Raw genomic sequence first — 55712 nt, 5'->3', positions numbered from 1 at the left:
TCCGGCCCGGGTGTCACGTGAAACGCTTCTGAACATGTTCTTCCGCTCGGTTGACCCCACGGATGCCGGTGGTCAGTTCTGCGACCGGGGCGACAGCTATCGAACCGCAATTTTCGTCTCTAACCCAGGCGAAAAGGCGTTGGCGGAACAGGCGAAGAAAGACGCAGAGCGGGCATTGGGCCAAAAGGTGGTCACCCCGATCCTGAACGCGGGCACGTTTTACCCTGCCGAGACCTATCATCAGGATTACTACAAAGGGAACAAGCTGATCTTTACCCGCTTTGGGCCCAAACGTCAGCAAAACGCCTATAAAGCATATCGCAAAGCCTGTGGCCGTGACGCGCGTGTCAAACAGCTTTGGGGTTCAGATGCGCCTTTTGCCGGTTCTTAATCGAAGGTCGCGTCGCGCACTTCTCTCAGATCGGGAATGACATCCGCGGTCCCGTGCCGCGTGACCATCAAGGCAGCGGCGCGGTTCGCTTGCAGAATGGCCTGTTCCATCGGCATTCCCCGATCCATTCCAGCCAGTACGTAGCCGGTAAAAGTATCACCTGCCCCGGTGGTATCCACGGCCTGCACCTTGTGGGCCGAAAATTCCACCGGGTCATTGCCCTGCTGCAAATACCTGGCACCTTTTGAGCCCAGCGTGACAATGACATGCCGCACAGGCAGATCAGCCGCACCCATCCCGGTTTCCTGCCGCAACTGTTCGGCCTCGATCTCGTTCAGGATCAGGAAATCCAGATAGGGCAAAACTGCCTGAACCGCCTGTGCCTGAAACGGCGCGGCGGCATAACACACGGTCAATCCAAGTTTACGCCCGAACTGCGCGGCTTCGACTTGCGCATTGGTTTCATTCTGCAAGATCAGCAGATCACCGGTGCTTGCCGATGACAGAGCCTGCCCCAGATGGCTGACATCCAAGGCATGGTTGGCCCCCGGATAGAGGATGATCAGGTTCTCACCCTCGGCGTCCACCGCAATGATCGCGTGTCCGGTCGGCAGATCCACCTCAGAGATATAGCGTGTGTCCACGCCATATTCCGTCAGTCGATCCTTCGCCCAGCGCCCATCATGCCCGACGGCGCCGATATGGCTGACGCGTGATCCGGCCCGCGCAGCCGCCACTGACATATTGGCACCTTTTCCGCCAAGGAACCGGTCCAGCCCGTGGGCAGCCAGAGTTTCCCCTGGCGCAGGCAGATGCGGCAAGTCATAGACCATATCCGCGTTGATCGAGCCGAGGTTCCAGATTGTCATGGCTTATCCGATGTCGCACGAGGCCAAAATGGCCATGTTCAGAATATCGTTCGCGGTTGAGACGGTCGAGCAAATCTGAATCGGCTTGTCGACGCCCGACAGGATCGGCCCTATCACGGTGGCACCGCCCATTTCCTGCATCAGCTTGGTTGAAATCGACGCCGAGTGTCGTGCGGGGACGATCAGGATGTTCGCGGGCCCAGTCAGGCGTGAAAACGGATAAGCCGCCTGCTGATCCACGTTCAGGGCAACATCCACTGTCATTTCGCCCTCATACTCGAAATCGACACCGCGCTGGTCCAGAACCGCCGGCGCTCGGTGCATCTTCTCGGCACGTTCCGAAACCGGGTATCCAAATGTCGAGAAGCTGACAAAAGCAACCCGGGGCTCCAGACCCATATGTCGGGCCACTGCAGCGGAACGTTCGGCAATGTTGGCCAAATCGTTTTCATCCGGCCATTCATGCACCAGTGTATCACCGATCAGAACGATCCGGCCTTTATGCAGAAGTGCCGTCACACCGGCAGCACCATGGGCGGCATCGGCATCGAATACATGATTGATACGATCAATTACGTGCGCCGATTTTCGTGTTGCACCAGTGACCAACCCGTCTCCGTGGCCATGGGCCAGCATCAGGGATGAGAACACATGGCGGTCCCGCGCGGCCAGTCGGTGAATATCCTTGCGGTCAAAGCCTTTACGCTGCAAACGCTCATAGAGGAAATTCGAATAGGTCTCGAGATGCGCGGTGTTGGCAGCGTTCACAACCTCGATTTCCCGCACAGCATCGCCAAGACCGGTGGCTTCCAGCTTGTCTTTGACATCATCCGCCCGACCGACCACGAGCGCCTTACCAAAGCCTGAACGTTGGTACATGACGGCGGCACGCAGCACGCGGGGATCATCGCCCTCGGCAAAAATCATGCGGCTTTGCGCCTGTCGCGCCCGGGCATTCAGCCCGCGTAGGATGCTTGCGGTCGGGTCCATCCGGGACTTCAGGCTCAGCTCATATGCGTCCATGTCGATGATCGGACGGCGGGCCGCGCCGGTATCCATTCCCGCCTTGGCAACAGCGGGCGGGATACGGTGGATCAGGCGCGGATCAAACGGCGTGGGAATGATGTAGTCGCGCCCGAAGGTCAGCGATTTGCCATAAGCCATCGCGACCTCATCCGGCACGTCTTCGCGCGCGAGATTGGCCAGCGCATGGGCACAGGCGATCTTCATCTCGTCATTGATGGCGCGGGCGTGAATGTCCAGCGCGCCGCGGAACAAATAGGGAAAGCCCAGAACGTTGTTTACCTGGTTTGGATAATCGCTGCGCCCGGTCGCCACGATGGCGTCCACACGGACCTCGTGCGCCTCTTCCGGGGTGATTTCCGGATCGGGATTGGCCATGGCGAAGATCACCGGATTGTCGGCCATGCTTGCGACCATCTCCTGCGTGACCGCGCCCTTGACCGACACGCCCAGAAACACGTCCGCGCCCTTCATGGCCTCTTCCAGAGTCCGCAGATCCGTGGTGATCGCATGTGCCGATTTCCACTGGTTCATGCCCTCGGTACGGCCCTGATAGATCACGCCCTTTGTGTCGCAGACGATGCAGTTTTCATGGCGGGCGCCCATCGCCTTGAGCAATTCGATACAGGCGATCCCTGCCGCCCCGGCCCCGTTCAGAACGATCTTCACATCCTCGATCTTCTTGCCCGAGATATGCAGTGCGTTGATCAAACCGGCCGCGCAAATCACGGCCGTGCCGTGCTGGTCGTCGTGAAAGACGGGGATGTCCATCTCTTCTTTCAGGCGCTGTTCGATGATGAAACATTCGGGCGCCTTGATGTCTTCCAGGTTGATACCGCCGAAGGTCGGCCCCATCAGTCGCACCGCGCGGCAGAATTCATCCGGGTCTTCGGTGTCCAGCTCGATATCGATCGAGTTCACGTCGGCGAACCGCTTGAACAGAACGGATTTCCCCTCCATCACCGGTTTCGAGCCCAGCGCGCCAAGGTTGCCAAGACCCAGAACCGCTGTTCCGTTCGAGATCACAGCAACCAGATTGCCCTTGTTGGTATAATCATATGCGGTTTCCGGTGCCTCAGCGATCGCTTCACATGGGACGGCCACACCCGGGCTGTAGGCCAATGACAGATCCCGCTGCGTGGTCATCGGGACGGTGGCCTGCACCTCCCACTTGCCGGGGGTCGGGTCAAGGTGAAAGGCCAGCGCCTCTTCTTTGGTGATCTTCGCTTTGGGCATCGGATATGTCGTTTCTTTACATCTGTTGGGCTTTTGCCTCATAGCGCAGGCAAAGGCGCGTCTCAACGACAATACGTTTTCACCTTTCGTCGCAGGGGCCGGGTTTGTAAGGTCGCGCCGGAATACGCCAGAGGGGAGCAGCCTTGTCCAACGTCACGCCGATGATGGCGCAATACCTGGAAATCAAAGAGGCCCACGCGGATGCCCTGCTGTTCTACCGCATGGGCGATTTCTACGAGATGTTCTTTGAAGACGCCGTGAACGCCGCCGAGGCGCTGGACATCGCCCTGACCAAGCGCGGCAAACACAATGGCGAAGATATTCCGATGTGCGGCGTGCCGGTGCATTCGGCCGAAGGCTATCTGCTGACACTGATCCGCAAGGGCTTTCGCGTCGCCGTCTGCGAACAGATGGAAAGCCCGGCCGAGGCCAAGAAAAGAGGCTCTAAATCGGTGGTAAAGCGCGATGTGGTGCGCCTTGTCACCCCCGGCACCCTGACCGAGGACGCCCTGCTGGAGGCGCGCCGCCACAACTTTCTGGCCGCCTATGCCGAGGTGCGCGACGAGGCCGCACTGGCCTGGGCGGACATATCGACCGGGGCGTTTCATGTGATGCCGCTGACCTCGGTCCGGCTGAGCCCCGAGCTGGCCCGGCTGGCCCCGTCGGAACTGATCGTGGCAGACAACGTGCAGGAAAAACTGAATGAGCCGGTCCGCGATTTGGGTATTTCTCTCACCCCTGTCGGACGGGCGAGTTTTGACAGCACGGCGGCTGAAAAACGCATCTGCGGGTTGTTTCACGTGGGCGCGCTGGACGCGTTCGGAAGCTTTGGACGGGCCGAAGTGTCCGCGATGGGCGCGCTGATCGACTATCTGGAGATCACGCAGAAGGGCAAATTGCCCCTGTTGCAAACGCCGCTGAAAGAATCCGAAGATCGCGTCGTGCAGATCGACGCGGCCACCCGCCGCAACCTGGAACTGACACGGTCTTTGTCCGGCGGGCGGGCCGGATCGCTGCTGTCGGTGGTAGACCGAACCGTAACCCCGGGCGGTGCGCGCCTGCTGGAACAACGCCTGTCCAGCCCCTCGCGCAATCTGGATGTGATCCACGCGCGGCTAGACGCGGTCGATTTTGCCGCCCAGGACGGCCTGATCGCCGCCGATCTGCGCGAGGCGCTGCGCAAGACGCCCGATCTGGACCGCGCCCTGTCGCGCCTGTCGCTGGACCGAGGCGGCCCGCGCGACTTGGCCGCCATCCGCAACGGGCTGACCCAAGCCGCAGCGATCGCCGGGATTTGCGAAGGTCATGATCTGCCGGTCCTGCTGGCAACCGCGGTGCAGAACCTCGTGGGTTTCGACGATCTGCTCGACCTGCTGGATCAGGCGCTGGTCGCCGACCCGCCGCTGCTGGCGCGCGATGGCGGCTTCATCGCGCCGGGCTTTGACGCCGAACTGGACGAGGCCCGCACCCTGCGGGACGAAGGCCGCTCGGTCATTGCCGGGTTTCAGCAGAAATACGCGGAACATACCGGCATCGCCTCGCTGAAAATTAAGCACAACAACGTGCTGGGCTATTTCATCGAAACCACGGCCACCCATGCCGAAAAGATGCTGAACCCGCCCTTCAGCGAGACCTATATCCACCGCCAGACCACCGCCAACCAGGTACGCTTCACCACGGTTGAGCTCAGCGAGATCGAAACCCGCATCCTGAACGCCGGCAACCTGGCTCTCGAAATCGAAAAAAGGCTCTATCAAAGGCTTTCTGATGAGATTTTGAGCTTCGCTGCGCGACTTAATCAAGCCGCCCGAGGGCTGGCCGAACTGGATCAGACCACCGCGCTGGCAGATCTGGCCCGCGGAGAAAACTGGTGCAGACCACAGGTAGACGCCTCCCGGGCGTTCAGTGTTCAGGGCGGTCGGCATCCGGTGGTAGAGCACGCGCTGCGCCAGCAAAACGGTGATGCCTTCATCGCCAATGACTGCGACCTCAGCGCCCAGGACGGCGCCGCCATCTGGTTGCTGACCGGCCCCAACATGGCCGGTAAGTCGACCTTCCTGCGCCAGAATGCGCTGATCGCCCTGTTGGCCCAGATGGGCAGCTACGTCCCGGCCGAGCAAGCTCATATCGGCGTGGTCAGCCAGCTTTTCAGCCGCGTGGGCGCCTCTGACGATCTGGCAAGGGGCCGGTCGACATTCATGGTCGAGATGGTCGAAACCGCGGCCATCCTCAACCAGGCCGATGACCGGGCGCTGGTGATCCTCGATGAAATCGGGCGCGGCACCGCCACCTATGACGGCCTGTCCATCGCCTGGGCCACGCTGGAACATCTGCACGGCGCCAACCGCAGCCGTGCGCTGTTCGCCACCCATTACCACGAGCTGACCGCGCTGGCCGGCAAGCTGGAGGGCGTCGAAAACGCCACTGTCGCGGTCAAGGAATGGGACGGCGAGGTGATATTCCTGCACGAGGTCCACAAGGGCGCCGCCGACCGCTCCTATGGCGTGCAGGTCGCGCAATTGGCCGGGCTGCCCGCATCCGTGGTCGAACGCGCCCGCGTGGTTCTGGACCAGTTGGAGAAAACGGAACGCGAAGGCGGCAAGCAGAAGGTGCTGATCGACGATCTGCCGCTGTTTTCCGCCGCGCCGCCCCCGCAGCCGGTCCCGAAGGCGTCGCCCGTAACCGATATGCTGGACCAGATCCTGCCGGACGACCTGACCCCGCGCGAAGCCCTCGATCTGATCTACAAACTGAAAGAGGCGGCCAAATCCTGACCGCCCCTTCATCTTTTCCCAAATACTCTCGCCGAAGGCACGCGCCCTTGGGCGCGTATCAGCTTGCCGGGGTTGACGACACGCCCACCTGCGCCGGGCGCAGCAGACGATCGTGCAACATAAACCCTTCGGCGGATACCTGAATGATATCTCCTGCCTTGGTTCCGGGAACAGGTGCCTCGAACATGGCCTCATGCACGTTCGGATCAAACCGGTCGCCCACTTCGGGTGTGATCACTTCGATTCCATGCTTCTGGAACACGTCCTTCAATGCGCGCATGGTCAATTCGACGCCTTCCAGCAAACCAGCAGCCACTTCTTTTTGCTCATCCGTCGCAGCTTCAAGGGCGCGCTTCATGTTGTCATAGACGGGCAGCATATCGCGGGCCAGCTTGGACCCGCCATACTGTTCCGCATCGCGGCGCGCCTTGTCGCTGCGCTTGCGCATGTTTTCGGCATCCGCCAGCGCGCGCATGAACTTGTCTTTATAGTCATCCCGTTCGGCCCGCAGCGCGTCCAGTTCCAGTTCTTCTTCGCTGATATCCATCAGCTCTTCGGCCAGCTCTTCGGCCTCGGCGGTTGCGATATCATCCAGAAAATCTTCGTTCTTCGGCTCTGCCATCTTTTACCCTCTAGCTCCGGTCGGATATCAGTTTGCCGACCAGTTGCGCCGTATAATCCACGATCGGTACGATCCGCCCATAATTCAGACGTGTGGGTCCGATAACCCCCACCGCACCGATTATCTTTCGATCAGCGTTCATATAAGGAGACACCACCAAAGAGGAACCCGAAAGTGAGAAAAGTTTGTTCTCAGACCCGATAAAAATGCGCACACCCTCGCCTTCTTCGGTCAATTCAAGGAATTCGGCGATGTCTCGCTTGCGCTCAAGGTCATCGAACAGGGTGCGGATGCGGTCAAGTTCCTCGGCCTGACCGGGTTCGTTCAACAGATTCGCGCGCCCGCGCACGATCAAACGGGCCGAGTCGCTTCCGTCTCCGTCCCAAACGGCCATTCCGCTTTCGACCATCTCACGCGCCAGAGTGTCGATTTCCTGCTTGCGCGCATCGATCTGCGTCTGCATTTGCCGCCGCACTTCGCTGAGTGTCCGCCCCTCGATTAGTGCGTTCAGGAAATTCGCGGCCTCGCGCATGGAACTTGGCGTTTGCCCAGGTGGCGGCGTGAACAGCCGGTTTTCCACATGTCCGTCCGAGAAAACCAAAACCACCAAAGCCCGATCATGGCCCAGAGAAACAAATTCGATATGTTTGATTTCCGATTCATGCTTGGGCGTCAGAACCAGCGAGGCTCCTTGTGTAACGTTCGACAAGGCAGAGCCGACACGGTCCAGCATTCCACCAACATCACCTGTGTTAGAGCCTAATGTCTGCTCCAGTTTCTGCCGGTCATCGGCACCCAGGTCACCGACCTCAAGCAATCCGTCCACAAACATTCGCAGGCCTTGCTGCGTCGGGATTCGGCCGGCGCTGACATGGGGGCTATCCAGAAGGCCCAGAAACTCCAGATCCTGCATCACATTGCGGACGGTTGCAGCGCTGACTTTTTCTGACAACGTACGCGTCAAAGTACGGCTGCCGACGGGCTCTCCGCTTTCCAGATAGCTCTCGACTATCAGCCGGAACACTTCTCGTGACCGGTCGTTCATCTCGTCCAGAATCTTGCTCGCTTCGCTCATCCGTCTTCCCCTGCTCGTTCGTCATTAAATAGCAGGCAAATGAAAGGTCAATCGGGGTTGCATCGTAACGCTGCGGGGCGTTATCCCCAACCCAGCAAACAAAGGAATTCCGATGCGACCCTCTGGAAGAGATTTAAGTGAAATGCGCGCCGTTTCAATCGAGACGGGAGTCACGAAACATGCCGAAGGTTCCTGCCTGATCAAAATGGGCGACACGCATGTTCTGTGCACCGCCACGATCGAAGATCGCGTGCCGCCGTTTATCAAGGGCTCGGGCCTGGGATGGGTCACAGCCGAATACGGCATGCTGCCCCGTGCCACCAATACGCGGATGCGGCGCGAGGCGGCCGCGGGCAAACAAGGGGGCCGCACGGTCGAAATCCAGCGCCTGATCGGCCGCGCCCTGCGCGCCGGCGTTGATCGGGTTGCTCTGGGCGAGCGTCAGATCACCGTGGACTGTGATGTGATCCAGGCCGATGGCGGCACCCGCTGCGCCTCGATCACCGGCGGCTGGGTCGCGCTGCGGCTGGCGGTGAACAAGCTGATGAAGGCAGGCGACGTGATCTCGGACCCGTTGGTTGATCCGGTTGCCGCCGTGTCTTGCGGTATCTACGCCGGTCAGCCGGTGCTGGACCTTGATTACCCCGAAGACAGCGAAGCGGGCGTAGATGGAAACTTCATCATGACCGGATCCGGCAAACTGATCGAAGTGCAGATGAGCGCCGAAGGCTCGGTTTTCAGCCGCGCCCAAATGGATCAACTGATGGATCTGGCGGAAAAAGGCGTGTCCGAACTTGCGGCCGCGCAAAAGGCCGCCACCGCATGACCCGCAAGTTCGACGGCGACAGGTTGCTGGTCGCCACCCACAACAAAGGCAAGCTTGAGGAGATGGCCCATCTGCTCGAGCCCTTTGGCGTGACGGTCGTGGGCGCGGCCGAGATGGACCTGCCCGAGCCGGAAGAGACCGAGGACACATTTGTCGGCAATGCCCGGATCAAGGCCCACGCCGCCGCACAGGCCACCAGACTGCCCGCCCTGTCGGACGATTCCGGGATCACCATCGATGCGCTGGACGGCGCGCCGGGCGTGTACACCGCCGACTGGGCCGAAACCGGAAATGGCCGCGATTTCCTGATGGCCATGACCCGCGCCCATGATGAGCTTGAAGCAAAAAACGCGCCGCACCCCCGCACGGCCCAATTCCGCTGCACATTGGTTCTGGCCTGGCCCGACGGGCACGACGAAGTGTTCGAAGGCATCGCGCCCGGTCATCTGGTCTGGCCGATCCGCGGCAAGGACGGGTTCGGCTATGACCCGATGTTTGTCCCCGACGGCTACGACATTACCTTTGCCGAGATGGATCGCTGGGAAAAGAACAAGATCAGCCATCGCGGTCGCGCGGTGGAAATGTTCGTGAAAGGCTGCTTTGGCGGATGATTGGCGCAACGGGGGCTTTGGCCTGTACGTGCATTGGCCCTTTTGCGAGGCCAAATGCCCCTATTGCGACTTCAACAGCCACGTTTCCAGAAATATTGATCAAAATCAATGGCTTAACGCCTATCTGTCCGAGCTTCACCGATCCGCTGCCGAAACGCCCGATCGGGTTCTGAACACGATCTTCTTTGGCGGCGGCACCCCCTCGCTGATGGCGCCCGAAACAGTGGCCGCCGTGATCGACACCGCCCGCGCCCTGTGGCGGCCCGCCAATGACATGGAAATCACCCTCGAGGCCAATCCCGGTTCAGTCGAGGCCGGGCGGTTCGCCGCCTATCGCGATGCAGGCGTGAACCGGGTTTCGATGGGCATTCAGGCGATGAATGACGAAGACCTGAGGCGGCTGGGCCGCATCCACACCGTGGCAGAGGCCCGCGCCGCCTTTGACATCGCCCGCAACTGTTTCAACCGGGTCAGCTTTGACTTGATCTATGCGCGCCAACACCAAACACTGGACGCTTGGCAAAAGGAACTGACCCAAGCGCTATCGATGGCCATCGACCACCTGTCGCTCTATCAATTGACGATCGAAGACGGGACGGCCTTTGGGGATCGATACGCCGTCGGTAAGTTACGCGGCTTGCCCGAAGATGACAGTGCCGCCGACATGTATCTGGCCACGCAGGAAATCTGCGAAGCACATGGTTTGCCGGCCTATGAAGTTTCGAACCATGCCCGACCGGGCGCAGAATCGCAGCACAATCTGATTTACTGGCGATACGGCGATTATGTCGGCATCGGCCCCGGCGCCCATGGGCGGATTACCCTGAATGGTCAGAAATACGCGACCGAAACCTATCTGAACCCCCAGCGTTGGCTTGATGCCGCCAATCAGGGCAATGGTGAAAAGAACCGCAGCGCGTTGCCCCTTGAAGATCAGGCAAATGAATACCTTATGATGGGTATGAGAATTACTGAGGGACTAGATATGGACAGGTGGCAAAGTTTGTCTGGCCGCTCTCTTCCCTCTGAAACCATAGATCATCTGACCGAAATCAACATGGTTCGGCGCAGCAACGGGCGCCTCATCGCCACATCAGATGGGCGCGCCGTATTGAACGCAGTCATCCGGGAGCTGTTGGACTGAGCATGCAGTATCTTTGGGCCGGACTGGGATTGCTTTGTGTTGCCATGGCGGCTGTTGGGGTTGTCCTGCCCCTACTTCCTACGGTGCCTTTTCTTCTGCTTGCGGCGTTTTTCTTCGCCCGTTCATCCTCGCGGCTGCACAATTGGCTTGTGACCCATAACCTTTTTGGGCCACTGATTCTTGATTGGCAAAGCTCCGGCGCCATTCGCCCAGCCGCAAAAAAGGCGGCAACCGTCTCGATCGCCGCCGTTTTCGGACTCTCTGTTTTGTTGTCCGCTCCGCTTTTCGTGTTGATCATTCAGGCGGTTGTGCTGGGCGGTGTCATGATCTTTATCTGGTCACGGCCTAACGGCTGAGCTTGGCGCACAAGTCGTCCAGCTGATCCAGGTTTTCGTAGGTCAGAACAACTTGTCCCGTTTCCGTTCCGGCCTTGTGATTGATTGACACTTTCATCGCCAGGATCGCGGACAGGTCTTTTTCCAAGGCACGTGTGTCTGCATCCTTTCCGGCATCCAGATTTCTGGAGCGGGGTGTAGAACGCTCGGCACTGCCTTGTAGCTGCTTTTTGACCAACGCCTCGGTTGCGCGCACCGACAAGCCATCTTTGACGATCTGTTTCGCAAGTTCCGACGGATTTTCCGCCGTAATCAGTGTCCTGGCGTGCCCGGCGGATAATTTACCTTCAATAACAAGGGTTTGCACATCCAACGGCAAGGACAGAAGCCGCAAAAGATTTGCGATGTGGCTGCGGCTTTTGCCCAGGGCCTCGGCAAGCTTTTCCTGCGTGTGACCAAACCGGTCCATCAACTGCTTGTAGCCGGCGGCCTCTTCCACCGCGTTCAGATCCGCGCGTTGGATGTTTTCGATAATCGCAACTTCCAACACTTCCGTATCATCGAAATCGCGTACAATCACCGGGATATCATGCAGCTGCGCCATCTGCGCCGCGCGCCAACGGCGTTCCCCCGCGACGATTTCGTATTCATCGGGCCCCGTCGCGCGAACGATCAACGGCTGAATGATACCTTTTTCCTTGACCGACGCTGCCAGCTCGTCCAACTGCTCGGGCATGAATGTCCGGCGCGGCTGGTTGGGGTTGGCTTTCAGCTTTTCAATCGGGACTTTCAGATCCGGTCTGCGTGCATCCGTTGAAATCCGGCCTTCTGATTCAGGATTCACATCCGCCATAAGGGCAGACAACCCCCGCCCCAAACCTCTGGACTTTGCTTTCTTGGCGCTCATGTCGCCCTCCTCGTTCCCGCTCAGGCAGCGGTCTTATTGTTCTTGTGCAAGATCTCACGAGCAAGATGCCGGTAGGCCATGGCCCCAAGCGATCCCGAGTCATATTGCAAAACAGGCAGCGCATATGACGGCGCTTCGCTGACCCGCACATTTCTGGGTATCTTCGTTTTAAAGACCATCTCACCCAGATTGTCACGCGCGTCCTTTTCAACCTGACGGGACAAGTTGTTGCGGTTGTCATACATGGTCAACACAATACCTTCGATTCTCAGATCTGGGTTCGCCGTTTGGCGGACCTCTCGAATCGTCAGCATCAGTTGTGAAAGCCCTTCAAGGGCAAAGAACTCGCTCTGCAACGGCACAAGCACCGAATGCGACGCAACCATTGCATTCACGGTCAGCAAGTTCAAGGACGGCGGGCAGTCGATAAGCACAAAATCCAGTTCAAACGCATCTATGGCTGGCTGCCTCAAAGCATCATGCAAAAGATAGCTGCGTTTTTCGTTGGAGATCAGTTCAATATCGGCGGAACTCAGATCAACGGTCGCCGGAACAACGAAAAGATCTTCGATTTCAGTCTCCTGAACGACGGCTTCCAATGGCGCGTCGTCTAGGATCAGATCATAAGTTGTCCAGTCTCGATCTTCGACACCCAAACCCGTCGAAGCGTTCCCCTGCGGGTCTAGGTCAACCACCAGGACCCGACACCCGGATTCGGCCAATCCTGCTGCAAGGTTGATTGCTGTGGTTGTTTTTCCGACCCCGCCCTTCTGATTGGCAACAGCAATTATCCGAGGCCCTGAAGGTCGAGATAAATCAACCACGTGATACTCCATTTATCTTAAGGATAACGGCTTGAGGTTCAGTTAAACTTGTAATCGCCTCAGCCTTGAAATTCCATTCCTCACGTGCGTCTTCCAGCTCTTTTTTCCAATTTGCGCCTTTGGGCAACAACGCTGTCCCGTTGGTGTGTAAATGCCTGTCACAAAAGGACAACAGGGTGCGCAAGTCAGCCAGCGCTCGGGCGGAAACTATGTTTGCAGCCAAAGGATCAACCGATTCAATCCTTTTTGAAGTCACCGTGCATTTTATGCCGCATTCCCGCGCAACGCTGCGCAAGAAAGCTGATTTCCGCTGATCGCTCTCGATCATATTGAATGCGGCGCCTGGATTTTCTTCCGCGGCGATGATGGCGCAGACCATACCAGGGAATCCGCCTCCGCTTCCCAGGTCTGCCCAGGTGTCAAACCTGTCAGCGCACCGATAGACTTGCACGGAATCAAGAATATGCCGGTCCCAGATATGCTCCAAACTGTTCTTAGACACGAGGTTGATCTTGGGATTCCAGCGCTTCACCAGATCAACATAGGTCACGAGGCGATCGAATGTTTCACGTGAAACATTCAGGTCTTCAAACTTCGAAAAATCAACCTTCATGCGTGGCGAGCTCTTTGATCCCGGCGTAGTTTTGCCAGAACAAGCGTCAGTGCTGCTGGCGTGACGCCCTCGACACGGCTTGCCTGTGCGATATTTGCGGGCTTCGCTTGCGACAGCTTCTGTTTCATCTCCGACGACAGGCCGTCCAAGGAAAAATAATCGAACTCATGCGGGATAACGTAGGATTCATCCCGCTTCATTGCTTCGACGTCCCGCTTTTGCCTGGCAATGTAGTTGGCATACAAGGCGTCCCGCTCGATCTGGAGCCTGATTTTTGGGTCGACGTCCTGCAAATCAGGAACGAGAGGCAACAAATCTTCAAACGAGGTATCAGGGAATGCCAGAATTGCCATCCCATCCCTCCGGTTTCCGTCCTGATTAACGTTTATACCGGCAGCGAGAACTTCCTTGGGCGTATAAGTCCGTTTCGTCAGCTTTGACTTCACACTCTCAAGTTGGTGCATTTTATCTTCGAACTGTACCTTGCGCTCTTCTCCGACGCACCCCAATTCCAAACCAATTGGTGTCAGCCGTTGATCAGCATTGTCGGCGCGCAGAGATAGCCGGAACTCCGCGCGTGACGTGAACATGCGGTAAGGTTCAGCAACTCCTCGAGTTGTCAAATCGTCGATCATTACGCCTATGTAACTGTCGGATCGTGTAAAATGGATGGGCTCCCGCCCTTGGGTCTCCAACGCCGCGTTGAGGCCCGCCACCATGCCCTGAGCCGCGGCTTCCTCATATCCTGTGGTCCCATTTATCTGGCCCGCTAGATATAGTCCGGAAACATCCGGCAAGGATAAAGAAGCGCTCAGGACACGCGGATCAACATAGTCGTATTCAATCGCATATCCCGGTTGCAGAATCTCTGCATTTTCCAAGCCTTTGATTGACCGCACATAGTCCAGCTGAACATCCTGGGGCAGAGATGTCGATATGCCGTTCGGATAGATTGTGTGGTCGTTGACCCCTTCGGGTTCAAGGAAGATTTGATGCGATTCCTTGTCGGCGAAGCGTACGATCTTATCTTCGATCGAAGGGCAATAACGCGGGCCTACGCCATCGATGTGACCGCCATACATGGCAGATTTCGAAAGATTTGCCGCAATGATCTCATGTGTTCGCGCATTTGTATGCGTAATTCCGCAAGAAATCTGGGGCGCGACAACGGATTTCGACATGAAAGAAAACAGGGCTGGTTCATCGTCGCCGTCCTGCCTTTCAAGATCGGACCAATCAATGCTTCGCCCATCCAGACGCGGCGGTGTGCCGGTTTTCAATCGCCCCATGGGAAGATCGTATCCATCCAACCGCTCAGCCAGTTTGATGGAAGGCCGATCCCCCATTCTCCCGCCTGGGCGAGACACGTCACCGATATGGATGACGCCCCTTAGAAACGTACCGGACGTCAGAATAACGGCGCGGGCGGTAAGCTCTGATCCATCAGAAAGAACAACACCTGCAACTTTTTCGCCGTTCATCAGAAAATCGACAACCTCGCCGACAACGACAGACAGGTTATCCTGTTTCTCTGTTACCTGTTGCATGGCAAGACGGTAAAGGGCGCGATCCGCCTGCGCTCTCGGCCCCTGAACGGCTGGCCCTTTACGACGGTTCAATAGCCGAAACTGAATGCCGGCCTGATCCGCCACGCGACCCATGACGCCATCCAAGGCGTCAATCTCTCGCACAAGATGGCCTTTCCCCAAACCGCCAATCGCTGGATTGCAGGACATGACGCCAATGTCCGTTGCAGACAGCGTTACAAGCGCAGTTGTTGCGCCCATTCTGGCTGATGCATGGGCGGCCTCGGTTCCGGCGTGACCCGCGCCGATGACGATGACATCAAACTTCGAATGTTTCACGTGAAACACTCCTTATTTTCCCAAACAGAAGCTCGAGAAGATTTCATCCAACAGAGTCTCCACGTCTATTCTGCCCACCAGGGATTCAAGAGCGCGTATGGCGGTTCTCAGCTCCTCTGCCGCGATATCATACAGGTCTGGGCCTGATTCCAGAACCGCGATTGCAGATGTGAGTGAGTCCAATGCTCTGGTGATTGCAATGCGGTGACGTTCCCGAGTTGCAATACCATGGGTAGTGGTTCGCTGGCACAGAACACACGATATCTGGTCTACTAACGCATCTATTCCCTGGCCAGTTTTCCCTGACACACCCTTTTCCCCGATCCCTCTAAGATCTGCTTTGGGCAAAACATGTATATCATCTTCCCGCATCTCCACCCCCAGGTCCTTCGGTGTTTCAGACAGGAAAACGCGAAGATCGGCGGCCTCCGCTCTGCTGCGCGCAAGCTCGATACCCAGGTTTTCGACATGATCTTCAGTCTCTCGCAGCCCTGCCGTATCCAGCAAGGTCACCGGTAATCCAGCCAGATCCATGCGAACTTCGATCACATCACGCGTGGTCCCGGCATATTCTGAAGTAATGGCCGCCTCACGGCCCGCCAAGGCATTCAAAAGGGTGGATTTTCCCGCATTTGGAAGGCCGACGATCGCAACCTCGAACCCTGTACGAATTCGCTCGGCAGTCTTGACGCCATCTGCTTCGCGATGAAGGTCCGACATGACGCCTTGGATCAGTTCGCGCACTTCCGGCGTCACATCGGTTGGAACTTCTTCATCAACAAAATCGATGACAGCCTCCAACAGGGACGCAGCCCGTATCAAATCCCGACGCCACCGTTCGGCCAATGTGCCCAGCTCGCCCGCCAGAATGGTCTGCGCCTGCTTACGTTGTGCTTCCGTTTCTGCATCGATTAAATCGGCCAGGCCTTCGACCTGAGTCAGGTCCATCTTGCCGTTTTCCAGTGCCCGGCGTGTGAACTCACCCGGTTCAGCGATGCGCAACCCTTCCGTATCCGACAGGCAACGCAGCACGGCGTTAACAGAGGCGGTGCTTCCATGAATCTGAAGCTCGGCCACGTCCTCACCGGTAAAACTGGCCGGAGCCTGGAAGGTCAAGACCAATCCGTCGTCCAAACGCGCTCCGCCATGATCGGTCAGAGTGCGCAGGACCATGCCACGCTTTGGCAGCGCACCACCCGTCAGGCGCGCCGCTGCTGAATGGGAGTCCGGACCCGAGAGGCGGATGACCGCCACCCCGGCTTTGCCCTGCGCGCTGGCCAAGGCGAATATCGTATCCATTCGAAGGCCTCGCTAGAGTTAAAGACCAGTGTCAGGTGTTCATGGAATCGAAGAATTCGCTGTTTGTCTTTGTCTGCTTCAACTTGGACAACAAGAACTCGATTGCGTCGGTCGTGCCCATCGGGTTGAGGATACGCCGCAGAACGAAGGTCTTGGCCAGATCGCCCTTGTCGACCAGAAGATCCTCTTTCCGCGTGCCGGATTTGAGGATGTCGATGGCCGGGAACACACGCTTGTCCGCGATCTTGCGATCCAGAACGATTTCCGAGTTGCCTGTACCTTTGAATTCTTCAAAGATGACCTCGTCCATCCGGCTGCCGGTATCGATCAGTGCGGTCGCGATGATGGTCAGCGAACCACCCTCCTCAATATTCCGCGCCGCGCCAAAGAAACGCTTGGGCCGTTGCAGGGCGTTTGCGTCCACACCACCGGTCAGAACTTTACCCGAGGATGGGACCACTGTGTTAAAGGCTCTACCAAGTCTTGTGATCGAATCGAGAAGAATAACAACATCTCGTTTATGTTCGACCAAACGCTTGGCTTTTTCGATGACCATTTCTGACACGGCCACGTGGCGGGTCGCGGGTTCATCAAAGGTTGAGGATACGACCTCGCCCTTCACTGAACGCTGCATGTCGGTGACTTCTTCCGGGCGTTCGTCGATCAGCAGGACGATCAGGTAGCATTCCGGGTGGTTGCGCTCGATCGAATGCGCGATGTTTTGCAGGATCACCGTCTTACCGGTGCGCGGCGGCGCCACGATCAACGACCGCTGGCCCTTGCCGATCGGCGCGACCAGGTCGATCACCCGTGCGGACTTGTCCTTGATGGTCGGATCCTCGATCTCCATCTTCAGCCGCTCATCCGGATAAAGCGGCGTCAGGTTGTCGAACAGGATCTTGTGCTTGGCCTTTTCCGGGTCTTCGAAGTTGATCTTGGTCACCTTCGTCAGCGCGAAATAGCGCTCATTCTCATCCGGGGCTTTGATCTCGCCTTCCACGGTATCCCCTGTCCGCAATGAGTGCTGGCGGATCATCTCGGGTGAGACATAGATGTCATCCGGGCCGGGCAGATAGTTCGCCTCGGGCGAGCGCAGGAAGCCGAAACCGTCCTGAAGCACTTCAAGCACGCCATCGCCACCAACGGTCCAGCCTTCATCAGCGCGTTCGCGCAGGATCTGGAACATCATCTCGCCCTTGCGCATGGTCGAGGCGTTTTCGATCTCCAGCTCTTCGGCCATCGCCAGAAGGTCTTTGGGGCTTTTGGCTTTCAGATCAGCAAGATTCAGGGATTCGGTTGTCATGATATATACCTTCACCGCAGGCAACGCGGCACGAAGTGGAATTTCAGTATGGAAGATACGCCGCCCGGACGGGCGTGTTGATCCCTACATAAGCGCAGTGCGGGGCGGAGTCAAACAGGCCCTCAGAACTTCAGAACAACCGCCAGAACGATGGCAACCATCAAAACGGTCGGGACCTCGTTCATCATGCGAAACTGCCGCCCACTGAGCGTGTTTCGCCCTTCCAGAAAATCCTTGCGTCGCGCCATCAGCCAGTGATGGAACCAGGTCATGCCGATCACCGCCGCGCCCTTGACCCAGGGCCAGCTCCAGTCCCATCCCACGATGCCCGGCGTAAACACCATGATCAAACCACAAACCCAAGCCACGATCATCGCCGGTCTCATGATCACACGCAGCAGTTTTTCTTCCATTTCAAAGAAAATGTCCTGTGCGCCTTCGACGGCCTGCGCCTTTTCGACGTGATAGACAAACAACCTGGGCAGATAGAACAGACCCGCCATCCACGAAATCACCGCCATGATATGGAGCGATTTCACCCATGGGTACAAAGTGAACAGAAGATCGGTCATTTCGGCTCCGGGCGTTGTTCGGGACCCTCCCTAATAAAAAAATAGGAAAAGAAAAAGGATGATGGTTTTGTAGGGTGAGTAAAATCCGTGGATTACTTTTTTACACAAGTGTTTTCCCCAGGTGGACAGAACACGGAATTTTCCAGGTGATTCTGTTGGTGGATATTTTTAGCATTTAAAATCAATATCTTATTCACATCATTCCTTGTTCCGCTTGGGGATAACTGGTAGGAGAATTTGGGATATCGGGGTTTTCCAGAGAAACTGACTTATCCTTGTCCGGACGGGATGGGATTTGAGCGACTCGGGGATCTCTGGCGCGAAATCCACGGGGTTGCGTGTCAACCGGAAAACCATACAAAGCACCCCTGAACTCTCAATGATTTGCGCACGGGGTTTTCCACATGTCTGTCCCCATTCTTCTTGCTTCCGGATCCGCCATTCGCGCGCAGCTGCTTGAAAATGCAGGCGTACCGTTTGTGGTTCAAACCGCGCGCGTGGATGAAGAGACGGCCAAACGCGCCCTGCTGGCTGAAAACGCATCTCCACGGGACATTGCCGACACACTCGCAGAAATGAAGGCCCGGAAGGTCAGCGACAAAAACCCCGGTGCCATGGTTCTGGGATGTGATCAGGTTCTGGATTTTGACGGTCAGCTGATGTCAAAGCCGGAAACCCCCGAACAGGCGTTGGCCCAGCTGAAAGCCATGCGAGGCAAGCGGCACATGCTTTTGTCCGCAGCGGTGATCTTTCAGAATGCTCAGCCGGTCTGGCGGCATGTGGGGCAGGTGCGATTGCGGATGCGGGCCAGTTCCGACGCCTATCTGAAGGATTACGTCGCGCGAAACTGGAACAGTATCCGCCACGCCGTCGGAGCTTACAAGCTGGAGGAAGAAGGTGTCCGCCTGTTCGCCACCATTGACGGCGACTATTTTAACGTTTTGGGTATGCCCCTGTTGGAGCTGCTCAACTTTCTGGCTGTCAAAGGGGTAATCGATCAATGACGGACTATCGGGTTCCTTTGGCCGGTGTGATTGGACATCCCATTGGTCACTCACGATCCCCCAAATTGCATGGTCATTGGCTGAAGACATACGGTCTTGCCGGTCATTACATCCCGATGGATGTGGCACCCGCCGACCTGGAAACTGTGCTGCGCACCCTGCCCAAGGCGGGTTTTGTCGGCGCCAATGTGACTGTTCCCCACAAGGAAGCCGCCTTGAGGATCGCGGATCATGCGTCTGACCGCGCAACGGTGATAGGTGCGGCGAACACTCTGGTGTTTCGTGAAGATGGCTCGATCCACGCGGATAACACTGACGGGTACGGGTTCATGGAGAATCTTCGCACCGGTGCGCCGGACTGGAATGCAAAGGACGGGCCGGCTGTTGTCTTCGGCGCCGGAGGAGCCGCGCGCGCCGTGTTGCAGGCATTGTCTGACGCGGGCGTTCCGGAAATCCTGCTGACCAACCGAACCCGTGCCCGGGCGGATCATCTGAAAGAGGAATTCGGTCAACGTATCCGCGTGGTGGATTGGGTTCAGGCCGGAAATGTCATCGAAAACGCAGAACTCGTGGTGAACACCACCTCGTTGGGCATGCAGGGCCAACCGGAATTGCGGGTTCCGCTTGATGGGTTGCAGCCCGGTGCCGTGGTGACGGATCTGGTTTATGCGCCATTGAAAACCCGGCTGTTGCAAACCGCTGAACAGGCGGGATGCACCGCAGTCGATGGGCTGGGCATGTTGTTGCATCAGGCAGTGCCCGGTTTTGAACGCTGGTTCGGTGTGCGCCCCGAAGTTGATGCTGATGCACGTGCGGCGGCCTTGGCATGAGTTTTGCGCTTGGCCTGACCGGTTCCATCGGCATGGGGAAGAGCACAACGGCGCAGATGTTCGTCGAAGAAGGTTGTGCCTTGTGGGATGCGGACGCGGCGGTGCATCGCCTGTATTCCAGGGGGGGCGCGGCCGTTGGCCCCATGGAACGAATGGTTCCGTCGGCCATTCAGGACGGTGCGGTCAACCGGGAGGCGCTGAAACAGATAATTGCCACGGATCCCGCTGCGCTGAAGGCCATCGAAGCCATCGTCCACCCTCTGGTCGCTGCTGACCGCGCTGCATTTCGTGATACCGCGACAAACGACATCCTGGTGTTCGACATTCCGCTTTTGTTTGAAACGGGCGGTGACGCGGCGATGGACGCGGTGGCGTGTGTTTCGATCCCGGCCGACGAGCAAAAGCGGCGCGTCATGGAACGGGGCACAATGACCGAGGCGCAGTTCGAGCAAATCCGCGCCAAGCAGATGCCGAATGAAGAAAAATGCGCGCGGTCGGATTACGTTATCGTGACCGACACTCTGGACCACGCCCGCGCGCAGGTGCAGGATGTGGTCAGGCAAATACGGGCGGGGATGGCAGATGCGTGAAATTGTACTCGACACCGAAACCACGGGTTTCGATCCCGAAAGCGGTGATCGGATCGTTGAAATCGGCGCCGTTGAACTGTGGAACCACGTCGCAACGGGTGAGACGTATCACGTCTACATCAACCCCGAACGCTCGATGCCGGAAGAGGCATTTGGCGTGCATGGCATCGGCCCGGACCTGTTGGAAAGCCCGCGTCCGCCGGAAAAGGGTGAAGTGACGCTGAAAGACAAACCGGTTTTTGCCAAGATCGGTCACGCTTTTCGCGAATTCGTCGGCGATGCGCGGCTGGTGATCCACAATGCATCTTTCGACATGAAGTTCCTGAATGCCGAACTGAAATGGATGGGTGCCCCGCTCATCCCGATGGAACAGGCGCTGGATACACTGGCGATTGCGCGCAAACGGTTTCCCGGTTCGCCGGCCTCACTGGATGCGCTTTGCCGTCGTTTCAATATCGACAACTCGAACCGTGTGCTGCACGGCGCGTTGCTCGACTCGGAAATCCTGGCCGAGGTTTATCTTGAGCTGATCGGAGGACGACAGCCCGATTTTGGACTGTCAACATCTGCATCATCCGTGGCAGGCGGCGGCGATGATTGGCGACCGGCACCACGAGCAACGCCACTGCCGTCTCGCATTACCGAGGATGAACGCGCGGCACATGATGCATTCATAGAAAAACTGGGCGACAATGCCCTGTGGACCCGCACCTGACCCTGTCAGGCACGGGCCAAACCCTCAGGCGTCTGTCTTCTGGGACTGTTCGGCCTGACGACGCATCAATTCGTTGCGGTACAGGGCGACGAAATCGATATTGTCCAGATTCACCGGTGGGAAACCGCCGTCACGGGTGATGTCGCTGACGATGCGGCGCAGGAACGGGAACAGCATCCGCGGGCATTCGATCATCAGGAACGGGTGCAACTGGTCTTCCGGCACACCTTCCACGTGGAACAGGCCGCAATAGTCCAGCTCACACAGGAACAGAACGTCTTCCAGGCCTTTGGCTTTGGATGTCAGGTTCAGCTTGATCGACACTTCGAACTGGTGGTCTGTCGGGCGCTTCTTGGCGTCCAGATTCACCTGAACCGCGATTTCGGGCTGTACGTCACCGGAAACACCCTTCTGGGCCATCACGTTCTCAAAGGACATGTCGCGGATGAACTGCCCCAGAACACGCATCTGAACTTGCGGGGCGGCTTTGGCCGCAGTGTTTTCTGCAGCTTTTTCTTCGGCCATGGATCTACTCCAAAAATGAAATTCGCCACTGCTTATCAAGTTGGGCGCGGCACCTCAATGCCGGTGGGGGCCTTCCACCCATTTAGACGGCTTTGACGGATCATTTTTTGGGCGGACCTCGGTAAAGTCGCCATCTATGATGTCACCCTGATCGAACGGATTTCCCCGTGACTGAAAACCGGGGCCTTGACCCATCTGAAACTGGGTAACGGTGACTTTGGATCTGAGATACCTGAAAACCGCAACCCGCACGCCGGGAACAAGCAACGCAAATCCAATGGCATCAGTAAAGAATCCCGGTGTAAGCAACAAAGCGCCCGACAACAGGATCATCGCACCATGGGCCAGCGGCTCGGTCGGGTCGTCCAGTTCGGCAAACGACCGTTGCAGGTTTCCCAACGCCATGCGACCTTGTGTCCGCACCAAAACAGTGCCCAAAACCGCCGTCAGTACTACGATGGCAAGGGTTGGCCACAAGCCGATCAACCCGCCAACCTGAATAAACAGCGCGATCTCGATGATGGGCACCAACAAAAATGCCAAGAACAGATACATTTGCGTTATCCTTTCCCTTAGGCCGGGCTGTGGACTTGCCACCTACGGTCACCTACATAGTGGCATGAGGCCGCGTATACAAAGCCGCGGTTCTGAAAAGAGGATGAAATGAACGAACCCATGATCCAGTTGCTGGTCCTGGCCGGAATTGCCGTTTTCCTGATCCTGCGCCTCAAGAGCGTGTTGGGCACGCGTGAAGGTTTTGAGAAACCGCCTGTGCAGCAGCAGCCCGAAGCGCATAAGTCGCGCCGCGATTTCGAAGTGATCGAAGGCGGCCCGGATCATGACATCACAGACCATGTCCCGGAAGACAGCGAGCTGGCACAGACGCTGGCGGCGATGAAACGCGTTGAACCCGGTTTTTCCGTCACCGAGTTTGTTCAGGGTGCGCGCGGTGCCTATGAAATGATCGTGATGGGGTTTGAGAAGGGAAACCTGGACGAGATCCAGCCATTCCTGTCGGAAGAAGTTTTTGAATCCTTCGTTGCGGGCGTCGCCGCACGAGAAGATCAGGGCCTGACGATCGAGGCCGAGTTCATCGGTGTCCGAGAGACGACCCTGACGGATGTGAAATTCGACAAGGATACCAATCAGGCCGAGATCACCATGAAATTCGTGGGTGAACTGACATCGGTCGTGCGGGATCGCGGTGGCGATATCGTCGAAGGCAGCCCCAACACCGTGAAACGCCAAAAGGACAGCTGGACCTTTGCCCGTGTGATGGGCAAGGACGATCCGAACTGGCTGCTTGTTGCCACGGACGCATGATTGCCACGCTCCGGTCGCTTTTACTGGTGGGTGCAATGACCACTGCCAGCGCTGCCGGGGCCGAGGCAACGCGATCCATTCTGTCGTTCGATGATCTGCGTGGCTGGGCCGAGGATGACCACGGTGCAGCCCTGTCCGTTTTTCTGAACACCTGCGGGGATCTGAAGGATCCCGATTGGCGGGCCCTGTGCGGTGTGGCAAGAACCTATGATGCCGAAGCGGCACGGTCGTTCTTTGAGCTCTTTTTTCGCCCTGTTCTGGTCGAGGATGGTGAGGATGCCCTGTTCACGGGGTATTTCGAACCCGAACTTGATGGTGCGCGTACCCGGACGGATCGTTTCAAGTATCCCATCTACAAAATGCCGCCCGAGGCCCGCGCTGAGGGGCACTGGCTGAGCCGGCGAGAAATCCTGACCAGTGATGTCATGCAGGGCCGCGGGCTTGAGATTGCCTGGGTCGATGACCCCGTAGAGTTGTTTTTTCTGCAAATCCAGGGTTCGGGCCGCGTTCGATTGCCGGATGGCGGCGCTTTGCGCGTCGGGTATGGCGGTGCGAACGGGCATCCCTATAGGTCAATTGGCGTGGAACTGGTGCGGCGCGGCATTCTTGGCGCGCATGAGGTCAGCGCGCAGATGATCCGCGCCTGGGTGCGCAAGAACCCCGAGGCCGGTGCGGAACTGCTGTTCCACAACCCCTCATATGTGTTTTTCCGCGAAGTTTCGCGTGTCGCGCCCGAGCTTGGGCCGCTGGGCGCCATGAACCGATCTGTCACGACTATGCGCAGCATCGCGGTTGATCCCGCCTACACCCCGCTGGGCGCACCGGTTTGGGTGGAAAAGGACGGCAAGGAACCGATCCACCGCCTGATGATCGCGCAGGATACGGGTGCGGCCATCAAAGGCGCGCAGCGGGCCGATATCTTTTTCGGAACGGGGGACGAAGCCGGTCAGGCCGCGGGCAAGCTGAAGGATCCGGGCCGGATGGTGCTGTTGCTGCCCATCCAGCGTGCCTATGCCCTGCTGCCGGATGAATTCTGATGACCCGGCGCAAACTGACAAGCGAAGAGATCGAGCTGTGGCGCAAGGTCGCCAAACAGGCCGAGAGGCTGCACCCCGAGATCCCGCAGACGATCCATCCGACCTCTTTGCCGAAACCCAAGCCCAAGAAAACCCCGAAACCGCGTTTTCAGGCATTCGAACTTGGACAAGCCCATCAGTCGAAACCGAAACCGAACGACCTGAAGCCGACGGTGACGGATGCGTTGCGCAATGCACCGGTTCAGATGGACAACAAGGCCTTTGGCCGGATGAAGCGCGGCAAGCTGAAACCCGAAGGCAAGCTGGATCTGCACGGTATGCGGGTGGCTTCGGCCCATCCCGCGCTGATCCGATTCATCCTGAGCGCGCAAGCACAGGGTAAGCGTCTGGTTTTGGTCGTGACCGGCAAAGGCAAGGATCGGGACGAGCCCGGTCCGATTCCGACGCCGCGAGGTGTTCTGCGAAATCAGGTTCCTCACTGGTTGTCGATCCCACCGCTGGCCCAGGCGGTGTTGCAGGTCACGCCGGCTCATATAAGCCACGGCGGAGACGGGGCGTATTACGTGTATCTCAGGCGGGTGCGTTAAAGGTCGCGACGTGCGCGGGAAATACCGACCCAAACAAGGCTGCATACCAGCACGAAGAACAGGCCAATCCAAAAAAACTGAATGCTCAGCGGGATACCAAGGTCAATCAGAACACCGGTCAGACCGGGGCCGATGGCTGACCCCAGTACCATGACAGCCGCAGCCATCGCCTTGATGGCCCCGATATGCCGGGTCCCATAGAATTCTGCCCAGAACGCGCTGGGCAACGTGCTGTTCGCTCCGACCGTCAGGCCAAGAAACACCAACCCAATCGTCGCGCCGCTGATTGATTCAGTCATGCCCAGAACCACAAACCCAACCGCCATCGGAAGCTGATAGAATGGCATGATGCGTGCAGTGCCCCATTTGTCCAATGCCCAGCCCGCAGCAAACATCGACAGCAGTGATACTCCGGTAAAGATCGGGAACAGAGCGACCAGTTGGATATGCTGCCAGCCTTTGACCTCGGCGAAATAGACCTGATGGAAGAAAAACGCGGTGATGAATGCCGATGGCGCAAGCACGGCGGGCACCATGAACCAGAACAAGGGGTCAAACAGCGCGTCGCGACGGCTCCAGTGGCGACCCTGCATCCCAATGGCAGAGGATTCGCTGGCAAGGCTTTGCGGCGTTCGTTCCTCGCGCAACAGCCGCATCAACACGGGTATTCCCAAGGCAGTCATCCCTGCCGCGACCACCCACAGCCAACGCCAGTCCAGGTAAACCATGGCTGCAACAAAGATCAGGGGCAGCAGGGCCTCACCGATGGCATAGCCGATGGATGCAATGGAAAGCGCCTTGCCCCGCGTGACCGTAAACCACCGCGCCATGGCGACCGCGGCCAGATGTGTGCTCATCCCCTGACCCAGCAGGCGCAACAGAAAAATCACCACCGGCAACAGCAGAAGCCAGGTATTCAGCGCCATGGCAAGGGCGGCCAGGGCCAACCCAGCCAGAACCGCCGGACCCAGCGCCCGGACGCGAAAGATATCCGTCAGCCCTCCGGCCCAAATCATCACGATGGCCGACAGGGTTGTGCCCAATGTGTATAGCCCACCCCACGCACCGTGGCCGAGGCCGAATTCCGCGCGGATTTCACCGGCAAAGATCGAGATGAAGAATGTCTGCCCGAAGCTGGATAAAAACGTCAGAAGAACGCCGGCGCCAAGCCAGGTGGCATTGTCCAGAAGATACCGACGCAGCTTGAACCGCGTCACGGAGTGGTAACCTGTGCCTGCCCGGTTTCCGTCAGAACAATTTCAGTGGCCCCGTCTGGATTGCGCTCGCTGGGTGGTACCAGAATATCAATGGCCGGTCGATCTTCCCGCCCGAAGGTATTGTTGACGCGCCGCAACGAGTTGAGGATCGACAATAAAGCCGGAGAGGTCGCGGCAACGAAATGCGAGGATGCCGCGTCACTGTTGAAAGCAGTCGTGTCGATCACGCTGATCGGGAATTCCTCGAGCGAGTCAACCGAACTGATGTTCCCCAACCGCTGGCCCTCATCCGTGCCACGCAAGCGGCCCGAGATGTTCAGGATCTTGTCCTTTTGCGACACCATTACAATGAACGGATCGGGGGGGTTGTCGATACGTTTCATCTGCGAGCGAAACAGATCAAGATCAAGATCAGGCGAGATCAGAACGACCCCTTCGATGTTTCGCTTGGCCCAGCCGGGTTCCTGCAATTCGGTTTGCCGCATCATCTCCATCGTCAACGCACCGCCCATGGAATGCGCGACCAGAATAACGCGTTTGACACCCATGGCTTTCAGTTCGCGGATGGTCTGTTCCAACCCGTCGCGGGCGAACAGCATACTGTCCAGATCATAGGCATATCCATAGCCCGTCGCGCGGCTGGGCCAGGAATACACCAGCGTTGATCCGGGGAGGCCGATGTCATGTGTCAGTTGCGCCGCGCGGAAGATCGTTTCTGTCTGGGTCGAATTGTAGCCGTGCACAAAGATCGTGACATCATCCTGTCCTCGCAGGTGTTTGCGTAGCCCCTGCGGTCCATCCAACTCGGTCACGTCTGCCAGAACGAATTCTTTCCGCGGATTCGGGTTCGCGTAGGAGAAGCGGAGCGTACCCGGAGTATGCGTGGGTGGAATAGAAACCGTCGTTTCCAGGAACCTGAGCGTTTCACCGCGTCGGAATCCATAGGAGCCATCAGCCTCACGCGCGCGGGTCGTGCTTGCGAAGATGGTTTCAGGTTTTCCGATGTTCACGGCACCGGGCACGACCTCGGACACCGTCCGGTCGACACAGGCGCTGAGCGAAAGGGATATGAACAGAATGACGAAGTATCGCAGCACGGGCCAGACCTCGGGGTGACTTGTGCACACGCTAGCCTATTCCTGCGCGACGTCCAGCATGGCAAGACCAAAACAACGGCAAAAAACGGCTGGCCGTGTTACAAAACGTAACGGCTCAGATCAGAGGACTTGGTCAATTCACCAAGATTGTCGCTGACGAACTGTGCATCAACGGTGATCTCCGAACCGGCTTTGTCCGGTGCAGCGAAGGACAGTTCTTCGAAAACCCGCTCCATGACCGTGTAAAGCCGCCGCGCGCCGATGTTTTCGATGCTCTGGTTCACGTCAGCCGCAATCTTCGCCAACGCCGCGATGCCGTCCTCGGTAAAGCTGACGGTCACGTCCTCGGTGCCCATCAACGCCGTGTATTGCAAGGTCAGGGCATTGTCGGTTTCGGTCAGGATGCGCACGAAGTCTTCTTCGGTCAGGGCGCGCAGTTCGACGCGGATCGGCAGGCGCCCTTGCAATTCCGGCAACAGATCCGACGGTTTGGCGATATGAAACGCACCCGAGGCGATGAACAGGATATGATCCGTTTTGACCGGGCCATGCTTGGTGCTGACGGTGGTTCCCTCGATCAAGGGCAGAAGGTCGCGCTGCACGCCTTCGCGGCTGACATCGCCGCCGCGTGCGTCAGAGCGGGCGCAGACCTTGTCGATCTCATCCAGAAATACGATGCCGTTCTGTTCGACGGATTCCAGCGCGGTGCGGGTGACGGTTTCATCATCCAGCAGCTTGTCGGCCTCTTCCCCGATCAGCGCATCATAGCTTTCGGCGACGGTCATGCGTTTCTTGACGGTCCGCCCGCCAAAGGCCTTGCCGAAAATGTCGCCCAGATTCATCATGCCCATCTGACCGCCCGGCTGCCCCGGAATGTCGAACATCGGCATCGGGTTCGAGGTGTCGGACAGTTCCAGCTCGATCACCGTGTCGTCCAGTTCGCCGGCTTTCAGCTTTTTGCGGAACATCTCGCGCGTGCCTTCGCGCGCATCCGCGCCAGCAATGGCTTCGATCACCCGGTCTTCGGCGGCCTGATGGGCTTTGGCCTTGACGTCTTCGCGCATGAACTCGCGGGTTTGCAGGATGGCCGCATCAGCCAGATCGCGCACGATCTGTTCCACATCACGACCGACATATCCGACTTCGGTGAATTTGGTGGCCTCGACCTTGATAAACGGCGCGCGGGCCAGTTTGGCCAGACGGCGGCTGATTTCGGTCTTGCCGACGCCGGTGGGGCCGATCATCAGGATGTTCTTGGGATAGACTTCCTCGCGGATGTCGTCCGGCAATTGCTTGCGGCGCCAGCGATTGCGCAGGGCGACGGCCACGGCACGCTTGGCGTCCTTCTGCCCGATGATGAAGCGATCCAGTTCCGAGACAATCTCGCGCGGGGTCAGGTCGGTCAAAGGGCAGTCCTTTCGGTCGGCATTTGTTTCATGCGGCTTAGGTAATCACCGCGCGGGCGAAAACAACCAAGCCTGTATTCATGGCCGCGTTGGTTAGCAATGCCGGCTCAGGTTTGCAAATGCTTTGCTTGGGGAATGCGCGAACCCTCTGCTACAGTGATTTCAAGGGTTTGAGGGTCAGGAGCGTAAGACATGACAAATATTGCCAAGATTACCCTTCTGTTTGTGGTGTTTGTGGATCTGATCGGACAGGGGTTGGTCTTTCCCATCATCAACTCGCTGATCATGGAAACGAAATCCGGGTTTCTGCCCGAAAACACGCCCGAGGGGCGCAGGCATTTCTATTACGGCCTCGTGATCGGGTGCTTTTTCCTGTCTTGGTTTCTGGGCGTTGTCTATGTTTCGAAAGTATCGGATTCGATCGGGCGCAAGAACGCTTTGCTGGTGTGCCTGGGCGGTGCTCTGGCCGGGTATGCCCTGACCATTGCCGCGCTTTATCTCAACAGCCTTCTTCTGCTGATCGTCGGGCGTTCGATTACCGGGTTCACTGCGGGCAACCAACCCATTGCGCAAGCGGCGATGATCGACGGCAGCACCGACGCGACAGACCGGGACCGGAACATGGGTTATATCGTGACAGGCGTCAGCTTTGGCCTTGTGGGCGGGCCGATCATCGGCGCGGTCTTGTCTGACGCCGCCCTGCTGGGCGGCTTCGCCACGCTGAGAACGCCCTTTTACGGTGCATTTGTCCTTGTCCTGATTGCAATCTTTCTGGTCCTGTTTTTCTTCCAGGATACCCGAACGGATCGCACGCCCTTTGTTTTCCGCCCCCGTGACATAACAGACAGCCTGATGGCGGTGCGTGGTCATCCGATGGTGTTGAAGATCCTGCCGGTCTATTCGTTCTTCATGATCGCCAATGTCACCTTCTACGTCTTTGTCGACAATTTCCTGACCAGCGCCTTCGGATACGGAGTTATCGGTGGCAGCATGGCGATGGTCGTCATCGGTGTGGCGCTGGCCTTCTCCAGCACGTTCCTGGTGAAACCCGCGCAGGAGAAATTCAGCAAACATGCGATAATCCACACGTCACTCATCGTCATGGTGATTTGCGGTTTCGCGTTCGCCTTCAGCCCAAGCGGCGTGTTCAGTTACGTGCCGGTCTTTTTCTTCTATTTCCTGTTCGGAATCGCCTACCCCACCATGCTTGGGCTGTTCTCTTCCAGCGTCAGCGAAGCGGATCAAGGCTGGGTCATGGGTGTGACCACTGCCGTGTTCTGCCTTGCGGGCGGGATCATGTCGCTGATCGGGGGCGGATTGATGAGCATCGATATCCGCGTGCCCTACTACATCGTGATCATCGCAGCGATCATTGGCCTGATCGGCATGCATCGCCGCTGGAAAGGCAAGGAGATCTCGGCGCTGTTAGCCTGAGATCGTCTCAACCGTCAGATTGCCATTGGTATAGACACAGATATCGGCTGCGATGGCCATTGCCTGACGCGCGACCTCTTCCGCCGACTTGTCACTGTCCATCATCGCGCGGGCAGCGGCCAGGGCAAAATTGCCCCCGGATCCGATGGCAGCCACGTCGTGTTCAGGTTCCAGCACGTCACCCGCCCCGGTGATCACGAACATGTCTTTGCCGTCCGTGACGATCAGCATCGCTTCGAGCTTTTGCAGGTATTTGTCCGTGCGCCAGTCTTTGGCCAATTCCACAGAAGCACGGGCAAGTTGGCCCGGTGTCGCCTCAAGCTTGGCCTCCAGCCGTTCCAGCAAGGTGAAGGCGTCGGCCGTCGACCCGGCAAAGCCGGCGACAACTTCAGACCCTCCGGGGGACAGGCGACGCACCTTGCGGGCCGTGCCCTTGATCACGGTTTGACCCAGGCTGACCTGCCCATCACCGGCTATGACGATCTGGCCGTCCTTCTTCACGCCAATGATCGTCGTGCCGTGCCAACCGGGAAAGTCGCTGTCTGCCATGATCGTCTCCGTTTTCGCTGGCGGTATATATGGGCTGGGTCGCAGGTTGGCGCAACCCGTTCTTCAATTGCCTAAAAGATATGCAAAAAACGCATTCCGGGGTTACCAGACCAGCAATTGTGAGTCCGGGCATGCAGGACTAAATGAGGCTTACAACCGACAACGGGTCGGCTGTTTCTTCACAAAGGACCGCGCACATGGCAACCACAGCTAACATTCATGCGCCGCTCGGAGCAGCTACCATCCTGCACGTAGTGGACGCGTTCACCAATGTCGTCAACACCGTTGTCGAATGGAAAGAATCCCGCAAAACCCGCAAACTTCTGTCGGAACTCAGCGACGCCCAGCTTGACGATATCGGCCTGAGCCGCGCAGACATCGCCGATCTCTGATGTTCCCGCAGATCAGCAACTCGAGACAGCCGCACGGATTTCCGAGCGGCTTTTTCTTTGTTCAGCCCTGAACGTATTTTCCAGCAAGATCAGGCAGAAACGCCTCGATCGCCGCAGTTGCAACCACGTGCCGCGTTCCCGCTTCTTCGTCGACAACGTCAAGCCCACCTTTGACTGCGCGAACCTCGGCCCTGCCCCGCGGCAGATCCGAGGCAACCAGATCGCAATCCACCTGTTCAGGATCCTGCACGCCGATCGTGACGCTGACGCGCATTTCGGAATGGTCGATCCCCAGCTTTGAAAACAACGTGATGGATGAATGGTGCAAAGCATCCTGCACCGCGCGGCGGGCTGCCTTGGTATAGTCCTGGCCGTACAGATCGTTACCTGTTCCCATCTCCAGAATGATGCGTTTTTCGCTCATTGCGCGGGCTCCATGTCGAAGGAAACGATCAGGGCGGCGTTGGCGATGACCGTGTGCCCGTCACTGTGGGGTTTTGCGATGTCCAGCCCGCCTTTGGTGACAGTAATGTTGGGATGACCATAGGGAAAGACAGCCTTCAACGCTTCGGTGTCCACCTGATCCGGCTGCTGAACCCCTATTTCGGCATCAATGATCATCGCTTCTTTCGGAAACCCGAACAGTTCCGCGATGTTGACCGAGTTGTGCCAAAGCGCATCCTTGATCGCCCGCAGTGACGCCTGAGTATAGTCCATCCGGCGCAGGGATGTGCCCATCCCGAATTCCACAAGGACCCGCGTTTTTGCCATTGGTGTCTCCGATGTCTTCAATAGAAAAGGCGCCCCGATCTGAGGCGCCTTCGAGATAATCTGTTAGGACCAGATCAGATGGATTCGTCGATCCAGCTTTGCAGGGCGGCTTTGGGCGCCGCGCCCGCGCGGTTGGAAACGACCTGACCGTCCTTGAAGATGAACAGCGCGGGGATGCCACGTACACCCATGGCGGCGGCTGAGTTCGGGTTGCTGTCCACATCGACCTTGGCGATTTTGACTTTGTCGCCATACTCGGCCGCCAGCTCTTCCAGCGCAGGGCCGATTTGCTTGCAGGGGCCGCACCATTCGGCCCAGAAATCCACGACCACGGGAACGGTCGAATTCTTGACTTCGGCGTCAAAGGTGTCGTCGGTAACGGCTACGGTCGACATATTCTGTCTCCTGAATGGGGTAAACTTGGGAACAGAACGTATGTGCCGCTTCGGGTAAGGTCAAGATATCTGGGTGCGGGCCAAAGCATCTGTCACAAGATCGTGTGGCAACCACATCAGCCGCGCCGTGCGGGTCCACAGAATGGCGGTACGAATGCTGCGATCCGGATAGATCTGCGCCAGCGCCTGCGCGTATGCCCCCATCTGTCGCAGCAGGCCGTCGGGGCAGTCTTCCGCGCGGTCTGGAACGGTGGCATTTGATTTGAAATCAATCACATGCACTTCCGATTCCGACAAGATCAGACGATCGACAACCCCAAGCATCCGCTGCCCGTTCAGAGCGGCAGTAATGGGCACCTCGGCCAACGTGTCAGGTGCAAAGACGGGCTGCAAACCTTCCGCTGTCAGCACAGTTACGGCTTCGTTCAAAATCTCGTGCCGGTCCGTTTCGTGCATATCGGGCAGCAACCGCGCGCAAAGCTCTGGCCAAAGGTCTTTCTCGGCCGCGGGAAGGTGTTCCAGCAACAGGTGCAGGCGGGTTCCGCGCAGTTTGGCCGCATCTTCATCCAGGCCGGCATCTCCGGGCAACGCCTTTGGGCCGCCCAGATCCGAAGGGCTGAGCGTGCTTGCAGGCGCGACCGGATCCGGTGCCGGATGTTGGAACATGTCCGGCAAATCGACTTGCTGAACGGCAGTGTTCGGTTGATCGATCAAGGGCAGCGCGCCCCAATCCCCGTGGGACAGGCGGCGGATATCGGTACCCGGCACCTGCGCGGCCCCGGCCCGATCCATCGCCGCCTCGACCATCTGATACCAGCTGTTGCCGTCTTTCCCCAAATCGCCTGCCGCCGCCACGATCAACCACTTTTCCGCCCGTGTCAGAGCCACATACAGCAACCGAAGCCGTTCGTTTTCCTCGCGGTTGCGCGCCTCTTCCCGCGCCTGCGAGATCAGGTTTGGTGACGCGTCCGCCGACACTTTCCACAAGGGTGTTCCGCCGGCCAGCATGATCTCGGCGTCACGCGGAGGCTGGCGTTTGCCGGTATCCGGCAGGATGACGATCGGCGCCTCCAACCCTTTTGAGCCATGAACGGTCATCACCCGGATTCTGTTGCCGACGCCGCTCATCTGTCGTTTGATTTCCAGATCGTCGGTCTGCATCCAGACCAGAAATCCCGTCAGGCTGGGGATATCCGTTCGCTCATAGGCCAGAGCCTGGGACAACAACGCGTTGATGCCGTCTTCGGCTTCTGCCCCCAACCGCCCCAACAGCTTGCGCCGTCCGTCATGGCGGGTCAGGATACGTTCGATCAGATCATAGGGACGCAGAAAGTCGATCTGGCTGCGCAGATCGTTCAGCACCGACAGGGTTTCGTGAAACTCTTCCGCGCGGTTGCGCAGTGCGGCCCAAAGGAACTGTTCCTTCCGACGGTGCGCCAGATCGAAAAGCTGCTGTTCGGACCAACCGAACAAGGGGGATTTGAGAACCGTCGCCAGAGACAGGCTGTCTTCGGGCGTGGCCAGAAAGCCGAGCAAGGCCGCAAGATCCTTGACCGCCAGTTCAGCGCCCACTTTCAGCCGATCCGCTCCGGCGATGGGCAGGTGCAGCGCCTTGCAGGCACGGATGATCTCGGCAAACAGGTCCGAGCGGCGTTGCACGAGGATCAGAAAATCCCCCGGCTGCACTTTTCGACGAACGAATTGGCCGGATTTGCCATCTTCCGGGATCGTCTCGCCCCGTTCGATCATGTCTTTGATCGACTGTGCGACCTTCTCGGCCAGAATGACGGTGTGATGCCGTGCGCCGGGACGATCGACCGGATCGGTCCAATCTCCGTCTTCGGCATCCGCTACTTTTTCGACAACGGGCCAAAGATCAACACGACCCGGCAGATCGGCCTTGAAAGCACGGTGCTGACTGTCCTTATGAAACCCCGCGCCAGACCGGTTTTCAAACAGGATATCGACCAGAGTCAGGATCGCGCTGGAGGATCGGAACGAGTATTCCAACGTCGAATCCCAAAGTTTAGAGCCTGATTCAGCCAATTTCCGGCCAAACTCTTCCTGCATTCTGTCAAAGGCCTGTGGATCGGCGCCCTGAAAGGAATAGATCGATTGTTTCTTGTCGCCGACGACGAAGATCGTACGCTCGACCCCGGATCGGGCCCCTTCCCCGCTGGTGAATTCCTGTGCCAGTTTTTCGATCACGTCCCATTGATCGGGGCTGGTGTCCTGCGCTTCGTCCACAAGAATATGATCGATTCCCCCGTCCAGTCGGTACAGCACCCATTCGGCCACTGCCGGATCGTTCAACACCTGCCGCGCGCGCAGGATCAGATCGTCGAAATCCAGCCAGCCGCGCAACTGTTTGCGCCTTTCATATTCCGGCAGGAAGGCTGCGGCAAAGCGGTGCAGAACCGCGGTTTTCTGCGCTGCGACCAGCGCCAGGCGTTGTTCACGCGCGGTTTCGATCCGCCGCATGAAGGCCTCGATCTGCGGCATCCGGTCGGCCAGCGCACCTTCGCGCAGGGGTTTGGTGGGAAAAGCGTTGAGTTTGGCCGTGAAGGGTTCCTTTGCGCCCTTCCCGGTCAGAAACACGCTTTCCAACATGGGTAGATGTATCAATCTGGCTTCGTTGAACGCGGCCAGTTTTGCGGCGGCCTTGGCATTGTTGCCTCCGCTTTCGGTCAAAGCGGGCAGTATGGACTGGATGAGTTCGACTTCGCCACCAAGAAAAACCCGCGCAAGCAGCGCTGTTTCGTCAAAGCCGGCGGGCAGATCGAAGCGTTGCAGCAGATCGGACCATTCGAGCGGCTGCGCAAAAAGACTGCGTTTTTGCGTGATCGCAGCGGTCAGTTTATCAAACCCCGTGTCCGTGACGAACCGGGCCACATCTTCAATCAACCCGGCCTGCGGGCCTGCGGCGAAATCTTCGACAATTTCCTCTCGCAACAAGGCTGCTGCGCGGTCTTCCATTTCGGTGAACTGCGGGCTAACGCCAGCCTCCAGCGGAAAGCGTCGCAACAATGACGCGCAGAACGAGTGGATGGTCTGGATTTTCAGACCACCCGGCGTTTCGATGGCGCGGGCAAACAGGGTGCGTGCTTGCGCCAACCGGTCCAAACCGATTTCGCCGGGCACACCCAGATCGGTCAGCTCCTCCAACAAGGGGGTATCATCCAGCATGGCCCATTCGCCAAGGCGCTTGAACAACCTGTTCTGCATCTCGCTGGCGGCGGCCTTGGTGTAGGTCAGGCACAGAATATGCTGAGGCTGGACCCCGCCCAGCAGCAGACGCGCCACACGGTCGGTCAGAACCCGGGTTTTGCCGGACCCGGCATTGGCCGCCAGCCAGGTCGAGGCATCGGGGCGCGCGGCCTGTACCTGCCGTTCAGTTGCGTCGTTGCGCGGGCTCATGTCAGATCCTCGGGGTAGGTTTCCGCTGTCCGGTCCCATTCGCCGAACCGCGCCAGGTGATCATAATCACCCATGTCCGTATCCTTGTGCAGCATACGACGGGACGAAAACCCCTGATCAGGCTCTAAATAGGCGGAAATCAACTCTTTCAGTTCGGCAAGAACCTTGTCGGTCGGTTCTTTGTCCAAAGGCGCCGCAACCTCCTTATAGCTGCCACCCATACCGATGAAGATGGCCTCGGCCACGCTTGTCGGGTCAAGGCCCTCAATCCCGCCCTGCTCGGCCATGGCCGCCTCGATCAGCAACTGTTTGTCAAATTTGGATTGCTGGCTTTCCGTCGGTGGTGCGCCGGTTTTATAGTCGATGATGCGCAACGCGCCCCGGCTGTTGCAATCGATTCTGTCCGCGCGCCCGACAATGGTGAAATCCAGGGGGCGCAGCGCCAGTTTCATCGCCGCCTCAAATGCCACGGGGCCACCATCCTTCCGGCGCGCGAGCTCTGCCCCGAGGAAATCATCCGCGATCCGCTCAAGCCGGGCCAGCCACAGTTTGCGGGCCGTCGGCCAGGCGACGTGTTGATCCAACAGAGCATGCGCCCGTTTCAGGAAATTGCCCCGCGCCAGCAAAGCCCTGTCGAGGACGCTGTCCTTGATGAAATGCTCGAGGATTTCGTGAATCACAATTCCTCTTAGCAAGGCATCGGGGGCCTGTACAAGCGGATCTAGCGGTTTCAGCCGAAGCACATGTTTGGCGTAAATCGCGTATGGATCGCGGATCAGCCTCTTTATCTCGGTCACAGACAGACGGCGCGGACGCGCGGCGGCCGGTGGGCGCGGAGAAGGACGCGGTGCGGGGTCGATCCGCGGCGCATCTTCCAGTGCCTCGGACCAGTTCAACCATTTTTCGCCCTGAGCGCGCATTTTGACCAGAGCTTCGGGGCCACCCTGACCCGGCAAACCCTGCAACAGGTTGGTCAGTCGGTTCAGCCAGCGCGACGGTACCGTCTCGGCATCATCCGAGCGGGTCGCGCGGGTCAACCACACTTCGGGTGCGCCGATGGCCTGCTGGAAGTCATGCGCAGACAGGCCGATCCGGCGTTCGGGCAGCAACAACCCCGCTTTGTCACGCATCTGCCGGTTCAGCCAGGGATCGGGTGTTGGCGCCTCTGGCCAACTTCCTTCATTCAACCCGCCAAGGATCAGCAGGTCGGCGCCCTGCACCCGTGCCTCGAGCGTGCCCCAGATCATGATGTGCGGATGCGGCGCATCCCGGTCACGAACCTCTTCACCCGCAAGCAGAGCACCCAGCAGATCGGCAAAGTCATGGGCCGTCATCAGGCCGCCATGCTGCGCCTCTGCGCTGAGAGAATTCAGCACCTCCAGCGCCTTTTGGCCTGCGTTTTTGTCCCACAGAGTACCTGTTTCACCCGTGCTGCCGGCCGAGATCGCCTCGGCCAGTGTCATCAAACGCTCCACCCAGTCTGCGAGGCGCAGTTCACTGGTGATCTGCTGGTCGCAGAAGTGCTGCACGACCCATTTCACCCAGCTTTCCTGGGCCTCTTTGCGCACTGCAAAAGCCGCAAGGCTTGCACTGTCAGGAAAGGGCGGGCCGTGACGGCGCAGGTCAAGTTCCAGGTCACGCGTGTGCAGCAAATGAATTCCGCGGTCACCGCCATCATGACATAGCGGGTGCTTCAAAAGGGTCAGCAGCGCCTCGCCTTCTAGACGGCGTGTGAACAGGTTGGCCACATGGCGCAGAAAACGTCCCGGCGGGGAAAGTTGCAGCGGCAGGCCCGCACTGTCGTCCGGCACGATGTTCCACCGATCCAGCGCGGCGCTGACCTGGCGGGTCAACATGCGATCCGGCGTGATCAGAGCGGCGGTCTGTCCTGTTTCCGCCGCCTGCCGCAGGCGCAGGGCGATGGCCAATGCCTCGGCGCGAGGCGATTGAGCCTCGACCAGCGTCAGACCGTCGGTTGCGCCTTTTATATCGGACAGTCTGGGGCCTTCGGTCATCCAGGCGTCAGTGACGGGCGCTGGACGTAATGTCAGGGATATCAAGCGGTTACGCGAGGGTGAGGGGGCCGATAAATCCGTCCATGGGGTGATCTGATCCGGCGCAAGTTCCAGCGCGCGCATCAACTTGCGGAAACGGTATTGTGGGTGATCTTCAGACGTCAACGCATCATCCAACCCCTGCCAAACGTGGTCCGGCTGGTCGAAATCAAACCCGGGCAGCACCAATGCCCCTTGCGGCAGGCGCGCGATGGCTTCCATCAACATCAGGGTGGTGCCACGGGACCCGGTAGAGCCCGCCAGAATGACCGGGTGTTGCGGGGGGGCAATCTGCCATCGCGCGATCAGGTTTTCGACCACGCGGCGCTGGCGGGCCTGTGCATCCATCGTCTGCCCGCCGGTGTCGACGAATTGATCCGCGATGCCGATAAAGGCTTGTGCCCGCGACCAGTGTCCGGACATGTCGCTGACGTCCAGCTGCCGGATCGCTTCAGGCGATACGCCTTCGCCCTGCATTTCATCAACCAGCGCGGCCAGACTGTCGGACAGGTCAAAGATCGATGACCGGGCGGCAAGGTCCGGCTGTTGCTCCAGCAGTTTGGATACAAGCTGAGTCAATTCAAGACGCCGCCGCAGAGGCGGGATAGCAGGCGGGATCCGCGCCAGATCAACCCTTTCACCCAAGTCCGTCACCAACGAGAGACGGGGCAGAAGGCAAGGTGGCCCTTGATTGAACAGATCGCGGACGCGCCGTTCCATGCGTCGTGTGTTCAGGATCAACTCTACCCGCGCCAAAGCTTCGGGTGGGCCCGAACAGCGCTGCCGCAGGCCATCGACCAATGCCTTTGGGAAATCCGTACCGGGAGGCACGGCAAATACACGGGGCAGGGAGCCGGATTCAAACATCAGCCAGCAAACCCTCGGCCAGCGCGATGCCTTCCGGACGACCTACATCGCACCAGCGTCCCGGGTATTCGACCGCAAAAAGCCGACCCTGATCAAGCATCTGGTTCCAAAGCAGGTTGAGTGAAAACGCAGTTTGCGAGAACGAATGCAAACCCTGGGCCTTGAGGATCTGGGCCCCGCCGTAAACCAGACCAGGACCGCGCGTGATCCGTCCATCTTTTCCAGCGGTGAAATCACCCGATCCAATATGACCAACGGTTCGCGCAACTGGAACACACATCAACAGTGCATCCATACGACCGGGGTCCCAGGCTTGCTGCAACAGGGTCAAAGGGTTTGGCCCGGACCAGATCGCGTCGGTGTTCAACGTGAATACGGGGTCGGTGCCCAGCATCGGCAAAGCCGCCCGCAATCCGCCACCTGTTTCCAGTATTTCAGGGTCTTCCCGAGACAGCAGAACGCTTTTGGGGCCGAGATGCGCCGCGAGCTGATCAGCGTGATAATGCAGGTTGACAACGGTACGGACGGGATCAAGATCTTCGACAAGATCCAGCGCATGATCAATCAGTGGTCGCCCCGCCACTTCGATCAATGGCTTCGGCCGGTCTTTGGTCAACGCTCCCATACGGGTGCCGAACCCGGCTGCGAACAGCATTGCGGCAAATGGCGATCCGGTCATTGCGTTCTCAATTTGGCCAGGTTTTCCGGTGTGGGTCTGGGCAAAGCTTCGTGCAGCAGGGACGCCACCGAAACCAGGGCAGGGTGATCCAGATCGCGCATCAGATGTGCCCAGACGGCCGGGATCATGTCCACATAGTGAGGCTTGCCATATTCCGTCGCCAGACGTGCAAAGACGCCAAGGATACGCAGGTTTCTCTGGGCCCCCAAAACACTGTAGGCCGTGCGGAAATCATGGTCGTCCATACCTGACGCAGAGATGTAGTGGTTGATCATCTGCATTTCGATCCCGGCCGAGACATCTCGGCGTACATCCTGTAGCAGAGACACCAGATCGTAGGCCGGGTGCCCCAGCATGGCCAACTGAAAGTCCAGCAACCCGACGCGCTTCACGCCTTCGCGCTGCGGCAGCCACAACAGGTTTTCCGCGTGATAATCCCTGAGAATGACCACTTTCGAAATGGATGTTTCACGATGCAGGATATCCGCGAACCGGTGCTCGAACCGGGACATGGCGTCTTCATCACATGTTCCCAGGATACCGGCCGCATACTTGGTGAAAGCCAATGCCGCCAGTTCCGTCATCAGGGACGGATCATAAGACGGCAAGGCAAGAGAAGGCGCCTGATGCAGGTGGAGTAGCACGTCGGTGGCGGCGCGGTACAATTCACGCTCTTTGCCCGGATCTTTTTTCAGCACGCGCGCAAAAAGATCATCACCCAGATCTTCCAGCAACAGGAAACCGTACTGGGTATCTTCGGCATAGATTTCCGGCGCGCTTAGACCAACCGATCGGAGGTATTCGGCAACCCGCACGAAGGGTTCAACATCGTCACTTTTTTCAGGTGGCGCGTCCATCAAAACCGCAGTGCGCCCGTTGGTTGGATCAATCAACCGTTCGTATCGCCGGTTCGAGGCATCGCCGGCCAGTGGCGTGCGTGTTGCTCCGGCCCAGGGTGTTTGCGCAATCAGGGCTTCGGCCAGGACCGTCCTGTTGGTCATGCGGTTCTCTCCAGTTTTTCCGTCCATTTCGGAGCAGTCCAAGACAGGGTCACACGGCGGAAATCGATATTGTTAGGGTCTGTTTTAAAAGCCAACGTCAACGCGCCTTGGGGCGCCAGCGGGCCCAGCTTGCCCGGCCATTCCACAAGGCAGATTGCCGTATCGAAAGCGTCCGTCAGACCCAGTTCGTCAACTTCTTCGGCCGCGCTCAGACGATACAGGTCGCAATGCCATATTTCCCCTGATGACGTGTCGTAAGCCTGGACCAAAGTGAATGTTGGCGAGGGCACATCTTCGGGCACATCCATCAATGACTGAATGAGGTTGCGCGCGAAATGCGTCTTGCCGCTGCCGATCGGGCCCTCCAGCAGAACGACATCGCCCGGGCGCAGAGATGTTCCCAATTGCCGTGCGAAAACTGCGGTTTCTTCAGGCGATTTGAAAGTCAGAGATCGGGCGGTCTGTGTCATGCCGCCACAATGGCCTTGCGCCTGACCGGCTGCAACCCGGTTCAGGCGCTGATCTGTTCCATCGCGGTGGATTTCGAGGGAAACTCGGATTGCGTAAACCGCACGATTGTCGCGCCATTATGCACCGGTGTGACGGTGCAATCCACGGTTATGCCGGTTCTCATCTGGATTTCGGCTGTCCATTCGGCGCGGTTTTCCCGCATTTCGACAAAATCCCGCACCTCACCCAAAACCGGCGTCGCAATACAGAGGTCTTGCCAGCGTCGCGTGACGTCGGTGACCGTTTCGCTTTGGAACCCGACCTCGTGCGCGTCTCCCCACAGCTTCTGATACGCATAGTTGGTGAAGGCCAGCGTACCGTCATCCGCAAAGACGGCAATCGCGTCCGCCAGTTTGTCCAGGATGGACTGCATCAGATCCATTTCCGATCGAAAGCGCCGCGTCAGAGTGATTTCGGCGGTGATATCCTCGAATAGAAACGCCACTGCGCCGTCCGGGTGAGGGCGACCGCTGACGGAATAGACCGATCCGGATGGTAGCGACCACGTCTCGTGATAGTTTCCATCTTCAGCCGCTTCGAGAAGGTCGTTCATCTGACGCCGCCAGCTGCGGTAATTCTTCGGTTCGGGCATCATGTGTTGATCCCGCAAGCGGTCGAAGAAACTGCTCAGGCTGGGGCGGCAACTGAGGAAATCGGGCGGCAAGGTGGTCAGGTCGATCAAGGCCGGGTTGAACAGGGCCAATTGCCGGTTGCGGTCAAAAATGGCGAGACCAATGGACAATTGGGCAAAGGTCTTGGTCATGGTCTGCACGAATTTGCGCTGGGCGGTTTCCGCCTCGACAATCGCGTTGACGTCAACGGCATAGCATAAATGACCGTTTTCGTGTTCAATCCGAGTCAAATCGAACCAAAGCTTGCGATCAGTATCTGCCACATCCACCGACACGCGGGTTTTTCCGGTAGGTCTTGTGGCATCCTCCGGGCTTTCAAAAAGCGGCGCAGTCAGATCGGCGTCCTGATCACGTGCCTTTTGAACAAGTGCGACATAGGCGGCATTGCACCATTGCACCCGATTGTCGTTATCCGCCAACCATACCGGGTAGGGGGCCAGATCCATTGCCAGACGAGTTGGTTCGCCTGGGGTAACCGATCCGGCCGAAGAGGTCCTGGCGCATTCGCAAAGTCGAACGCGGACGATACCGTCGATCCTCTCACACACGACTTCTCGTTCAACGGTGTAGTCAATGGCCGACACCAGGATTTTGCCCTGATCGCGCACTTTGTCGGGAGTTTCGGGAAAGGTGGGGAAGTCCCTTTGCAACAAGCGCCGCAGGTCCAGCCAGTTTTCAACATGCTCAAACCCGGCGAGTGCGAAATCAGAATGGCTAATCAGTTGGTCGCCATCGAACAGGAATACGGCGTCAAACAGCGAGGTGTTCGAAAACAGACCAAAAGCCTTGTCGCGCTGAGCCCGGCGTGGCAACAGCCACAGAACGGCGAAACAGCACGAAACAAGACTGATCGCGGCCAGAATAATCCAATCGGCCATCAAATTCCCCAAGCCTGAACGATACAAGGACAGACTATGCGTGGGATTGGTTAACGGTCTCTTAATTCACACCTGGATGCGCGTGTTGGATCCCGACGGGACCGGGGTGTCACCCTTCTGTGCATCAATCAGTTTGCGTGGCCAGGTCACCTTGACGATTGCCCCGCGCCGTTCAGGATTGTCGGTCAGATGCTGGTAGGGGTCCGAACCATTGGCGAATTCCAGTTCGGCGCCGCTGCGTTCCAGCAGGGTTTTGGCGATGAACAATCCCAGGCCCATCCCTTCGTATTCCGGGCGTGATCTCTGATCGGATTCTGCCCGTCTTCGGCGCATAAAGGGATCGCCGATGCGTCCAATCATGTGGGGCGGATATCCCCGCCCGTCATCCATGATGCTGACGGTGATCCTGCTGTCGGTCCATTCGGCCTCGACCCAGACATTTGCGCGGGCGAAATCCACGGCATTCTGAATCAGGTTGCGCAAACCGTGAATGATCTCGGGTTTGCGCAGGATCGAGGGCTGCTGAACATCCCCGTCCTGCGCGGGGCCTTCGGAAAAATGAACCTCTTTGCCGCGACCGACATGTGGTTCGGCCGCTTCGTTCACCACTGTCGAAAGCGGTGCCTGCCGCAGATGCAGATCATCTTTGCCCGCCCGCCCCATGTCGCGCAGAATGTCACGGCAACGGTCTGCCTGCTCGCGGATCAAAGCGGCGTCTTCTTTCAGGTCCGGGCGGTCGTCCAACTCTTCGATCAGTTCCGCGCTGGTCAGTTTTATCGTCGCCAGAGGCGTGCCCAGTTCATGCGCGGCAGCGGCGACAACGCCCCCCAGATCGGTCAGTTTCTGTTCGCGCGCCAGCGCCATATGCGTGGCGGCCAGCGCTTCGGACATGGATTGGACTTCGGAACTGACGCGGTGGGAATAGGCGCCGATGAAGACGATGGCGATTATGATCGCGGCCCAGTTTCCAAACAGAAGGATATCGGGGATATCCAGAACAAGCCCCAGACTTGTCCGCAACGGAAGGTGAAATTCCGCCAGCACAGTTGTCAGAACGATTGCGACGGCGCCGACAATCAGGGTTGATCGAGTGCTCATGACATTGGCTGAAATCGTGACCGGGCCCAGCAGAAGCAGCGCAAACGGGTTGTTCAGCCCGCCGGTCAAATAGAGCAGAATTGACAATTGCAGCAGGTCGAACAGAACCATCAGGAAGTTTTCGAACTCGGTCAGGCGCTTGTTCTGCGGAAACAGCAATATGGCGGTCAGGTTGCCCATGACCGAGATTCCGATGGCCAGGTAACACAGGCCCAGTTCCAGCTGCACGTCATAATATCGCTGGGCCACCGTGATTGCGGTGAGCTGGCCGATGATCGCCACCCATCGCAAAAGGATCAGGGTCCGAAGCCGAATCCAGCTGCTGCGTTCCTGGCCGCGCCAAAAAGTCTGATTGGATTCTGCCATCGGTCGCTTATGTCCTGTTGCATCGGCTGGTCATCTTGATAGGTGTCCCGGCCGGAACGATCAACAATCCCTTGCGACCGGATAATCGAAATGGCCCGCCTACTGTACGCAATTCTCGCAACCTTTGCTCTGGTTTTCGGACTTGGGGCCATGTGGATTCTGACGCGGGGCGGCGGGTCCGATGACAAGTTCGCACAATGCCGGTCCAGCCAGATCGCCGGGGGTGCCGCCGCAATCGGTGGACCATTTGAACTGGTGAACGGCAAAGGCGAGACGGTTACGGACAAAGATGTGATTACCGAACCGACGCTGGTTTACTTCGGATACACGTTCTGCCCGGACGTTTGCCCCTTCGACATGTCCCGCAACGCCGAGGCTGTCGATATTCTGGCCGAACGCGGGCTGTCGGTGACGCCTCTGTTCATCTCGATTGACCCGGATCGCGATACGCCCGAAGTCATGGCTGACTATGCTTTCAATCTCGGGGGCAAGACGATCGCCCTGACCGGCTCGCCCGAACAGGTCAAGGCGGCCAGCAAGGCCTACAAGACCTATTACAAGGCGCATGACAAAGGCGACGAATTCTATCTGGTTGACCATTCCACCTTTACCTATCTGGTTACACCCGAAGATGGATTTCTGGAATTCTTCAAGCGCGAAGACACGGCCGAACAGATGGCGGACAAGGTTGAATGCTTCCTGGAACAGGCCGCGTCGTAACAAGGTTGTTTGACCTTTGTTCCCGCGCTGCTATTACTCATGTTCGAGCCAAAGGCATGAAATAGCGAAAGACCTAACATATGGCAGACACTTCTCAGCTTGACATCGGCCCTGACAAATCCCTGCTTTTGGTTGATGATGACGAGCCGTTTCTGAGACGTTTGGCCAAGGCCATGGAAAAGCGTGGCTTCGAGGTTGAGACCGCAGGATCCGTCGCGGCAGGGCGCGCGATATCCACCGCCCGGCCCCCGGCTTATGCCGTCGTCGATCTGCGGCTTGAGGATGGCAACGGATTGGACGTTGTCGAGGTATTGCGGGAAAAACGCCCCGACAGCCGTGTTGTTGTTCTGACCGGATATGGCGCGATCGCGACCGCCGTCGCGGCTGTCAAGATCGGCGCGACCGACTATCTGTCAAAGCCAGCCGATGCCACCGACATCACGAACGCATTGCTTGCAAAGGGTGACGAGATGCCCCCGCCGCCGGAAAACCCCATGAGCGCGGACCGTGTGCGCTGGGAACATATCCAGCGCGTCTATGAGCTGTGTGACCGGAATGTTTCCGAAACCGCGCGACGGTTGAATATGCATCGGCGGACGTTGCAGCGGATACTGGCGAAACGCAGCCCGCGTTAGGCCGGCCGGCCGCTCGATGACGGTTTAGTGACTTGTAACCTTGGACCCTGTCGAGGACTGTTCGCCACATCTGGAAGCTTTTGTCAGAACAGGACCACTTTATGATCGGATATGTAACCGTTGGCGTTTCGGACATGGCGCGCGCCAAGGATTTCTATACCAACCTTTTCGCGGACAAGGGCGCGAAAGTGGTTATAGACGCAGGCCGGATCGCGTTCATCGGCAACAAACCCGACGCGCCAATGCTGGCAGTGTGCGAGCCCTATGACGGTGATGCCTGCGCCGCCGGAAATGGCAACATGGTCGCCTTTGCAGCCGACTCCAAGGATGAGGTCAAGGAACTTTATGACAAGGCAATCAGCCTGGGTGCGGTGGACGAAGGCGAACCTGGTCAACGCGTCCCCGACAGGTTCTATGGTGCCTATGTGCGTGACCCGGATGGCAACAAACTGTGCTTCTACGTCTTTGGCTGAAACGGCGTGAACACAAACCCTGCCCAAGTTTCAGACAGGTCTGCGGGCAGCGGTGCTGACCGTACCCATTCAGTACCTTCAGGGTGAGCAGGAGATTTCTGCGCAGAGCTGCCGCGCCAGCTGACGATATCCGATTGCGTTGGGATGCAACCCGTCCGATGTCCAGTCGGCGGTGTTCTCGGCGAACCCGTCCGGAGGGGTCAGAAATGTGCAGTTCGCCATATCCTGACAGGCCTGTTGTGCAGCCGAATTGAAGGCCGTTCGAAACGCCTCTTGTTCCGCGGTCCAGTTTGCACCGGTTACGGGCAACACAGCACGCCAGATCAACCTGTCAGCAGGTATGAACAGGGCCTTCAACTGTGCGACATAGCCTGCAATCTTCTCTGGCGGTGTGGCGGTCAGAGCGTCATTGACCCCGATTCCCAGATACCATGTCGGAACATGGGCAATCAGTTCCGGTTTTGCCCGTGCTATCAGGCCCGGGGCGGTGTCGCGACTGATCCCAAGGTTCAGTGAGTTGGGCAGGATGTTGCTGGTCAACCACCCTTCGATTATAGAATCGCCGATGAAAGCGATCTGAATATCCGGTGAGGCGAGCGCCTGAGAAATCGGCCGCTCGTGCAGCCAGACCATGAGCTTGTAGTGATCGGTTTCCGTGACCGGGACATGTGTGCCCGAGATTTTTCTGAGCGCCTTCGAAACATACCCGGTTTCGACCAACGCTGCCGCAAGACCAACAGTCAGCAGGACGTTGACGACAAGCAAAACTCGGGTTCCGGTCTTTGTTTTCATCTTTCTTCCATCCGTCCCCCGTCCCACTCACCGCATTTGGATAGCGTCTTTCAGATCTGAGCGATCAGCTCTGCGTGCCGCGCCGTAAAGGCGTGCCGCACCTCGACCGGGGGGCGCAGCCTGATCTGTAAACCCGCCACGATCCCCCTGTCCGGGCGACCAAAGAATTTCGTGGCTTCGGCCTCGGAGAACCCGGCAATCTGTGTCGCCTCCATCCAGGCGCTGATCTTGTCGGCCTTCTTGATCTGGCGCTTCACCGTTTTTGGGACCTCAGCCGGTAGTCCAAACCGTATGTGGATTGCTGCCGCCAGCCGGTCGTCCAACGCGCCATAGTCTGGGCCGACGGCGGATTTCACGGGCGAGATCATATCGCCGATCACATATTCGGGCGCGTCATGTAACAGGGCCGCCAAACGCCATTTCATGGGTGCTTTGGGGGCAATACGGCCAAAAATCTCTTCAACCAGCAGGGAATGTTCGGCCACGGAATAAGCGAAATCGCCGTTTGTCTGACCGTTCCAACGAGCGACAAAGGCAAGGCCGTGTGCGATGTCTTCAATCTCGATATCCACCGGTGTCGGGTCCAGCAGGTCCAGCCTGCGGCCCGACAGCATCCTTTGCCACGCTCTGGGTTGTGTTGCCATTCTGCCATGCCTTGTGAAGTTGGACACGTTCAATTCGCGTTTTTATGGTATGATGTACCTGTCTGGATCACACGCTGCCAACATTTTCTTGAGCGTTCGTGCTTTGAAACGGCGCGGTATAATCCCGACATTGAAGACTGAGGGGGGTGCATTCTCCTCCCAGTGTGCCCCTCTCGAACTGAAACACGTATCGAAAGGAGCACCCTATGTTCAAACGTTTATTCGCAATCGCACTGACCTTCGGAATGGCCGCCACCGCGCCGCCTGCCTTTGCCCAGAATTGTGCGGCACGGGATCACATCATATCCAAATTGCAGGAGAACTACGCCGAAGAATTGGCCTTTGGCGGCCTGCAAAAAACACGCGGCGCGCAAGCGGTGATGGAGGTTTGGACCTCGAAAGAAACGGGAAGTTATACCGTTTTGGTAACCAATGCGAACGGTATCAGCTGTATTGTTGCCGTTGGCACCGATTTTTTTGAAGCGATACCAAAGATCGAAATTGAAGGCACTCCAAGCTGATATTGGCCATATCGTTTCCGATCACAGTCTTCAAAGTTGCCACCTGCCCCAAGGAATGCTAGGGGCAGCCAGGACTGTGAATTACCGGAAAATGGAGCACCTGATGGCCGGGGACTATATCGTTAAAGACATTTCATTGGCTGGCTTTGGCCGCAAAGAGCTGGACATAGCCGAAACCGAGATGCCGGGCCTGATGTCCCTGCGCGCGGAATACGGCGACAGCAAGCCGTTGAAAGGGGCGCGCATCGTCGGGTCGTTGCACATGACCATCCAGACGGGCGTTCTGATCGAAACGCTGGTGGCGCTGGGCGCGGATGTGCGCTGGGCGTCGTGCAACATCTTCTCGACCCAGGACCACGCCGCCGCCGCGATCGCCGAGGCGGGTATTCCCGTCTTCGCCGTCAAGGGCCAGACACTGGAAGAGCACTGGGATTATCTGGACAAATCCTTCCTGTTCGAGGAAGGCCCGAACATGATCCTGGATGATGGCGGCGACGCAACGCTGTACATCCTGCTGGGTGCCCGTGCCGAAGCGGGCGAGGACATCATCCCTGTTCCGGGTTCGGAAGAGGAAGAGGTGATCAAGAAGCAGATCGCCAAGCGTATGGCGGCAAGCCCGGGCTGGTTCACAAAGATGCGTGACCAGATCAAGGGTGTTTCCGAGGAAACCACCACCGGTGTGAACCGCCTGTATCAGCTGGTCAAGGACGGCCACCTGCCGTTCCCCGCGATCAACGTGAATGACAGCGTCACCAAGTCGAAATTCGACAACAAATACGGCTGCAAGGAATCGCTGGTCGACGGTATCCGCCGCGCCACCGACACGATGATGGCCGGCAAGGTTGCAGTGGTCTGCGGTTACGGTGATGTGGGCAAAGGCTCGGCAGCGTCGTTGCGCGGTGCTGGTGCCCGTGTGAAAGTCACCGAAGTCGACCCGATCTGCGCCCTGCAAGCCGCGATGGACGGTTTCGAAGTGACCCTGCTGGAAGACGAAGTCGCCACCGCGGATATCTTCATCACAACCACCGGCAACAAGGACGTGATCCGCATCGAGCATATGCGCGAGATGAAGGACATGGCCATCGTCGGCAACATCGGCCACTTCGACAACGAAATTCAGGTGGCCAGCCTGAAAAACCACAAATGGACCAACATCAAGGAACAGGTGGACATGATCGAGATGCCTTCGGGCAACCGCATCATCCTGCTGTCCGAAGGCCGTCTACTGAACCTGGGCAACGCCACCGGGCACCCGTCCTTTGTGATGTCGGCCTCGTTCACCAACCAGGTTCTGGCCCAGATCGAGCTGTTCACCAAAGGCGACCAGTACGAGAACAAAGTCTACATCCTGCCCAAGCATCTGGATGAGAAAGTGGCCCGCCTGCATCTGGATCGCATCGGCGTGAAGCTGACCCAGATGGATGCGGATCAGGCCGCTTACATCGGTGTCAAACCGGAAGGTCCGTACAAGCCGGAACACTACCGCTACTGATCGCCGTCTGGGTATGACGCAGAAATCTGGACGCCGCCGGTATTTGTACCTGGCGGCGTCTTTCTTTTTCAGGCTGGCGGTTGTTGTGATCCTTTTGGGCGGTGGTGTCTGGTGGGTGTTGGCGCATCCCGAATCGCCGATACCGTCACACTGGAACCCGTTGCGTGATCTGAAGGTAACCGCCCCGATCACACCCGTCACCAAGCTTCAGTTGAACCGCGCATTGGTCAGCGAAGCACAGTGTCGGGCCGCTCTGGAAGACGCAGATGTTCGGTTTGAGGCGATGGCGGACCTGGTTGTCGATCAGAACTGCGGCATCGCCGGTCGGGGTCGTCTGACCAAATTGGTGACATCAGAGATCGAGGATGTTGAAACCAGTTGCGCCACGGCGCTGCGCCTGACCATGTGGGAACATCACGTCGTACAGCCCGCCGCACGCGATCTGCTTGGGTCCAACGTTTCCCGATTGCGCCACATCGGCAGTTACAATTGCCGCCGCATGCGCACCGCGCAGGGTGAAAACGGGGGGTGGAGCAGCCATGCCCGCGCGGATTCGATAGATATCGTCGGTGTGGATACCGTTGACGGTCGGACGCTGACCTTGTTGTCAAACTGGCAGGGCTCGGGACCGGAAGGCGCCTTTTTTCGACGGATCTGGCGCGGGTCCTGCGGTTGGTTTCGCGTGGTTCTTGGGCCCGATTTCAATCGTTTGCACGCGGATCATTTCCACTTGCAAGGCCCGGGGTGGGGCTATTGCCGCTAGGCTTTTCAGCAAGAAACGTGCAGGCTGCGACCAAGGGGGAGAAATCGCAAATTTTTTTCCTTTTGGAAAAGCCTGCGACGCGGCTAGTCTTTCGATCATCGGTAAAAGGTGCCGGGTAAACGGATCAAGGAGACTAGGATATGGGCAAACGCGACGAGCTGATCGCCAAATACGCAGAAGACCTGAAAACCAAATGCGGGATGGACCCCGATATGGACCTGCTGACCAAGGTCACCATCGGTTGTGGTCCGGCGATCTATGACGCAGATGCGGCAACTGTCGCGGCCAGCCAGGACTCGGAACTGGAAACCGTCAAGAACAACTTCCTGATCAAAAAGCTGGGTCTGGCAGATGGCCCCGAGCTGATGGAAGGGATCAACAAAGCCATGGAAACCTATGGCATGTCCGAGCGCAACAAGTACCGTGCCGTTGTCTATTATATTTTAACCAAGCATTTCAGAAAAGAATCCGTTTACAGCTGACTCGGTCGAAATCTAACAAGCGCCCGCCGAGATTTTGGCGGGCGTACTTAATTTGAGTTTCAATTTAACGACTTGGCGTTTGAAACCAAGGGTGTGGTTGCGCTAAGTTCAACCTGTGACCAGGACGGTCAGAACCAGATATTTCCATACGCGTGTGGTGAGTAGGGAGCACGCGGGGGTAGGGAAGGTTCTGTATCGTCAGAGCCTTCCCTCGTTTCTTATCTGAGTTCGCCAAGAATACGCGCAATGAAATTGTCGAATTCCGTGGGCCTCGGGTCCGAATTCCTGGATGACGCGCCACCGCTGCCTGCCAGGTAGACTTCTATCCGCCCCGGACGGGTCTTGCTGCCCGAATTCGTGAAGTCCCTCAATATTCCGTCAAGAGCATCAGCTGCCAGCGCCGCGTTTTCAGCGTCGCTTGGATGATAGAAACGAACCTGTGTTTCTCTGACCCGAAAACCCACGCGGTCTGTTGACACGACAGTCGCGCGGCCCTGTGTAAGCAGTTCCAAAGCTCGGCTGCTGGCGTCTTGTGACACTCTCAAGGGAACAAAAAGCGAGACTTCCAGATCAATGGGGGATTGTGCGGGCGAAAGCGGTTTAACCTCTGCATAAGACGGGGCCGCAGATAAAGTGATCTCTTGCTGGACAGGGTCCAAAACCATCAAGGATGTCTGCGAAAAGCTGTCTTTGTTCGACCGGTTGGTGTGGCGCCACGGCGGTTCGGCAGAAGCCGGATACAAGGTTTGAACATCCGCAGAAGAAGCGGTGGCCAAGATGGGTTCGAGCTGTGGCGGAATGAATATGGCTGGCGGAGACACAGACACGGCCAGTTCCGCTTCTGGGGTTGGGGGTCTTGGTTCCACCCTGTCTTGGTCATCCGCAGCCGAAATGTCTTCGGCAGGACCGGGTGAGGTCACGACCGCCTCAACCGAGACGCTCTGGTCGAGAGATGCGCCTGTGATCGCATCCTCGACCTCTTCGATGATTGCCGGGTTGGAAACGGGTGCGACCTGCGAAGACGCTGGATCGGGGGGGTCTTCGGCTGCTTGTGTGTCTCGTGGGGCCGGTGGCTCATCGATTCTGACAATGGACGCTCTGTCTGAAAGCAGCTCCTCGATTTCAGGAAGAGTTTCCGTCGCCGCATCCAGGCTGGCTGGGGGCGTTCCACCGCTGGAGCGCCACGTTCCGGCAATATGTGTGACCGCCCATTGCAGGAACGCGCCGCAAACCAGGGCGGCCAGAATAATTCCTGCTCTAACCAAGGGTTTTTTCCGGGTTTTTGGGTCTTCCAAATGCAGGGAACGGACCCGGTCTGATACGATCTCTTCGATTTTGGTTTCGTCTGGTCGGGGCAGGTGCTCTGTCTCGGAAGGTTTCAGGGCGGGTTTTTCCTGCGCTTCACCCTGCGCCCCGCTGAGCACTCTGGCACGCTTTTCACGCGCCTCTTTCAGGCGCGCTTCCCAGTTTTTTGAATTCTTCGCAGCAATGGCGTCTTCGAATATCCCATTGCCGCCTTCGTCGTCAGACATGGGTTTTTGCTTTCAAGAAAGACCGATCTTTATTCGAACACCACCCGGCAATTTCGATCGCACAAAACCGCGACCGACATGATCTCACCCGGCAAAGCCCAAGGAAAGATAGCATCTTGCCAGAGCTTTGAGAAGTTCCGTGCCCGGCGCCATTTTCCCGTTCAATCAGGCTGGGTTTCGCCCAGCATGCAAATCACCCGCCATTCATCCCCTGCCACGGGTTGCACCGACAAGCGAGAGTTCTTCACCAGCACCATGTTGGCCAGACGCTCGTCCGCCTTGATCTGGTCCAGCGTTACGGGTTTGGAAAAGGGCCGCACGGCTTTGATGTCCACACACTCCCACCGTTCGTCATCGGTGGTGCTGTCGGGATGGGCCTCGGCACAGACCTCGACAATGCCAACAACGGACTTGTCCTTTTGCGAATGGTAAAAGAACCCCCGGTCCCCAACCTTCATCTGACGCATGAAATTGCGCGCCTGATAATTGCGCACACCGTCCCATTCCTCGCCCGCGTCGCCCTTTGCGACTTGCTGATCCCAACTCCAGGTCGAAGGTTCCGACTTGAACAACCAATAGGCCATCAACCGATCACCTTTTTCCACGGGATCAGCTCAACCGATTGGAACAATCCAGCCTTTGCGTAAGGGTCGCCATCGGCCCACGATTGTGCGGCGGCCAGGTCCTCCACATCGAGAATTATCAATGAGCCGATCATGGCGTCACCGTTCAGCAACGGTCCGGCCTGTGACACGACGCCGGTTTCTTCGATATAGGCCAGGTGGGCCGAGCGGTTGTCCAATCGGGTTTGCAACGCGTCGGGTTTATCACGAGCGATGAGGGCGATCAGCATGTTATTCCTCCTTGAGGGGTCGATTTAGCAGGTTTTGAATGGCCTCGGTGACACTGTAGGCGCCATGGCTCAGGTCCGCCACCGTGGCGCTGATGGGCATATCCAGCCCTTCCTTGGCGGCAATGTCCGACATGGCACGAGCGGTGGCGACGCCTTCGACCGTTGTTTGGCTGTCAAAGGGCTGATTCAGACCCAAACTCAGGCCAAAACGATAGTTTCGGGACAGTTCGGAAGAGCAGGTCAGCACAAGATCCCCCAACCCGGACAAGCCCATCAGGGTGTCGGGGCGCGCGCCGCGCATCGCGGCAAAGCGTTGCATCTCGGCAAATCCGCGGGTCATCAAGGCCGCTCGGGCGCTGTCACCCAGACCTGCGCCGATGGCGGCGCCGCAGCCAATGGCCATGACATTCTTCAGCGCGCCGCCAAGTTCGGCGCCGACCGTGTCGGTGGTGCGATAAAGGCGCAGGTTCGCCGTCGTCAGTTCGGCCTGAAGCGCCTTGCCAAGTTTTGTATCCTCGCAAGCCAGCGTCAACGCGGTGGGCAGACCGTGCGCGATATCATCCGCAAAACTGGGCCCGGTCAGCAACGCGACGCTGGCATCCGGGACAACCTCTTTGATGACCGCGACAGGTCCGAGCCCCGAGGTCAGTTCAATTCCCTTGCAGCAGGCCACCAGAGTCTTGCCACGCAGGACCGGGGCGTGATCCTGCAAAGCGCTGCGCAATTTCTGCATCGGCACAGCCAACAAAAGCGTGTCAGCCCTGAGCGCCTCGGCGATGTCCGCGGTCACGGTGATGTCCGCGGGTAGGGCGATGTTGGGCAGCCGGGTTGCATTTTCGCGCGTCTCGCGCATCTGCTGCGCCTGATCGGCGTTTCTTGACCACAGTGTCACTGGCCCATTGCCTGCCAGCGAGATAGCCAGAGCCGTGCCAAACGCACCGGAACCCAGGACGGACGCGCTCATGCCTTGGCCCCTTTCTTGCCACCGCCCAGCATGGCCGGGCTGTGCTGATCCAGAGGCCAGCGCGGGCGGGCGGTCAGGTCCAGCCCGTCCCGTGCGCCGGTACGAAAGCGCTCCAGGCCAGCATAGGCAATCATCGCAGCATTATCCGTGCACAAGGCCAACGGGGGGGCGGTGAAACTGGTGTTTTTTTCAGCACAAACAGACTCTAATGCGGACCGAATGGCCGAGTTCGCGGCAACCCCTCCGGCAACGGCAATCACGGGTTCAAACGGAGAGGTTTCCAGATACAGATCAATCGCACGCCGGGTCTTTGCGGCCAATGTGTCCACAATCGCCTGCTGGAATCCAGCGCACAGATCTGCGCGGTCCTGGCGCGTCAAACCGCCCTTTTCGTTCACGATCTGGTCGCGCATCCGCATCAACGCCGTTTTCAATCCCGAAAAGGACAGATCGCAACCGGGCCGGTCCAGAAGCGGCCTGGGAAACCGAAAGCGTTTGGGATCACCGGCGCGCGCCTCAACTTCGACAGAAGGGCCACCAGGTTGCGGCAGACCCAGAAGGCGGGCGGTTTTGTCGAAGGCCTCGCCCGGCGCATCGTCGATGGTGCCGCCTAGGCGGGTAAAATGTTCGGGCCCGTGGGCGATCAGGAATTGGCAGTGGCCGCCAGACACCAGAAGCATCAGGTAGGGGAAGGCAATGTTGTCCGTCAGTCGTGGTGTCAACGCGTGACCGGCAAGGTGATTGACACCCACCAGCGGCAGACCGGTTGCCGCACTGATCCCCTTGGCGCACATGACGCCCGACATGACCCCTCCGATCAGACCCGGCCCGGCGGTGACGGCAACGGCGTCCACGTCGTTCAGAGAAAGACCAGCCGTGTCCAGCGCTTGCAGAACGCAGACATCCAGCTTTTCCGCATGCGCGCGGGCCGCGATCTCGGGCACGACGCCACCAAAAGGGCTGTGCAGTTCGGTTTGGCCATGTACCACGGATGACAGGATTTCGGCTTTGGCGCCCGTCGTTTGACGCACGATGGCCGCGGCGGTATCGTCGCAGCTGCTTTCCAATCCCAGTACGGTAAGTGTTTGCACCATCACCCTGATCCGTTGCATCATGATCCAACGGCGGGGTATCACCCTGCGCGGATGCAAACAATCCTGAAGGGCCAAGGGGCCGCACGTTGTATTTGTTGATGACCCGCCCGCGCGCCGCCTCTGAACGGTTCGTCGCGCAGCTGCCGACCCGCACCAAATCCCGGGTTCAGGTCATCTATTCTCCGATCATGGAAATCCGGCCTCTGCCGGTCGAGGTTGAGACCGAGGGTGTGCAGGGATTGATTTTCACGTCGGCCAATGCGGTGAACGCGGCGGCCCTGAAAGGTGTGGACCGCAACCTGCCCGCTTTCTGCGTCGGGCCGACAACGACCAGCACAGCGAAGGGTTGCGGCTGGCAGGCCGAAATGGTCGGGGCCACGGCGGAAGAACTGGTGGGACATCTGCTCAAGCGGAGGCCCAAAAGCCCGCTGTTGCATTTGAGGGGTGAGAACACGCGCGGCAATGTTGCCGGTCGACTGACCGAATCCGGCCTGACCGTGGGGGAACTGCCAGTCTACCAGCAATTGCTGTTGCCGCTAACATCCGAAGCGACCCGGGTGGCGGATCTGGATTCGCCGGTAATCGCACCGCTTTTTTCGCCAAGAACGGCGCGACATTTTGCCGATATTTGGACCGGATCCGCGCCTTTGTGGTTGGCCGCAATCAGTCAGGCCACGGCGGATCCCCTTTATTCATTGGACTATGCACGCCTGAAGATCGCAAAGAAGCCGACACCAAAGAAAATGCGTAAGGCTGTCAAAAAGCTTGTGAAACATGCGTTGCGGGTTGAGGGCGGCGCGGTCCCCGATTAACTTGACTGGGGCTGTTATTCATCTGAATTTGGATTCGATAAGGGGAATATTGCGGTGGCTGGTAAGAAAAAGTCCGAAGAAAAGCCGGTGGAAACCCCCAAGGCAGATGACGTCGTCGAACCCGAACTGCAACAGGAAGATACACCTGTTGACCCGACTGAGACCGTAGAAGAAGAACTTTCCGAAGCCGAAGCCGAAGCCGAAGCCGAAGCCGAAGCCGAAGCCGAAGCCGAAGCCGAAGCCGAAGCCGAAGCCGAAGCCGAAGCCGAAGC

Annotated in this window: 57 protein-coding genes and 1 pseudogene (1 of these 58 running past the window's edge); 24 read left to right on the top strand and 34 right to left on the bottom strand. The window is 58.3% G+C overall.

The genetic code is table 11. From position 1 onward, the window contains the following. Nucleotides 1-391, top strand: partial view of a peptide-methionine (S)-S-oxide reductase MsrA gene (gene msrA / locus ACR0E2_RS11590; RefSeq protein ID WP_480446511.1) — the 3' portion only. 281 nt of this gene lie to the left of the window's left edge; the window shows 391 of its 672 coding nt (coding positions 282-672); its start codon lies off the left edge, out of view; its stop codon occupies nt 389-391. Here the strand turns inward: msrA and ACR0E2_RS11585 are convergent. Together ACR0E2_RS11585 and ACR0E2_RS11580 are read right to left on the bottom strand one after the other, a co-directional pair. Next, a complete protein-coding gene (locus ACR0E2_RS11585) occupies nt 388-1260 on the bottom strand; it encodes a ribokinase (RefSeq protein ID WP_480446510.1) in 873 nt (290 codons plus the stop codon). The genes msrA and ACR0E2_RS11585 overlap by 4 nt on opposite strands. Nucleotides 1261-1263: 3 nt before the next feature. Beyond that, the gene (locus ACR0E2_RS11580) at nt 1264-3519 is read right to left on the bottom strand and encodes an NADP-dependent malic enzyme (protein ID WP_171230141.1); all 2256 of its coding nucleotides are present in this window, start codon (nt 3517-3519) and stop codon (nt 1264-1266) included. Nucleotides 3520-3680: 161 nt separating this feature from the next. Between ACR0E2_RS11580 and mutS the strand changes: the two genes are divergently transcribed. Next, a complete protein-coding gene (mutS, locus tag ACR0E2_RS11575) occupies nt 3681-6293 on the top strand; it encodes a DNA mismatch repair protein MutS (RefSeq protein WP_480446712.1) in 2613 nt (870 codons plus the stop codon). 58 nt (nt 6294-6351) lie between these two features. On the opposite strand, the gene ACR0E2_RS11570 is transcribed toward mutS, so the two are convergent. Both ACR0E2_RS11570 and hrcA read right to left on the bottom strand, forming a co-directional pair. Beyond that, nucleotides 6352-6915, bottom strand: coding sequence for a nucleotide exchange factor GrpE (locus ACR0E2_RS11570; protein ID WP_171116719.1), 564 nt, complete (start codon nt 6913-6915; stop codon nt 6352-6354). Nucleotides 6916-6925: 10 nt separating this feature from the next. Next, nucleotides 6926-7990, bottom strand: a complete 1065-nt coding sequence (gene hrcA / locus ACR0E2_RS11565) for a heat-inducible transcriptional repressor HrcA (RefSeq protein WP_152459604.1) — start codon at nt 7988-7990, stop codon at nt 6926-6928. Between the two features lie 112 nt (nt 7991-8102). On the opposite strand from hrcA, the gene rph reads away from it, so the two are divergent. The 4 genes from rph to ACR0E2_RS11545 are packed head-to-tail and all read left to right on the top strand — an operon-like array spanning nt 8103 to nt 10927. Further along, complete coding sequence (rph, locus tag ACR0E2_RS11560; protein WP_425079459.1) at nt 8103-8816, top strand: ribonuclease PH; 714 nt, start codon at nt 8103-8105, stop codon at nt 8814-8816. After that, the gene (gene rdgB, locus ACR0E2_RS11555; protein ID WP_480446509.1) at nt 8813-9427 is read left to right on the top strand and encodes an RdgB/HAM1 family non-canonical purine NTP pyrophosphatase; all 615 of its coding nucleotides are present in this window, start codon (nt 8813-8815) and stop codon (nt 9425-9427) included. Before rph ends, rdgB begins: the two co-directional genes overlap by 4 nt. Continuing rightward, nucleotides 9417-10571: a radical SAM family heme chaperone HemW gene (gene hemW / locus ACR0E2_RS11550; protein ID WP_480446508.1), complete on the top strand. Its 1155-nt coding sequence runs from the start codon at nt 9417-9419 to the stop codon at nt 10569-10571. Before rdgB ends, hemW begins: the two co-directional genes overlap by 11 nt. A 2-nt stretch (nt 10572-10573) precedes the next feature. Continuing rightward, nucleotides 10574-10927, top strand: a complete 354-nt coding sequence (locus ACR0E2_RS11545; RefSeq protein ID WP_152459608.1) for a YbaN family protein — start codon at nt 10574-10576, stop codon at nt 10925-10927. On the opposite strand, the gene ACR0E2_RS11540 is transcribed toward ACR0E2_RS11545, so the two are convergent. From ACR0E2_RS11540 to ACR0E2_RS11510, 7 genes are all read right to left on the bottom strand, one after another. Then, nucleotides 10917-11813, bottom strand: a complete 897-nt coding sequence (locus tag ACR0E2_RS11540) for a ParB/RepB/Spo0J family partition protein (protein ID WP_480446507.1) — start codon at nt 11811-11813, stop codon at nt 10917-10919. The genes ACR0E2_RS11545 and ACR0E2_RS11540 overlap by 11 nt on opposite strands. Nucleotides 11814-11833: 20 nt before the next feature. Next, on the bottom strand, nt 11834-12637 hold the full coding sequence (locus ACR0E2_RS11535; protein WP_480446506.1) for a ParA family protein: 804 nt from the start codon (nt 12635-12637) through the stop codon (nt 11834-11836). Beyond that, nucleotides 12630-13250, bottom strand: coding sequence for a 16S rRNA (guanine(527)-N(7))-methyltransferase RsmG (gene rsmG, locus ACR0E2_RS11530; RefSeq protein WP_480446505.1), 621 nt, complete (start codon nt 13248-13250; stop codon nt 12630-12632). Before rsmG ends, ACR0E2_RS11535 begins: the two co-directional genes overlap by 8 nt. Then, complete coding sequence (gene mnmG / locus ACR0E2_RS11525; RefSeq protein WP_480446504.1) at nt 13247-15115, bottom strand: tRNA uridine-5-carboxymethylaminomethyl(34) synthesis enzyme MnmG; 1869 nt, start codon at nt 15113-15115, stop codon at nt 13247-13249. The genes rsmG and mnmG overlap by 4 nt, the downstream gene beginning before the upstream one ends. A gap of 12 nt (nt 15116-15127) precedes the next feature. Next, a complete protein-coding gene (gene mnmE, locus ACR0E2_RS11520) occupies nt 15128-16414 on the bottom strand; it encodes a tRNA uridine-5-carboxymethylaminomethyl(34) synthesis GTPase MnmE (RefSeq protein ID WP_480446503.1) in 1287 nt (428 codons plus the stop codon). A gap of 31 nt (nt 16415-16445) precedes the next feature. Then, nucleotides 16446-17717, bottom strand: coding sequence for a transcription termination factor Rho (rho, locus tag ACR0E2_RS11515; protein WP_152459614.1), 1272 nt, complete (start codon nt 17715-17717; stop codon nt 16446-16448). A 122-nt stretch (nt 17718-17839) separates the two neighbouring features. After that, nucleotides 17840-18289, bottom strand: a complete 450-nt coding sequence (locus ACR0E2_RS11510) for a CopD family protein (protein WP_171171524.1) — start codon at nt 18287-18289, stop codon at nt 17840-17842. A gap of 404 nt (nt 18290-18693) precedes the next feature. Here ACR0E2_RS11510 and ACR0E2_RS11505 point away from each other — a divergent pair, with 404 nt between their 5' ends. The 4 genes from ACR0E2_RS11505 to dnaQ are packed head-to-tail and all read left to right on the top strand — an operon-like array spanning nt 18694 to nt 21428. Further along, the gene (locus ACR0E2_RS11505; RefSeq protein ID WP_480446502.1) at nt 18694-19293 is read left to right on the top strand and encodes a Maf family protein; all 600 of its coding nucleotides are present in this window, start codon (nt 18694-18696) and stop codon (nt 19291-19293) included. Then, complete coding sequence (locus ACR0E2_RS11500) at nt 19290-20123, top strand: shikimate dehydrogenase (RefSeq protein ID WP_480446501.1); 834 nt, start codon at nt 19290-19292, stop codon at nt 20121-20123. Before ACR0E2_RS11505 ends, ACR0E2_RS11500 begins: the two co-directional genes overlap by 4 nt. Beyond that, nucleotides 20120-20713, top strand: a complete 594-nt coding sequence (gene coaE / locus ACR0E2_RS11495; RefSeq protein WP_480446500.1) for a dephospho-CoA kinase — start codon at nt 20120-20122, stop codon at nt 20711-20713. Before ACR0E2_RS11500 ends, coaE begins: the two co-directional genes overlap by 4 nt. Beyond that, entirely contained in the window at nt 20706-21428 is a 723-nt protein-coding gene (gene dnaQ / locus ACR0E2_RS11490) for a DNA polymerase III subunit epsilon (RefSeq protein ID WP_480446499.1), read from the top strand. The genes coaE and dnaQ overlap by 8 nt, the downstream gene beginning before the upstream one ends. A gap of 24 nt (nt 21429-21452) precedes the next feature. On the opposite strand, the gene secB is transcribed toward dnaQ, so the two are convergent. Then, nucleotides 21453-21953, bottom strand: a complete 501-nt coding sequence (secB, locus tag ACR0E2_RS11485; RefSeq protein ID WP_171230153.1) for a protein-export chaperone SecB — start codon at nt 21951-21953, stop codon at nt 21453-21455. 54 nt (nt 21954-22007) lie between these two features. Then, nucleotides 22008-22508 (bottom strand): FxsA family protein, encoded by a 501-nt coding sequence (locus ACR0E2_RS11480; RefSeq protein WP_152459621.1) that lies wholly within the window; start codon nt 22506-22508, stop codon nt 22008-22010. Nucleotides 22509-22616: 108 nt separating this feature from the next. Between ACR0E2_RS11480 and ACR0E2_RS11475 the strand changes: the two genes are divergently transcribed. Genes ACR0E2_RS11475 through ACR0E2_RS11465 form a run of 3 tightly spaced genes read left to right on the top strand, consistent with a single transcriptional unit; the run spans nt 22617 to nt 24900 of the window. Next, the gene (locus ACR0E2_RS11475; protein ID WP_152459622.1) at nt 22617-23276 is read left to right on the top strand and encodes a Tim44/TimA family putative adaptor protein; all 660 of its coding nucleotides are present in this window, start codon (nt 22617-22619) and stop codon (nt 23274-23276) included. Further along, nucleotides 23273-24313 (top strand): murein transglycosylase A, encoded by a 1041-nt coding sequence (gene mltA / locus ACR0E2_RS11470; protein ID WP_480446498.1) that lies wholly within the window; start codon nt 23273-23275, stop codon nt 24311-24313. Before ACR0E2_RS11475 ends, mltA begins: the two co-directional genes overlap by 4 nt. Further along, nucleotides 24313-24900, top strand: a complete 588-nt coding sequence (locus ACR0E2_RS11465; RefSeq protein ID WP_171230156.1) for a Smr/MutS family protein — start codon at nt 24313-24315, stop codon at nt 24898-24900. Before mltA ends, ACR0E2_RS11465 begins: the two co-directional genes overlap by 1 nt. On the opposite strand, the gene ACR0E2_RS11460 is transcribed toward ACR0E2_RS11465, so the two are convergent. The 3 genes from ACR0E2_RS11460 to hslU all read right to left on the bottom strand — a co-directional run bounded on the left by ACR0E2_RS11460 (nt 24897) and on the right by hslU (nt 28620). Further along, a complete protein-coding gene (locus ACR0E2_RS11460) occupies nt 24897-26117 on the bottom strand; it encodes an MFS transporter (protein WP_480446497.1) in 1221 nt (406 codons plus the stop codon). The genes ACR0E2_RS11465 and ACR0E2_RS11460 overlap by 4 nt on opposite strands. Further along, on the bottom strand, nt 26114-27244 hold the full coding sequence (locus ACR0E2_RS11455; protein ID WP_480446496.1) for an alpha/beta hydrolase: 1131 nt from the start codon (nt 27242-27244) through the stop codon (nt 26114-26116). Before ACR0E2_RS11455 ends, ACR0E2_RS11460 begins: the two co-directional genes overlap by 4 nt. 68 nt (nt 27245-27312) lie before the next feature. Further along, nucleotides 27313-28620: an ATP-dependent protease ATPase subunit HslU gene (gene hslU / locus ACR0E2_RS11450; protein ID WP_152459626.1), complete on the bottom strand. Its 1308-nt coding sequence runs from the start codon at nt 28618-28620 to the stop codon at nt 27313-27315. 192 nt (nt 28621-28812) lie between these two features. Here hslU and ACR0E2_RS11445 point away from each other — a divergent pair, with 192 nt between their 5' ends. Then, on the top strand, nt 28813-30054 hold the full coding sequence (locus ACR0E2_RS11445; RefSeq protein ID WP_480446495.1) for an MFS transporter: 1242 nt from the start codon (nt 28813-28815) through the stop codon (nt 30052-30054). Here ACR0E2_RS11445 and hslV read toward each other — a convergent pair. After that, nucleotides 30046-30603, bottom strand: a complete 558-nt coding sequence (gene hslV, locus ACR0E2_RS11440) for an ATP-dependent protease subunit HslV (RefSeq protein ID WP_480446494.1) — start codon at nt 30601-30603, stop codon at nt 30046-30048. The two genes, ACR0E2_RS11445 and hslV, sit on opposite strands and share 9 nt — an antisense overlap. Nucleotides 30604-30800: 197 nt before the next feature. Between hslV and ACR0E2_RS11435 the strand changes: the two genes are divergently transcribed. Next, nucleotides 30801-30995 carry a DUF1127 domain-containing protein gene (locus ACR0E2_RS11435; RefSeq protein ID WP_152459629.1) on the top strand — a complete coding sequence of 65 codons (195 nt, stop codon included), beginning with the start codon at nt 30801-30803 and terminating at the stop codon, nt 30993-30995. Nucleotides 30996-31056: 61 nt separating this feature from the next. On the opposite strand, the gene ACR0E2_RS11430 is transcribed toward ACR0E2_RS11435, so the two are convergent. The 10 genes from ACR0E2_RS11430 to regB all read right to left on the bottom strand — a co-directional run bounded on the left by ACR0E2_RS11430 (nt 31057) and on the right by regB (nt 43663). After that, the gene (locus ACR0E2_RS11430; RefSeq protein WP_152459630.1) at nt 31057-31419 is read right to left on the bottom strand and encodes a Lin0512 family protein; all 363 of its coding nucleotides are present in this window, start codon (nt 31417-31419) and stop codon (nt 31057-31059) included. After that, on the bottom strand, nt 31416-31766 hold the full coding sequence (locus ACR0E2_RS11425; protein WP_152459631.1) for a Lin0512 family protein: 351 nt from the start codon (nt 31764-31766) through the stop codon (nt 31416-31418). Before ACR0E2_RS11425 ends, ACR0E2_RS11430 begins: the two co-directional genes overlap by 4 nt. Before the next feature lie 74 nt (nt 31767-31840). After that, nucleotides 31841-32203, bottom strand: a complete 363-nt coding sequence (gene trxA, locus ACR0E2_RS11420; protein WP_367396964.1) for a thioredoxin — start codon at nt 32201-32203, stop codon at nt 31841-31843. A gap of 18 nt (nt 32204-32221) precedes the next feature. Then, complete coding sequence (addA, locus tag ACR0E2_RS11415; protein WP_480446493.1) at nt 32222-35578, bottom strand: double-strand break repair helicase AddA; 3357 nt, start codon at nt 35576-35578, stop codon at nt 32222-32224. Next, nucleotides 35575-38499 carry a double-strand break repair protein AddB gene (gene addB / locus ACR0E2_RS11410; protein ID WP_480446492.1) on the bottom strand — a complete coding sequence of 975 codons (2925 nt, stop codon included), beginning with the start codon at nt 38497-38499 and terminating at the stop codon, nt 35575-35577. The genes addA and addB overlap by 4 nt, the downstream gene beginning before the upstream one ends. Continuing rightward, complete coding sequence (locus ACR0E2_RS11405; protein WP_480446491.1) at nt 38492-39178, bottom strand: nucleotidyltransferase family protein; 687 nt, start codon at nt 39176-39178, stop codon at nt 38492-38494. Before ACR0E2_RS11405 ends, addB begins: the two co-directional genes overlap by 8 nt. Then, the gene (locus ACR0E2_RS11400; RefSeq protein ID WP_480446490.1) at nt 39175-40179 is read right to left on the bottom strand and encodes an aminoglycoside phosphotransferase family protein; all 1005 of its coding nucleotides are present in this window, start codon (nt 40177-40179) and stop codon (nt 39175-39177) included. Before ACR0E2_RS11400 ends, ACR0E2_RS11405 begins: the two co-directional genes overlap by 4 nt. Further along, nucleotides 40176-40649 carry a tRNA (adenosine(37)-N6)-threonylcarbamoyltransferase complex ATPase subunit type 1 TsaE gene (gene tsaE / locus ACR0E2_RS11395; protein WP_480446489.1) on the bottom strand — a complete coding sequence of 158 codons (474 nt, stop codon included), beginning with the start codon at nt 40647-40649 and terminating at the stop codon, nt 40176-40178. The genes ACR0E2_RS11400 and tsaE overlap by 4 nt, the downstream gene beginning before the upstream one ends. A 41-nt stretch (nt 40650-40690) precedes the next feature. Continuing rightward, nucleotides 40691-42199, bottom strand: a complete 1509-nt coding sequence (locus ACR0E2_RS11390; protein WP_480446488.1) for a PAS-domain containing protein — start codon at nt 42197-42199, stop codon at nt 40691-40693. Nucleotides 42200-42265: 66 nt separating this feature from the next. Further along, nucleotides 42266-43663: a sensor histidine kinase RegB gene (gene regB / locus ACR0E2_RS11385; RefSeq protein WP_480446487.1), complete on the bottom strand. Its 1398-nt coding sequence runs from the start codon at nt 43661-43663 to the stop codon at nt 42266-42268. 90 nt (nt 43664-43753) lie between these two features. Between regB and ACR0E2_RS11380 the strand changes: the two genes are divergently transcribed. The 3 genes from ACR0E2_RS11380 (at nt 43754) to ACR0E2_RS11370 (ending at nt 45491) form a co-directional block, all read left to right on the top strand. After that, a complete protein-coding gene (locus ACR0E2_RS11380; RefSeq protein WP_480446486.1) occupies nt 43754-44383 on the top strand; it encodes an SCO family protein in 630 nt (209 codons plus the stop codon). A gap of 80 nt (nt 44384-44463) precedes the next feature. Further along, complete coding sequence (locus ACR0E2_RS11375; protein WP_152459641.1) at nt 44464-45018, top strand: ActR/PrrA/RegA family redox response regulator transcription factor; 555 nt, start codon at nt 44464-44466, stop codon at nt 45016-45018. 101 nt (nt 45019-45119) lie between these two features. Next, on the top strand, nt 45120-45491 hold the full coding sequence (locus ACR0E2_RS11370; RefSeq protein WP_480446485.1) for a VOC family protein: 372 nt from the start codon (nt 45120-45122) through the stop codon (nt 45489-45491). A 78-nt stretch (nt 45492-45569) separates the two neighbouring features. Here ACR0E2_RS11370 and ACR0E2_RS11365 read toward each other — a convergent pair whose 3' ends face one another. After that, entirely contained in the window at nt 45570-46283 is a 714-nt protein-coding gene (locus tag ACR0E2_RS11365) for an SGNH/GDSL hydrolase family protein (protein WP_171616671.1), read from the bottom strand. A gap of 50 nt (nt 46284-46333) precedes the next feature. Continuing rightward, on the bottom strand, nt 46334-46927 hold the full coding sequence (locus ACR0E2_RS11360) for an HD domain-containing protein (RefSeq protein WP_152459644.1): 594 nt from the start codon (nt 46925-46927) through the stop codon (nt 46334-46336). 206 nt (nt 46928-47133) lie between these two features. Between ACR0E2_RS11360 and ACR0E2_RS11355 the strand changes: the two genes are divergently transcribed. The 4 genes from ACR0E2_RS11355 (at nt 47134) to ACR0E2_RS11340 (ending at nt 50185) form a co-directional block, all read left to right on the top strand. Beyond that, nucleotides 47134-47448, top strand: a complete 315-nt coding sequence (locus tag ACR0E2_RS11355; protein ID WP_152459645.1) for a hypothetical protein — start codon at nt 47134-47136, stop codon at nt 47446-47448. Nucleotides 47449-47551: 103 nt separating this feature from the next. Next, nucleotides 47552-48940, top strand: coding sequence for an adenosylhomocysteinase (ahcY, locus tag ACR0E2_RS11350; RefSeq protein ID WP_171233586.1), 1389 nt, complete (start codon nt 47552-47554; stop codon nt 48938-48940). A 13-nt stretch (nt 48941-48953) separates the two neighbouring features. Beyond that, nucleotides 48954-49703, top strand: a complete 750-nt coding sequence (locus ACR0E2_RS11345) for an extensin-like domain-containing protein (RefSeq protein ID WP_480446484.1) — start codon at nt 48954-48956, stop codon at nt 49701-49703. Between the two features lie 140 nt (nt 49704-49843). After that, nucleotides 49844-50185: a DUF2853 family protein gene (locus ACR0E2_RS11340; RefSeq protein WP_480446483.1), complete on the top strand. Its 342-nt coding sequence runs from the start codon at nt 49844-49846 to the stop codon at nt 50183-50185. Nucleotides 50186-50403: 218 nt separating this feature from the next. Here ACR0E2_RS11340 and ACR0E2_RS11335 read toward each other — a convergent pair whose 3' ends face one another. The 5 genes from ACR0E2_RS11335 to tsaD all read right to left on the bottom strand — a co-directional run bounded on the left by ACR0E2_RS11335 (nt 50404) and on the right by tsaD (nt 54628). Continuing rightward, a complete protein-coding gene (locus ACR0E2_RS11335; protein WP_480446482.1) occupies nt 50404-51717 on the bottom strand; it encodes a hypothetical protein in 1314 nt (437 codons plus the stop codon). A 161-nt stretch (nt 51718-51878) separates the two neighbouring features. Beyond that, entirely contained in the window at nt 51879-52301 is a 423-nt protein-coding gene (locus ACR0E2_RS11330; RefSeq protein WP_480446481.1) for an EVE domain-containing protein, read from the bottom strand. Next, nucleotides 52301-52570: a YciI family protein gene (locus ACR0E2_RS11325; protein WP_171116638.1), complete on the bottom strand. Its 270-nt coding sequence runs from the start codon at nt 52568-52570 to the stop codon at nt 52301-52303. The genes ACR0E2_RS11330 and ACR0E2_RS11325 overlap by 1 nt, the downstream gene beginning before the upstream one ends. 1 nt (nt 52571) lies before the next feature. Next, complete coding sequence (locus tag ACR0E2_RS11320; protein WP_480446480.1) at nt 52572-53534, bottom strand: NAD(P)H-dependent glycerol-3-phosphate dehydrogenase; 963 nt, start codon at nt 53532-53534, stop codon at nt 52572-52574. Beyond that, nucleotides 53531-54628, bottom strand: a complete 1098-nt coding sequence (tsaD, locus tag ACR0E2_RS11315) for a tRNA (adenosine(37)-N6)-threonylcarbamoyltransferase complex transferase subunit TsaD (protein WP_480446711.1) — start codon at nt 54626-54628, stop codon at nt 53531-53533. The genes ACR0E2_RS11320 and tsaD overlap by 4 nt, the downstream gene beginning before the upstream one ends. 98 nt (nt 54629-54726) lie before the next feature. On the opposite strand from tsaD, the gene ACR0E2_RS11310 reads away from it, so the two are divergent. Together ACR0E2_RS11310 and ACR0E2_RS11305 are read left to right on the top strand one after the other, a co-directional pair. Beyond that, a complete protein-coding gene (locus ACR0E2_RS11310; protein ID WP_480446479.1) occupies nt 54727-55440 on the top strand; it encodes a uroporphyrinogen-III synthase in 714 nt (237 codons plus the stop codon). 54 nt (nt 55441-55494) lie between these two features. After that, nucleotides 55495-55712, top strand: a pseudogene (locus tag ACR0E2_RS11305) (hypothetical protein); the annotation flags it as partial.

It is taken from the genome of Ruegeria sp. A4 (assembly GCF_056543025.1).
Note: the sequence above shows the minus strand (reverse complement) of the source record. Positions and strands in the feature narration are given on the sequence as shown.

Coding starts and splice junctions, on each gene's coding strand:
- ACR0E2_RS11505 (WP_480446502.1), top strand. CDS start 18,694: ATGTCTGTCCCCATTCTTCTTGCTTCCGGATCCGCCATTCGCGCGCAG.
- ACR0E2_RS11445 (WP_480446495.1), top strand. CDS start 28,813: ATGACAAATATTGCCAAGATTACCCTTCTGTTTGTGGTGTTTGTGGAT.
- regB (WP_480446487.1), bottom strand. CDS start 43,663: ATGGCAGAATCCAATCAGACTTTTTGGCGCGGCCAGGAACGCAGCAGC.
- ACR0E2_RS11345 (WP_480446484.1), top strand. CDS start 48,954: ATGACGCAGAAATCTGGACGCCGCCGGTATTTGTACCTGGCGGCGTCT.
- mutS (WP_480446712.1), top strand. CDS start 3,681: ATGATGGCGCAATACCTGGAAATCAAAGAGGCCCACGCGGATGCCCTG.
- ACR0E2_RS11360 (WP_152459644.1), bottom strand. CDS start 46,927: ATGGCAACACAACCCAGAGCGTGGCAAAGGATGCTGTCGGGCCGCAGG.
- ACR0E2_RS11585 (WP_480446510.1), bottom strand. CDS start 1,260: ATGACAATCTGGAACCTCGGCTCGATCAACGCGGATATGGTCTATGAC.
- ACR0E2_RS11500 (WP_480446501.1), top strand. CDS start 19,290: ATGACGGACTATCGGGTTCCTTTGGCCGGTGTGATTGGACATCCCATT.
- ACR0E2_RS11335 (WP_480446482.1), bottom strand. CDS start 51,717: ATGTCTGACGACGAAGGCGGCAATGGGATATTCGAAGACGCCATTGCT.
- mltA (WP_480446498.1), top strand. CDS start 23,273: ATGATTGCCACGCTCCGGTCGCTTTTACTGGTGGGTGCAATGACCACT.
- mnmE (WP_480446503.1), bottom strand. CDS start 16,414: ATGGATACGATATTCGCCTTGGCCAGCGCGCAGGGCAAAGCCGGGGTG.
- ACR0E2_RS11340 (WP_480446483.1), top strand. CDS start 49,844: ATGGGCAAACGCGACGAGCTGATCGCCAAATACGCAGAAGACCTGAAA.
- rsmG (WP_480446505.1), bottom strand. CDS start 13,250: ATGAAGGTTGATTTTTCGAAGTTTGAAGACCTGAATGTTTCACGTGAA.
- ACR0E2_RS11390 (WP_480446488.1), bottom strand. CDS start 42,199: ATGGCCGATTGGATTATTCTGGCCGCGATCAGTCTTGTTTCGTGCTGT.
- ACR0E2_RS11355 (WP_152459645.1), top strand. CDS start 47,134: ATGTTCAAACGTTTATTCGCAATCGCACTGACCTTCGGAATGGCCGCC.
- hrcA (WP_152459604.1), bottom strand. CDS start 7,990: ATGAGCGAAGCGAGCAAGATTCTGGACGAGATGAACGACCGGTCACGA.
- secB (WP_171230153.1), bottom strand. CDS start 21,953: ATGGCCGAAGAAAAAGCTGCAGAAAACACTGCGGCCAAAGCCGCCCCG.
- ACR0E2_RS11570 (WP_171116719.1), bottom strand. CDS start 6,915: ATGGCAGAGCCGAAGAACGAAGATTTTCTGGATGATATCGCAACCGCC.
- ACR0E2_RS11435 (WP_152459629.1), top strand. CDS start 30,801: ATGGCAACCACAGCTAACATTCATGCGCCGCTCGGAGCAGCTACCATC.
- ACR0E2_RS11375 (WP_152459641.1), top strand. CDS start 44,464: ATGGCAGACACTTCTCAGCTTGACATCGGCCCTGACAAATCCCTGCTT.
- ACR0E2_RS11425 (WP_152459631.1), bottom strand. CDS start 31,766: ATGGCAAAAACGCGGGTCCTTGTGGAATTCGGGATGGGCACATCCCTG.
- ACR0E2_RS11545 (WP_152459608.1), top strand. CDS start 10,574: ATGCAGTATCTTTGGGCCGGACTGGGATTGCTTTGTGTTGCCATGGCG.
- ACR0E2_RS11400 (WP_480446490.1), bottom strand. CDS start 40,179: ATGACCAACAGGACGGTCCTGGCCGAAGCCCTGATTGCGCAAACACCC.
- addA (WP_480446493.1), bottom strand. CDS start 35,578: ATGAGCCCGCGCAACGACGCAACTGAACGGCAGGTACAGGCCGCGCGC.
- ACR0E2_RS11330 (WP_480446481.1), bottom strand. CDS start 52,301: ATGGCCTATTGGTTGTTCAAGTCGGAACCTTCGACCTGGAGTTGGGAT.
- ahcY (WP_171233586.1), top strand. CDS start 47,552: ATGGCCGGGGACTATATCGTTAAAGACATTTCATTGGCTGGCTTTGGC.
- ACR0E2_RS11310 (WP_480446479.1), top strand. CDS start 54,727: ATGACCCGCCCGCGCGCCGCCTCTGAACGGTTCGTCGCGCAGCTGCCG.
- addB (WP_480446492.1), bottom strand. CDS start 38,499: ATGTTTGAATCCGGCTCCCTGCCCCGTGTATTTGCCGTGCCTCCCGGT.
- ACR0E2_RS11475 (WP_152459622.1), top strand. CDS start 22,617: ATGAACGAACCCATGATCCAGTTGCTGGTCCTGGCCGGAATTGCCGTT.
- ACR0E2_RS11405 (WP_480446491.1), bottom strand. CDS start 39,178: ATGACCGGATCGCCATTTGCCGCAATGCTGTTCGCAGCCGGGTTCGGC.
- ACR0E2_RS11370 (WP_480446485.1), top strand. CDS start 45,120: ATGATCGGATATGTAACCGTTGGCGTTTCGGACATGGCGCGCGCCAAG.
- ACR0E2_RS11380 (WP_480446486.1), top strand. CDS start 43,754: ATGGCCCGCCTACTGTACGCAATTCTCGCAACCTTTGCTCTGGTTTTC.
- ACR0E2_RS11325 (WP_171116638.1), bottom strand. CDS start 52,570: ATGCTGATCGCCCTCATCGCTCGTGATAAACCCGACGCGTTGCAAACC.
- ACR0E2_RS11430 (WP_152459630.1), bottom strand. CDS start 31,419: ATGAGCGAAAAACGCATCATTCTGGAGATGGGAACAGGTAACGATCTG.
- ACR0E2_RS11540 (WP_480446507.1), bottom strand. CDS start 11,813: ATGAGCGCCAAGAAAGCAAAGTCCAGAGGTTTGGGGCGGGGGTTGTCT.
- ACR0E2_RS11465 (WP_171230156.1), top strand. CDS start 24,313: ATGACCCGGCGCAAACTGACAAGCGAAGAGATCGAGCTGTGGCGCAAG.
- rho (WP_152459614.1), bottom strand. CDS start 17,717: ATGACAACCGAATCCCTGAATCTTGCTGATCTGAAAGCCAAAAGCCCC.
- coaE (WP_480446500.1), top strand. CDS start 20,120: ATGAGTTTTGCGCTTGGCCTGACCGGTTCCATCGGCATGGGGAAGAGC.
- ACR0E2_RS11480 (WP_152459621.1), bottom strand. CDS start 22,508: ATGTATCTGTTCTTGGCATTTTTGTTGGTGCCCATCATCGAGATCGCG.
- ACR0E2_RS11365 (WP_171616671.1), bottom strand. CDS start 46,283: ATGAAAACAAAGACCGGAACCCGAGTTTTGCTTGTCGTCAACGTCCTG.
- rdgB (WP_480446509.1), top strand. CDS start 8,813: ATGACCCGCAAGTTCGACGGCGACAGGTTGCTGGTCGCCACCCACAAC.
- ACR0E2_RS11510 (WP_171171524.1), bottom strand. CDS start 18,289: ATGACCGATCTTCTGTTCACTTTGTACCCATGGGTGAAATCGCTCCAT.
- ACR0E2_RS11320 (WP_480446480.1), bottom strand. CDS start 53,534: ATGAGCGCGTCCGTCCTGGGTTCCGGTGCGTTTGGCACGGCTCTGGCT.
- tsaD (WP_480446711.1), bottom strand. CDS start 54,628: ATGGTGCAAACACTTACCGTACTGGGATTGGAAAGCAGCTGCGACGAT.
- tsaE (WP_480446489.1), bottom strand. CDS start 40,649: ATGACACAGACCGCCCGATCTCTGACTTTCAAATCGCCTGAAGAAACC.
- rph (WP_425079459.1), top strand. CDS start 8,103: ATGCGACCCTCTGGAAGAGATTTAAGTGAAATGCGCGCCGTTTCAATC.
- ACR0E2_RS11580 (WP_171230141.1), bottom strand. CDS start 3,519: ATGCCCAAAGCGAAGATCACCAAAGAAGAGGCGCTGGCCTTTCACCTT.
- dnaQ (WP_480446499.1), top strand. CDS start 20,706: ATGCGTGAAATTGTACTCGACACCGAAACCACGGGTTTCGATCCCGAA.
- hslV (WP_480446494.1), bottom strand. CDS start 30,603: ATGGCAGACAGCGACTTTCCCGGTTGGCACGGCACGACGATCATTGGC.